This window comes from uncultured Agrococcus sp. (assembly GCF_945915485.1).
GTDB lineage: Bacteria > Actinomycetota > Actinomycetes > Actinomycetales > Microbacteriaceae > Agrococcus.
The window spans coordinates 1-53,969 of record NZ_CAMEFJ010000010.1 but is presented as its reverse complement, the minus strand read 5'-3'; the positions used below and the strand labels follow the sequence as shown (position 1 = coordinate 53,969).

Below are 53,969 nucleotides of genomic sequence, written 5' to 3'. Positions count from 1 at the left end.
TCGTCGACATCGCGGCGCGGGGCAGGAGTCTCGGCGTGCACCTGATCCTGTGCACGCAGCGACCGGCGGATGCGGTGCGCGACGCACTCATGACGAACTGCGGTCTGCGCCTCTGCCTGCGGGTCAACGACGAACCGGATTCGGTCGCGGTCGTGGGTGCTCCCGACGCTGCGCACTTCGACCTCGCGCATCGCGGACGCTGCGCCGTGCGAATCTCCGGCAGCGCGCGCGTTATCGCGCAGACGGCACTCGCGGGCGAGCAGCACATCCGGCAGACCGTCCAACGTTCGCTCGCAGGACCGAAACCGCGGCATCCGTACCTGCCGCCGCTGCCGGAACGGATCACCCCGGAGAGCGTGACGGCGGTTGCGGAGGAAGGGTCGGTCATCTTCGCCTACGCCGACCGACCGGCCCTGCAGCGGCGCGACGCGATTCGCTGGCATCCGCGCAACGGCAGCGTATTCATCGTCGGTTCTTCGGCCAGCGGCAAGTCGACCGCGGCACGGCGCTTCTGCGATGCTGCAGGAGCGATGCTCATCGATGAGCTGGAGGCACTCGGGGACGCCCTCGACTCGACGCCGGATGCGAGAGTCATCGTCATCGACGACCTCGACATGCTGCTGATGCAGGCCGGTGACGAGCACGCGCACGACCTCTCCAGGGCGCTGCAGCAAAGGATGCGGGAGGCCGGCGCGGCCGGTGCCGCGTACGTACTCACGGCCAGAAGGGTCGGCGGCACCCTCACGACCATCGCCGCACTCGCTGAGCACACCGTCGTGATGCGAATGCCGACGAAGCAGGAACACCTGCTGGCGGGAGCGACGGCTCCCCACGTCCCCGAGTTGCCGGCCGGCGGCGGCTGGCTCGGCGACGACCGCGTGCAGTTCGTACTGCCGGCGGCAGATACGCCATCGGTCGCTGCGCACTACGTACCGCTGCCCGAAGGACCCCTCGCGGTGGTCGCCGGCAGGCCGGAACAGCTCCCCGGTGAGTTGAGGAAAGGGGTCGAGCCGGGGCACCAGGGCGACCTCATCGTCGGAACGCCTGCGCAGTGGGAGGGAGCCTGGGGCGCTCTCGATGCGGCGCTGGCCGAGCGACCCGTGGCACTGCTGGATACGGCAGATCGGCAGCTGCGTTCGCTCCTGAGAGGAGCTGTGCAACTGCCGATCTGCTCTGGGTCGGGGCGCTGGCTCGTTGAGAACGGCCGAGCATCCCGCTTGCGATTATGAAGTTGTCGCCTCGATGCGCCCGAGGGCGCCGAAGACGCCGTTAGGAGTTCAGGACGGTGGCGAAGGCCTCGTCGATGACGTCCATGCCCTCTTCCAGCTGCTCGTTCGTGATGATGAGCGAGGGGAGGAAGCGGAGGATGTTGCCGTCAGCGCCCGCGGTGAGAGCCATGACGCCGTTGCGTCCGGCCTCGGCAGCGAACGGTCCAGCCGCAACGGGCTCGCCGTCGGTGTCGACCAGCTCGACGCCGATCATGGCGCCGCGGCCGCGGACCTCTGCGATAACCGAGTACTTGTCCTTCATTTCGCTCAGGCGGCGAACGAGCGCCTCTTCGATGCGCTTGGCTTCGGAGCTGAGGTCGAGGGACTTCACCTGCTCGAGGACGGCGATCGCTGCTGCGCACGAGACGGGGTTGCCGCCGAACGTGCCGCCCACACCGTTGAGGTGCATAGCGTCCATGATCTCGGCGCGGCCGGTCACGGCTGCGAGCGGCATACCGCCCGCGATGCCCTTCGCGGTCAGAACGACGTCGGGAGTCCAGCCGAGCAGCTCCGAGGCGTACGTTGCACCGGTGCGGCTCACACCGGACTGAATCTCGTCGGCGATCATGACGACGCCGTTCTTCGTGCACCACTCCTGCATTGCGGCGAGGTAGCCGTCGGCGGGAACGATGAATCCGCCCTCGCCCTGGATGGGCTCGACGACGAGGCAGGCGAGGTCTTCGACACCCACGTGCTTCTCGAGGTACCACTGCGTGCGCTTCGCCGCAGCTGCCCCGTCGAGACCGTCGCGCAGCGGGTACGAGTTCGGAGCGTGGAAGACATCCGAGACGGTAGGACCCTGGCCGTTCGCGTAGGGAGCGATCTTGAAGTTCATCGTGCCGGTGAGTGCGGTACGGCCGTGATAGCCGTGGTCGAGGACGGCGACGCCGCGCCGACCCGTGTACTTGCGCGCGAACTTGACGCCGTTCTCGACGGCTTCGGCTCCCGAGTTGACGAAGATCGTCTTCTTCTTGTGGTCGCCCGGGGTGAGCTCGTTGAGCAGCTCGGCGGCGCGAACGTAGGGCTCGTAGGGCGTCTGTCCGACCAGCGAGTGGGTCAGACGGCCGACCTGCTCGCGCACTGCGGCGACGACGGCTTCGTTCGTGTGACCGATCGTGGTCACACCGATGCCGCAGCCGAGGTCGATGAACGTGTTGCCGTCAACGTCGGTGAAGGTGGCCCCATTGGCCGACTCGATGAAGACGGGCAGGTTCGAAGGAATAGCGGTCGACACTGCCTCGGCCTTGCGCTCGAGCATCTGCTTGCTCTTCGGGCCGGGGATCTCCGTGACGACCGAACGGACGGTGGTTTGTGCGGTGTCAGTCATACGTCAGACTGTACATGCTGGAACGTTCCGGCACTAGTCGAACACACGAGATTCTTCTGCCGGGTTTTCCCGCATCCTCCTCGTCCGCTGGGCGAAAAAGTCGGTCTTTGGCAGCGGCCGGGCCCCTCTGCGGCGTCGGCGCCGATGTTGTGGCCCTCCGAGTAGGAATTGAGGAGAGGACCGAAAGGGATGGCCGAGCACGGCGGCTACGCTTGTGACGTGCTCACGCAACACGATTTCGCCGTCACTGTCGAATGGACAGGGTCCCGCGGTCTCGGCACGACCGGCTACCGCGACTTCGACAGGGAGCACATGATTCGAGTCGATGGCCTCCCCACGATCTCGGCTTCTGCCGACAGGGCGTTTCACGGAGATGCCTCCAAGCACAACCCCGAGCAATTGCTGCTTGCGGCGCTGAGCGGCTGTCACATGATGAGCTACCTCTTCCACGCGGTGCGCAACGGGTTCGTCGTCACCGGCTACGAGGACGACGCGAGCGCCGTGCTCAAGCGCGAGGGCACGGGTGGAAAACTCGTGAGCGCAACGCTACGGCCTCACGTGCGCCTCGCCACGGGAGACGAGGCAACGGCGATGCGCGTGCATGACGACGCGCATCGCGACTGCTTCATCGCGAACAGCATCGCGTTTCCCGTCTCGATCGAACCGACCGTGGTGCGAGAAGCATCATGACCCGCCGCATCCTGATCCTCGGGTTGACCGGCTCGTTAGGCACGCAGGCGCTCGACGTCGTCGAAACTGCGGCGGAGGCGGTTGCCTCGCACTCCGGGTTCGATCTCAGCCTGGCGGGAGCTGCAGCGGCAGACCACTGGGCGAGGGAGAAAGCCGCCGCGATCATCCGCGCTCGTACCTGAGTGCGTTCTGCGGCCGCGAATCGCGCACGCGTGAGCGCGCCTTCCCGGCTCTGTCGCGGGTGCTCGCTACCCTGACCGCATGGCCTCACCCACCAAACAGAACGCGAAGGGCAAATCGCGCTCCAATCAGGACACCGCCGCCACCAAGGTGCTGTTCGACGATCAGCGCCCGAACGTACTCGTGCGCGCCTGGATGGGGCTCGCGCACACGACGGGAGCCGGCGCCAGGCTGTTCGGTCGTGAACAGCTCGCAAAGGAGGAGCGCCGCGACGGGGTTCCCTTCTTCTTGACGCTGCTTGCCGTCGCGGGAGCGGTCGTCGAGTGGTTCCTGCCAACGAACAGCGTCGCGATCGCCATCAGCAACTTCACGATCGGCGGCCTGTTCGGTCAGGTCGCGATCGCGCTCCCCGTCGTGTTCTTCCTGTTGGCGCTCTGGATGTTCCGGCATCCGGCGTCCGTCAACGACAACGGCCGCGTCGGTGTCGGCCTCACGATCTTCCTCGTTTCGATAGCCGCCGTCTGCCACGCGATGCTGGGCTCACCGGATGCGGCAGAGGGGATGCCGGTGCTCGCGCAGGCGGGTGGCGTGCTCGGGTGGGTCGTCGGAGCGCCGCTCGTCGCGCTCACGACCGTCGTCGGCGCCACGATCATCGGCATACTGCTCGCCCTCGTCTCGGTGCTCATCATCACGGGAACCGCGCCGACCCGGATTCCCGAACGACTCGGCGACCTCTACCGCTACCTGTTCGGTCTTCAGCGGCTCAGCGACGAGGAGAAGGAGGAGGCCCGCGAGCAGCGGGCTCGCGAGCGAGAGGAACGACGCTCGGGAGTCGCGGGCGAAGAAGACTCGGGCGATGAGAATCTGCCGTTCTGGCGTCGCAACAAGACCGGTCGCGAAGTCGACCCCGCGTACGACAGTCCCATGCTGCGCTCGGAAGACACGTCCGTGCTCGATCGGCCGGATGCCGGCGATATCGTCGACAACACGAAAGACCCGGACGCCTCGTTCGATCCTTTCGAGCAGTTCGCGGAGGGCGATGACGATTACGCGACCGAGGTGCTCGGCGACCTCGAGGCGGCAGAACGCGCGGTAGAGCGCGTAACGGGCGAGACGCCGACGCTGCCGGACGCCGAGCCGGGCATCGCGGCCGACGCTGCGAAACCGTTGCCTGATCGCCCATACCGTCTGCCGTCGATCGGCGAGCTGTCGCAGGGGGATCCGCCCAAGGGCCGCACGCAGGTCAACGAGGACATGGTGAGCGCTATCACGCAGGTGCTCGACAACTTCAAGGTCGACGCGAAGGTCACGGGTTTCTCGCGCGGCCCGACCGTAACACGCTACGAAGTTGAGGTGGCCCCTGGCGTGAAGGTCGAGCGCGTGACCGCGCTCTCGAAGAACCTCTCCTACGCCGTCGCCTCGAACGAAGTGCGCATCCTCTCGCCCATTCCCGGCAAGAGCGCCATCGGTATCGAGATCCCGAACAGCGATCGCGAGACCGTCAAACTTGGCGATGTGCTGCGGTCGAAAGCTGCGGTGCAGTCGAAGCACCCTATGACGATCGGCATCGGCAAAGACGTCGAGGGCGGCTTCGTCGTCGCGAACCTCGCGAAGATGCCGCACCTGCTCGTCGCCGGTTCGACGGGGTCCGGTAAGTCGTCCTTCGTGAACTCGATGATCACGTCTCTGCTCATGCGGTCTTCTCCCTCCGATGTGCGGATGGTCCTCGTCGACCCGAAGCGCGTCGAGCTCACGGGGTACCAGGGTGTTCCCCATCTCATCACCCCCATCATTACGGACGCCAAGAAGGCTGCTGAGGCGCTGCAGTGGGTCGTCAAGGAGATGGACATGCGCTACGACGACCTCGCGTCGTTCGGGTTCAAGCACATCGACGACTTCAACAAGGCCGTACGAGCCGACGAGGTGAAGGTTCCGGCAGGCAGCGAGCGAACGCTCAAGCCGTATCCGTACCTGCTCGTCGTCGTCGATGAGCTCGCGGACCTCATGATGGTCGCTCCTCGCGATGTCGAAGATTCCATCGTTCGTATCACGCAGCTAGCGCGTGCAGCGGGTATCCACCTCGTGCTGGCGACGCAACGACCGAGCGTCGACGTCGTGACCGGGTTGATCAAGGCGAACGTGCCGAGCCGCTTCGCATTCGCGGTTTCGAGCGTGACCGACTCGCGCGTCATCCTCGATTCCTCCGGAGCGGAGAAACTGATCGGTCAGGGCGACGGGCTCTTCCTGCCGATGGGTGCTTCGAAGTCGATCCGTGTGCAGGGTGCGTGGGTCGACGAGGTCGAGATCCACAGGGTCGTGCAGCACGTCACGGGCCAAGCGCAGCCGGAATACCGCGAAGACGTGCAGCAGGTGACGCAGAAGCGGGAGATCGATGCCGACATCGGCGATGATCTCGAGGATCTTCTGGCCGCAGCGGAGCTCGTCGTCACAACGCAGTTCGGGTCGACCTCGATGCTGCAGCGCAAGCTTCGTGTGGGTTTCGCGAAGGCGGGCCGCCTCATGGACCTCTTGGAGTCGCGCGAGATCGTCGGCCCTTCGGAGGGCTCGAAGGCGCGGGATGTCCTCGTCATACCCGAAGATCTGCCGCGAGTGCTCGCGCAGTTGCGCGGGGACGAACCACCGGCAGCGCCGTCGGAGAGCTCGCGACCCTACGAGGATCCGCTCGATGAGACCGGGCTCGAGGTCGTCGACGGCGAGTCGGATGAAGACGCTTGGGGATTAACCGACCGGGATCGGTAGCCTGGGTGCATGAGCATGCTGAGGCCCTGGCGAGGTCGTGTATGGGCCAGGGGTGAGTCACCCGCGTCGGTCGCAAGCGTCCCGAATCTGATCTCGGTAGCGCGCATCCTGCTGACGCCGGTGTTCATCGTCATCCTGCTGGCCGATGACGGTCGGCTCGGGCTCGAACGGACCATCGCGGCCGCTCTGTTCATCGCGCTGATCGCGACCGACTTCGTCGACGGGCAGATCGCGCGCGGTCGCAATCTCGTGACGGACTTCGGGAAGCTGATCGACCCGATAGCCGACAAGTTCATAACCGGCAGCGGGTTCTTCATGCTGGCGGTGCTGGGGGAGCTGCCCTGGTTCGTCGTCGTCGTGATTCTGCTGCGCGAGTGGGGCATTACGCTGCACCGGCTCGTCGTGTCTGATCGCGTCGTGATCCCCGCATCCTTCTCCGGCAAGGCGAAGACCTTCGCGCAGGCGATCGCGCTCTCGATGGCGCTTGTTCCGCTGTGGTTGTGGCTGGGAGACTGGGTGCACTGGGCGAATATCCTCGCGATGTCGGTCGCGTTCCTGCTGACACTGTGGTCGGGTCTGGAGTACGTGTGGCACTGGATTCGGGCAAGCAGGGCTGAGAGGAACAGCGGATGACATCGACACCGAAGCTCGCGAAGAGGATCATCAGGGACGCCCGCCGTCGCGGACTGACGATCGCAATCGCCGAATCCCTCACAGGGGGTAAAGTTGCGAGCGCCCTGATCGGTGTGCCGCGCGCATCCACTGTTGTGCGGCTCGGCGTCGTCGCCTATGCGACCGAGATGAAGCGACGTGTTCTGAACGTCGATGGCGAGTTGCTCGACAAGCGGGGTTCCGTGCATCCGAAAGTCGCCAAGCAGATGGCGAGCGGGGTTCGAAAGCTCGCGGCGATCGGGCGTGATTCGGCGACGATCGGTGTCGGCACGACGGGTGTTGCCGGCCCGGATGTGCAGGACGGCCACGACGTCGGCACGGTGTTCATCTCGGTTGCGTTCAAAGGCGAGGCGACGATAACGCGCGACTATCGCTTCGAAGGCAATAGGCGCAGCATCCGGGATGCAGCAACGCACGCTGCTCTTGAGCTCATCGCGGAGGCTCTCAGCGAATACAAAGACTAAGCAGGCAATCTTCTGGAATAACCAGGGTTGAGTCGACGTTAGTCAAGTTATACGGGTCACGCGGGAGTTCGGCATCAACCGGATTCACGGCCACGAGTGGTTGCTCGCAGCCGGATGCGTGGCCTGGTCAAGCCCACGGTAGAATGGGTGAAGCAAGGGAGAACAAGGGGGAACCCGCAAGTGCTGTTGAGACAAGAAATCGGCGACGTCCTTCGGGATGTACGTCTGCAGCGTGGCTTCACGCTGCGGCAGGTAGCTCAGCGTGCATCCGTCGCGCTCGGCTACCTCAGCGAGGTGGAACGGGGCCAGAAGGAAGCCTCGAGCGAGATCCTCGCATCGGTTGCGGAAGCGCTCGATGTTCCGCTTTCGAAGATTCTGCGTGAGGTGGGGGATCGACTCGCAGTATTCGAAGGTGTGTACCACATGGGTGCTCTCGATGCGCTGCCGGCCAATGTTCCGGACGTGCTGCCGGAAGAACTGGTAGCGGAATTCGGTCAGGTCTCGCGATAACAACTATTGACAGCGGCGGTGAGGTGAGCCCTCACCGCCGCTGAACGTTTACGGAGGTAACGTGCGCAGAGCGGAGTTCATGCGTGCAGTGGAGGCGGAGTTCGGTGGTCTCGGAGCGGTGTTGCTTGAAGATCAGTCCCTTGCTGCATTGAACGGCGAGACGGCGCGCGCCGCCCTGGACGCGGGCGCACCTCCACGGAGGGTGTGGGAGGCGCTCTGCGCGGCGAACGATGTTCCGCCCGAGCGGCGCAGCGGGACACGATTGCTGCCGCCCGACGGTGCCTGAAGCACTTGCGGTGCTCATGAACGGCGCGACGGCTTGCGCGACACGCCGCACTGCAATCGAAACTTCGTTCTACTTCTCGTACGCTGGTCAAGTCGGTGTGCACAGGCCGAATCTGTCCACAACGGGCCGGTTTCGCAAAGTGTGTGTCGGCGGTCGACACTAACGTTTCGGTCAATACGGGAAGGACATCAAATGTCATCTGACAAGAACCGAGAGAAGGCTCTCGAAACAGCACTCGCCCACATCGACCGACAGTTCGGCAAGGGCACCGTTATGCGGCTCGGCTCCGAGGAGCGCGCACCGGTCGAGGTCATTCCGACCGGCTCGGTCGCGCTCGACGCGGCACTCGGTGTAGGTGGGTTGCCCCGCGGCCGCATCATCGAAATCTACGGACCGGAGTCGTCCGGTAAAACGACGCTGACGCTGCACGCGATCGCGAACGCGCAGCGGAATGGTGGCATCGCGGCGTTCATCGACGCAGAGCACGCCCTCGACCCGGTCTATGCTGCCAAGCTCGGTGTCGACATCGACGCTCTTCTGGTGTCGCAGCCCGACAACGGTGAACAGGCACTCGAAATCGCTGACATGCTGATCCGCTCGGGTTCCGTCGACCTCGTGGTCGTCGACTCGGTGGCGGCGCTTGTTCCCCGTGCTGAGATCGAAGGCGAAATGGGAGACAGCCACGTGGGTCTGCAGGCGCGACTCATGTCGCAGGCGCTGCGAAAGATCACCGGAGGGCTGCACCAGACGCAGACGACAGCGATCTTCATCAACCAGCTGCGCGAGAAGATCGGCGTGTTCTTCGGCAGCCCCGAGACCACCTCGGGTGGCAAGGCGCTGAAGTTCTACGCCTCCGTCCGCCTCGACATCCGGCGTATTGAAACGTTGAAGGACGGCGGCGATGCAGTCGGCAACCGAACTCGCGTCAAGGTCGTGAAGAACAAGATGGCACCGCCGTTCAAGCAGGCCGAATTCGACATTCTCTACGGTCAGGGGATCTCCCGCGAGGGCAGCCTGATCGACTACGGCGTTGACAAGGGCTTCGTGAAGAAGTCGGGCGCCTGGTACACCTACGACGGAGACCAGCTCGGGCAGGGTAAGGAGAACGCGCGCAGATTCCTGCAGCAGAACCCGGATATCGCCGACGAGATCGAGAAGAAGATTCTCGTGAGCCTTGGCATAGTAGAAGGCCCGGACGGAGCTGAGGCAGAGCAGCAGGTCGATTCACTCGACGACCGTCGAGCGGCCGGCGCGTAAGGCGTCAGCGGCAGGCGACGACGTGAATTTCGAAGTCACGCCGATGTTCTCGGCGCCTCCTTCGTCCGACGGGGAGAGCGAGAGCGAGGAGGCGACCGAGGCGTACGAGATCGCGCTCAGGGTGCTCGCCTCCCGCGCGATGTCCTCCGGCAAACTCCGGGAGCGGTTGATGCAGCGCGACGTCGAACGGAGCGTTGCGGATGCAGTGGTGCAGCGCGTTATCGATGCAGGATACCTGAACGATCAAGACTTCGCTGCGAGCGCGATCGAGCGCTTGCGCACCCGTAAGAAACTCGGCGACGGCGCACTGCGACAGGAACTCGTCAAGCTCGGTGTTCGGTCTGCCGACGCGGAGGAAGCGCTGCGCGAGCATGCAGCCGACGACGAAACCGATTTGGCACTCGCGGCTGCGCGCGAACGAGCGCCTCGGCTGCGGTCGCTCGACAGGCAAACCGCTGAGCGCCGGCTGCTCGGATTCCTGCAGCGTCGGGGGCACGGAGGCAGCACTGCATCACGCGCTGTCAAGACTGCGCTGGACGAAGTATCCGGCCCTCGGCATCGTGTCTCGTTCGAGTAGCACGCGCAGCCGACGTGGTCACCGCAAATCTTCAGAAAACTCCCATGATTCGGGCATAGCGTGACATCTATGAAGATTCGCAACCGTTTTCTTGCTCTTGCAGCACTGCTCGGCGCGTCCACGCTCGCGCTCTCCGGCTGCGTCATCCCCTTCGGCGGCGATGACGACCAGCCCAACGACGACCAGAACACGACTCAGAACGACGACAGTCAGAACGACGACTCGCAGTCGGACGACAGTCAGGACGATGGTCCCGACGCTTCGTCTTTCGATCTCGCTGACACGGAGTGGAGCGGCACCATCGACGGCAGTGACGTCGAACTGCTGTTCAATTCCGACGGCACGATCGACTTCATCGACTACGGTGGTCAGGGCTCGATCGATCACCCGAACGACACGTGGTCGGTCAACGGCACCGAGGTGACGATGTCACTTGCTTTCGAGGACGGGTCCGGTAACGAGACCATTATCGATCTCACCGGTGAACTCAACCCGGAGTCGCTCGAGTTGAGCGGTGGCGGCATGAGCGCCTCGCTCACCATAATGTGATTCACGCGGAACAGCACCGGCACCGCCCGCACCTTCGGGTGCGGGCGGTGCTTGCTGTCTGCGCATCCGCGGCCGTGGTCTTCGTCGCGGGCTGCGCGCAAGCGAATGACGAGGAGCCTTCCGCGTCAGAAGTTGCGGATCCATCACCCACGTACGAATCGCTCGAGGGCACCCAGTGGGAGGGCTCGTTGGACGGCAACTCGCTGCAGCTCGAGTTCGAAGATGACGGCACGGTCCTTGTGCTCGCCTACAACGGGCTCGGACCCTTCGATTCCGAGAACGATGTCTGGCAGCAGGAGGGCGAAACGCTCACTGTGACGCTTACCGGGCTCTTCGTCGACGGTGAGGACCAGGTGACGCTCGATGTCACCGTGAGCGGTGTCGTCGACAGCGCCGCACTCACGCTGGAGGGGGAGTACACGAGCGGATCCGGCGCGGTCATGGAGCTGACGCCGCTCGCGGTATCCTGAACCCCATGCCCGTAACCAGTTCGCGCACCTATGAAGTAAAGACGTTCGGCTGCCAGATGAACGTGCATGACTCTGAGCGCATGCGCGGTTCACTGGAGAACGCCGGATACGTGCAGTCTCTCGACGGTCGCCCAGACGTTATGGTGATCAACACCTGCGCTGTACGCGAGAACGCCGCCGACAAGCTGTACGGAACGCTCGGCCACCTTGCGCAGACGAAGCGCGAGCGTGATGGCTTCCAGATCGCGGTCGGGGGATGCCTTGCGCAGAAGGACCGCGACGGGATCGTCGATCGCGCCCCCTGGGTCGACGTGGTGTTCGGAACCCACAACATGGGCGCACTGCCAACGCTGCTCGAGCGGGCCCGGCACAATGACGAAGCACAGGTCGAGATCCTCGAGTCGCTCGAGATGTTCCCTTCGACGCTGCCGACGAAGCGCGAATCGACGCACTCCGGCTGGGTTTCGATCTCGGTCGGCTGCAACAACACGTGCACGTTCTGCATCGTGCCTTCGCTGCGAGGCAAGGAGAAGGACCGTCGCCCCGGCGAGATCCTCGCCGAGATCGAGGCGCTCGTCGCCGATGGCGCTGTCGAAGTGACACTGCTGGGACAGAACGTCAACACCTACGGTGTCTCCTTCGGCGATCGGCACGCATTCGGAAAGCTGCTCCGTGCAGCGGGGGCCATCGACGGTCTCGAGCGAATCCGCTTCACGAGCCCGCATCCCGCCGCGTTCACGGACGATGTCATAGCCGCGATGGCCGAGACCGAGGCGGTCATGCCGCAGCTGCACATGCCGCTGCAGTCGGGCTCGGACCGAATTCTGCGCGCAATGCGTCGTTCGTATCGCTCTGCTCGCTTCCTCGGCATCCTCGATCGTGTGCGTGAACGCATCCCGAACGCAGCCATCACGACGGACATCATCGTCGGCTTTCCTGGCGAGACGGAAGAAGATTTCGCCGAGACGCTGCGCGTCGTCGAGGCTTCTCGCTTCTCGAGCGCGTTCACGTTCCAGTATTCGATCCGCCCCGGCACTCCCGCAGCAACGATGCCGGATCAGATCCCCAAGGAAGTCGTGCAGGAGCGCTTCGAGCGCCTTGTCGAGCTGCAGGACCGCATCTCTTACGAGGAGAATCAGCGGCAGGTAGGGCGCACCGTGGAGGTGCTGGTCTCGGCAGGCGAGGGCAGGAAGAGCGCCGAAACGAACCGGCTCTCGGGCAGGGCGGAGGACGGTCGGCTCGTGCACTTCCGTGTGGAAGAAGAAGCGGAGCCGCGACCGGGCGATTTCGTCACCGTTCGCCTCACCGACGCGGCTTCGTTCCACTTGCTGGCAGATGACGGCGATGTTCGTGTTCGCCGCTCACGCGCAGGCGACGCGTGGGATCGCGCCCAGGCCGACTCCTGCGGAGTGCCGACCCCCGGCGCAGCAAGCGCCACGAGGGGGCCCGTACCGCTCGGTATTCCTGTTCGTCGGGCGGGATAGCGCAGTGTTGCTCGCCGTCGTCGGCGCAACCGGCGTCGGGAAAAGCGAGTTCGCGCTCGACGCCGTCCAAGCGCTGCGCGAGCGAGGCATCGCCGCCGAGATCGTCAACGCCGACGCCCTGCAGCTCTACAGGGGCATGGATATCGCAACGGCCAAGCTCAGCGAGGCGGAGCGGCGCGGAGTTCCGCACCACATGCTCGACGTGCTAGAGGTCACGGAGGCGTCGACGGTCGCGGGCTATCAGGCAGTGACGGAGCCGTTGATCGGGAGGCTAGAACGCGACGGAGTATGGCCGATAATCGTCGGCGGGAGCGGGCTCTACGTCAGCGCTGTGCTCTTCGGCTTCTCGTTTCCGGCGAGAGATCCCGCGCTGCGTACTCGGCTCGAGCGGGAGCTCGAGGAGCAGGGGGCGGATGCACTGCACGAGCGGTTGCGCGAGCTCGACCCGCAGGCGGCAGCCGACATCGACAGGGCGAACGGACGGCGTATCGTCCGCGCCATCGAAGCCGTCACCGTGACGGGGGAGCCGTTCCGAGCATCCCTGCCAAGCGCAGAACCGGTGCGACCGACGCGCATCGCGCATCTGCGAGCGGAGCGTGCCGAGCTCGTCGAACGACTCGATCGACGAGTCGACGGGTTCTGGCAATCGGGCCTGCTCGAAGAGGTTCGGATGCTCCTCGACAGGGGTCTGGACCGGGGAACAACTGCTAGGCAGGCCATCGGCTATGCGCAAGCGCTCCAGCAGCTTCGCGGTGAACTCACGCAGGCCGAAGCGGTGGAGGCCACCAAGCTCGCAACCAGGAAGTACGCACGCCGGCAGGTGTCGTGGTTCAAGCGCTACACCGCCGATGAGCCCGCTCCGGATGGTGCCCGCGCCTGGATCGCATCGATCCTCGGCTGAACGAGGTGCACATCCAGTTCTGGCAGTGAGTGCCTCGGCTGCCCCGTAGGCTGGTGGTATGCGTTTGCAGTTCACGAAGGGTCACGGCACGGGGAACGATTTCGTTCTCTTCACCGACGCCGACCGCGAGGTCGATCTGACCGAGGAGCGCGTCAGGGCGCTCACCGACCGGCATGTCGGTGTGGGCGGCGACGGCGTTATCCGCGCGGTCAGGGCCGACGGGATTGCAGAGGTTCGTGGGCAGGACGCCGAGTGGTTCATGGACTATCGCAACGGCGACGGTTCTATCGCCGAGATGTGCGGCAATGGAGTTCGCGTTTTCGCGCACTATCTGCTCGCCGAGGGTCTTGCGGAGCCGGACGCCGAGGGGATGCTCCCCATCGCAACGCGCGCTGGGCTCAAGCCGGTGCGCGTGCTCGGGAAGGGGCGCTACGAAGTTTCGATGGGCGAGTTCACGATCGCGGAGAACGAGACGCTCGTGACCGCAGAGGGCATCGACGTGGCCCGACCGGCGCTGAGCGTCGATGTCGGAAACCCGCACCGCGTCGTCGCTCTCGCAACCGAAGCGGAGCTGGAAGCACTCGATCTCAACCGAGCGCCCGGGCTCGATCCCGCCGCCGACCACGGCGCCAACGTCGAGTTCGTCGTTCCGGGGGCGGTGACGTCCGGCCGCGGTTCGATCGTCATGCGAGTGCACGAGCGAGGTGTCGGTGAGACGCAGTCGTGCGGCACGGGAGCTGTGGCAGCTGCGATGGCGACGCGCCACTGGATCGGTGAGGACGCTCCCGACGCGTGGCTCGTCCGGGTGCCGGGAGGGGAACTCGACGTTACGGCCTCCGGCACTACGGCAACGCTGGCGGGCCCGGCAGAGCTGGTATTCTCCTCCGACATCGACCTGCCGTAGCGGGGAATCGTGCCGGGTATCCATCATGTGGAGGTCTGGGTCTTCGATCTGCAGTGTGAGTTGTCGGAGTGGGGCTGGCTATTGCGGCGACTCGACTTTTCCACCGAGCAGGAGTGGGCCACCGGCCAATCGTGGGCGGCCGAAGGCGTGTATCTCACGTTGACGACATTACCGAACGTCACGGGGTCCGAGCACGATCGTCGTGGTGTCGGCGTCAATCACATCGCGTTCAAGGCCGGAACCGCCGCGGAAGTTGATGCGATCATGGCGGAGGCACGCGAACACGGGTGGAATCAGCTCTACCGGGATCGGTACCCGCACGCGGGAGGGCCGGCGCACTACGCGGGATGGCTGGAGAACTCGACCGGGTTCAAAGCCGAGATCGTCGCCGACGCCTTCACACCCTGACACGCACCGCAGTCGGGCACACTTCTCGGTCTATGGGTGGGATGAGAGCGCTATATGGGCGTGTCGCCATGCATAGACCGAGAAGTGTGACAGCTGTCGGTTCAGGGCTGGCCGGGTTATGCGTGTTCGTCTGTGCGCGTCACCCGCAGCACACGGAAGGTCTTCTTCGATGTGGCACGCTCCGCATCCAGGCCGGGCTGCTGGTTCAGCCACCGCAGCAGCGAATCGGCACCGAGATGCTTCTGCACGACGAGCCATGCCTCCCCGTCGGTGGTCAGCCGGCCTAGCCAGGTCGTGAGCAGCTCGTGCAGGGCGGCCTTGCCGATGCGGATGGGCGGGTTCGACCAGATGGCGTCGAACCGCACGTCCGCGGGAATTTCTTCTGGTGCTACGCAGTTGACGTTGGATAGACTGAGCGCACGGGCGTTTCTCCGCGTCGCTTCGAGCGCCAGCGGATTCACATCCACCGCCCACACCGTCGCCCCAGGAGAAGAGAGAGCAAGGTCCAGTGTAAGAGGCCCCCAACCGCACCCGATATCGAGCAGATTGCCGGTAGCGGGTGGTTCCGGAACGGCATCCAGCAGGACAGCTGTGCCGACATCCAGGCCATCATTGGAGAACACTCCTCGCGGCGCTTCGAGCGACCGCTCGCTCCCGCCAAGTCGGACTCGAATCGGCTCAGCCGCGTATTCGCCGGCAGACGAAGAAAAATAGTGGTCGGTCACATCTCGACCGTACCGAACGAATGGAGAACAGCATTACCGAAGACACCGTAAACATTGATCGCGAGATGACGCGCATCCTCGAGTGGGCTCGCCCCGCCGATGGCAAAGCGCTCGCCCTCGACGATCAGGCGCATGCCGTCGACGTCGATGGTGAGCAGTTCGATCGTGAAGAGCGATCGGCGCTGAGGCGCGTTGCGGGGCTGTCGACCGAGCTCGAAGACGTCACGGAGGTCGAGAACCGCCAGCTCCGGCTGGAGCGTGTCGTCCTGATCGGCGTCTACGCGTCCAACGCTCAGGAGGCCGAGTACTCGCTGCGCGAGCTGGCAGCGCTAGCCGAAACAGCGGGAGCCGTTGTGCTCGATGGCGTTCTGCAGCGACGCACGAACCCCGACCCCGCCACATATCTCGGCAGAGGCAAGGCCGAGGAGCTTCGCGAGGTCGTTGCGGCGACGGGAGCCGATACGGTCGTGGCCGACAGCGAGCTCGCGCCGAGCCAGCGACGCGCACTGGAGGATGTCGTGAAGGTCAAGGTCATCGACCGTACGGCCGTCATCCTCGACATTTTCAGTCAGCACGCCCAGAGCCGAGAAGGAAAAGCGCAGGTTGAACTTGCGCAACTTGAATACTTGCTGCCGCGCTTGCGCGGTTGGGGCGAATCCATGTCCAGACAGGCCGGTGGTCAGGTCGGCGGCGCGGGTATGGGTTCCCGCGGCCCCGGTGAGACGAAGATCGAGCTGGATCGTCGGCGCATCCACACGAGGATGGCCAAGTTGCGCAAGCAGATCGCCGGTTTCGCACCAGCGAGGGCGGCGAAACGAGCAAACCGCGACCGTAATAAGGTGCCGTCCGTTGCTATCGCGGGCTACACGAATGCGGGTAAGTCGTCGCTGCTGAATCGCATGACGCACGCGGGGGTTCTCGTCGAGAACTCGCTGTTCGCGACGCTGGACCCTACCGTGCGGCGCGCCGAAACGCCGGACGGCCGGCTCTTCACGCTGTCCGACACCGTCGGGTTCGTACGGCAATTGCCGCACCAGCTCGTCGAGGCGTTCCGGTCGACGCTCGAAGAGGTGTCCGAGAGCGACGTTGTTCTGCACGTTGTGGACGGCAGCCACGCTGACCCATCTGCGCAGCTGTCGACCGTGCGCGACGTTATCGGCGAGGTAGGTGCTCGTGAGCTCCCCGAGCTCGTGGCCTTCAACAAAGCTGACCTCATCGACGACGACCAGCGCCTCCTACTGCGCGGCCTGGCACCGAACTCGGTGTTCGTCTCGGCTCGCACGGGCGAGGGCATCCCCGAACTGATGCAGACACTCGCAGACATGCTCCCGATGCCGAATGTCGAGATGGACCTGCTCGTGCCGTATGACCGGGGCGAGATCGTGAGCGCGCTGCACGACGAGTTCGTCGTCGACGAGGAAGAGCACCTCGCGGGAGGAACGCGGATGCACGTGCGAGTCACGGAACCCGCGGAGGCTCGCTTCGCCGAGTTCGCGATATCCAAGCAACCCTGAGGCGCGGAGCCACTTCACTGCAAGAGAAAGCGGCACGTCCAGCTCGATACTCGGCGTGCCGCTTCCCTTTTGAGTAGTGAGTGAAGCTGTAATAGCGCAGCCTCCGTTAGACGGCGCGGAGGACCGCAACGAGTTTGCCGAGCAGCACCGCCTGGTCGGCAAGGATGGGGTCGAACTCCGAATTCCTGGGTAGCAGCCAGGTGTGGCCGTCGCGTTGCCTGAACACCTTGATCGTCGCCTCCCCATCGAGCATCGCAGCGACGATGTCGCCGTTCTCGGCGTTCTGCTGCTGGCGGATGACAACCCAGTCACCGTCGCAGATTGCGGCATCGATCATGCTGTCGCCGGAAACCTTCAGAATGAACAGATCCCCGCCGCCGACGAGGCGACGGGGGAGCGGGATGACCTCTTCGACCTGCTGTTCTGCCGTGATCGGGACGCCTGCGGCGATGCTGCCGACGAGCGGCACAACGGCCGTGCGGTCCTGAGACGGCATGTCACCGAGCGGCACATCGACGAGCACCTCGATCGCTCTTGGTTTCGAGGGGTCTCGCCGAATGGCGCCGGCGAGTTCCAGCTGCCCCAGGTGGTGGGTGACGGAGGAGAGGGATGCGAGCCCCACGGTGTCGCCGATCTCACGGTACGAGGGCGGGTATCCGCGCGTCAGCACCGACCGCTGAATGCACTGCAGCACCGCCATCTGCTTCTCGGTGAGTTCGCGTGCCATGGGGGTGCTCCTTCTGCCTTGACGTCTTCGTGTCGGAGGTCTCGTGTTCGCTTGTCTGTATGGGAAGAGTATCCGAGAACTCAACGTTGGGCAAAGAGATGTTCGAGCGTGTCGCGAATTCGCCGAAACGAAAAAACCGCGATATATCGGGGTTGACATTCGAAAGAGTAGAACGTAGTTTCGATACAGAGATACGAGGAGGCAGTCGCATGAGTGCAGAGAAGATCGATTCGGCAGCGCAGAACGCGGCCGTTCGTCTGCGCATGACGAAGCGGGGCCGTCGCGCTCTTCTGGTTGCGCTGGCCCTCCCCGTAGCGCTCTTCGGTGCGTTCGGCGTGCTGCAGGTCGGCGGCGCAGTAGCCGGCAGTGAGCAGGTAGACGTGCAGTTCGATACCGTCACCGTTCAGCGGGGCGATACGCTCTGGGGTCTCGCCGCTGACATCGCACCCGATCACGACCCGCGTGACGTCGTTGTCGAGCTGCAGAACCTCAACGGCCTCGACGCCGCTGTTGTTCCCGGGCAGGTGCTCTCGATTCCGCTGCAGTACTCGCAGCAGTAGGTTTCGTTCGATACTGCACTCTCGGTGCGAGCCGCATGCTCGGAGGGGTTCAGCGGCGGGATGCGGGAGTACGCTGGCTAGGTGACCAGTTCGAACGAATTCAGTCTCAGCGACCTGCCGCTTCGCCCGGACCTCGTGGGCCTAGAGCCGTACGGGGCACCGCAGCTCCATGTCCCCGTACAGCTGAACGTGAACGAAAGCGCGTTCGATGTGCCGGAGCGAGTCGTGGATGCGATCGTGGAGAGAGTCCGTCCCGCTGCGCAAGGCGCCAATCGATACCCCGATCGAGAATTCACCGAGCTACGCGAACGCCTTGCGCGTTTCGTCGGGCACGGGGTTGTTCCAGAACAAGTCTGGGCGGCGAACGGCAGCAACGAGGTGCTGCAGCACGTTCTGCAGGCGTTCGGCGGGCCGGGACGCAAACTGCTGTCGTTCTCGCCGACCTACTCCATGTACGGATTGCTCGCCCAGGGTGTCGGCATGGAGTACCTGCAGGTGCCGCGACGAGAAGACTTCACGGTCGATGCCGAGCTGGTCTCCGACGCGATAGAAGAGCACGAACCCGACATCGTCATCCTGTGCGGCCCGAACAATCCGACGGGAACGGGGCTCGGTCGCGATGCCGTCCTGGCGGCGTGCGCGTCCGGCGCAATGGTCGTCGTGGACGAAGCGTACGTCGAGTTCTCGCGCGAGTACGACGCGACGGCGATCCCGCTGCTCGAAAGCCACCCGCGGCTCATGATTTCGAGAACCATGAGCAAGGCGTTCGCGTTCGCCGGGGTTCGCCTCGGGTACCTCATTGCATCGCCGGCCGTGACGAACGCGTTGCGACTCGTGCGGCTCCCGTATCACCTTTCGGCACTCACGCAGGCGGCCGCGTGCGCTGCGCTCGAGCACGCGGGCCTCATGCTGGCGCAAGTGGACGCACTGAGACAACAGCGCGATCGACTCGTCGTCGAGCTGCGTAGGAGAGGGTTCTCGCCGTATCCGTCCGACGCGAACTTCGTGCTCGTCGGCGGCATCGAGAACCCCGAAGCGGTGTTCGACGCTCTGCTGGCAGAGGGCATCATCGTCCGTAACGTCGGCATCCAGAACACTCTGCGCATAACCGCTGGGACGGAGGCCGAAACGACCGCGGTGCTTGCGGCACTGCAAGCGATCGACCGGCAATAGGATTGGATGCATGGCAAGAACTGCAACGAGAGAACGCGTCACGAGTGAGAGCACGGTGTCCGTCTCGGTGAATCTGGACGGCAGCGGTCGTAGCGAGATCGACACCACGGTGCCCTTCTTCGACCACATGCTGACGGCGCTGTCGAAGCACTCGCTCATCGACCTGACCGTGAAGGCTCACGGCGATACGCACATCGACGTCCACCACACGGTGGAGGACACCGCGATCGTGCTGGGGCAGGCGCTGCTCGAGGCTCTCGGCGACAAGGCGGGCATCCGTCGTTACGGGGATGCCACCGTCCCGCTCGATGAGACGCTCGCGCGTGCCGTCGTCGACGTCTCTGGCCGCCCCTACCTCGTTCACGAGGGCGAGTCGGAGGCATTCGTCTACCACCTGATCGGCGATCACTTCACGGGGTCCATGGTGCGTCACGTCTTCGAGGCGATTGCGCTGAATTCGCGGATGACCATCCACGTCGATCTGCTGAGGGGCCGCGATCCGCACCACATCGCGGAGGCGCAGTTCAAAGCGCTCGCGCGAGCGCTGCGCGTCGCATTGGCGTCCGACGACCGCGTGGACGGCATTCCAAGCACGAAGGGCGCACTGTAGTGCCCTTTGTCGCGCTGCTCGATTACGGCATCGGCAACGTTCACTCCGCCAAGAAGGCGCTCGAACTCGCCGGTGCGGAAGTCGCTCTGACTGCCGATCGCACCACGATCCTCGAGGCGGACGGGCTCGTCGTGCCCGGCGTCGGGTCCATCGCCTCGTGCATGGCGGGGCTGGCTGCTGTTCGCGGTGGCGAGCTCATCGGAAGGAGACTGGCCGGCGGCAGGCCCGTGCTGGGGATCTGCGTGGGAATGCAGGTGCTCTTCGACACCGGTGTTGAAGGCGGGGCCCCCACTGAGGCGCTCGGCGAGTGGCCGGGTTCCGTGACGAAGCTCGACGCGGACGTGCTGCCGCACATGGGCTGGAACACGGTCGAGCCAGGAGCGGGCTCGGAACTCTTCGCCGGAATCGCAGACGAGCGCTTCTACTTCGTCCACTCGTACGCCGCGAAGTCGTGGGAGATTGAGCCGCACCCGCGCATCCAAGCGACGGCGCTCACCTGGGCGACGCACGGTGAACGCTTTCTGGCGGCCGTGGAGAACGGTCCGCTGAGCGCGACGCAGTTTCATCCCGAGAAGTCCGGCGATGCCGGCATCGCGCTTTTGGCAAACTGGCTGGGCACGCTCGGCCGCGACGACAGAAAGACACTATGACCGACTTCAATCAGGCCCCGAAGCTTACGCTGCTGCCCGCGATCGACGTTGCGGGAGGCCAGGCCGTTCGTCTGCTGAAGGGCGAAGCGGGCACGGAGACCTCGTTCGGTCATCCCGTGGATGCCGCTCACGATTTCCTCGAGCAGGGCGCGGAATGGATCCACCTCGTCGACCTCGATGCCGCCTTCGGAAGAGGCAACAACGCTGCGGTGATCCGGAAGGTGATCAAAGCCGTCGGAAGCGACATCCACATCGAGCTCTCGGGCGGGATTCGCGATGACGCATCGCTCGAAGCCGCGCTTGGGGCAGGCGTCAAGCGCATCAACCTGGGCACGGCCGCGCTCGAGAATCCGCAGTGGACGGAGTCGGTGATCTCCCAGTACGGTGAACAGATCGCGATAGGGCTCGACGTTCGCGGCGAGACGCTCGCCGCCCGCGGCTGGACGAGCGAAGGCGGGAACCTGTGGGAGGTGCTCGAGCGCCTCGACGGAGCAGGTGCGAGCCGCTACGTCGTCACCGACGTCAACAAGGACGGCACGCTGCAGGGACCGAACCTCGAGCTGCTGCGCTCGGTCGCGGAACGCACGGACAAGCCGGTTATCGCATCCGGCGGCGTTTCGAACTTGGATGATATCGCTGCCCTGCGGGAACTCGTACCGGTGGGCGTCGAGGGCGCCATCATGGGCAAAGCACTGTACGCGGGAGCCTTCACGCTCGCTGCGGCGCTGGACGTTGCTGGAGAGTAGTGACCGATCACCGCAAGGGCGACTCCGCGGGATTCCCGTGGGAGGGCCGCACGTTCGATCATCACGACACCGAGTACAAAGACGACGACGGGTCGATCCCGCCGGAGTTCCGCGATGCGATGCTGGTGCTCCGTGAACGAGGAGTGCTGGCGGCCGAAACGGATGCGCTCGCGGCAGTGGTGGATGCCCTGCGCGAGGCTCGCCTGCTCGTGCCACTTGTCGCCGAGGCAGGCGAGGTCGGCACGACGCCGGAGGGAAAGGTCGTCGACAAGACCCAGGAGCTCTCGATTCCGACAGTTGCGGGGCCCGACGGAGCGCCCATCCTGCCGGTGTTCTCGAGCGCATCGGCCATGCGGGTATGGAACCCGAAGGCGAGGCCGGTTCCCGCCTCCGCACAGCGCGTTGCCGTCGCGGCGCTGGAAGAGGACGCGCAGCGCGTCGTGATCGACGCGGGCAGCGATGCGACCGAACTCGTGCTGGCCGCCCCCGCGCTCCGTGCGATCGCGGCGGGAGCGCCCTGGCGACCTGCCTACCGTGTCAGTGAGGTCACGGATGCGATTCGAGCGGCTGCTGCCGAAGTGCGCTCAGCGGCTGCGGTCGCGATCGTCCCCGGTGATCCGCAATCGCGCCTGCACGGAGCCGAGCTCATGATCGTGTTCGTCACTGCCGATGAGGCGGCGACGCGTTCCGAGTTGCAGGGATTCACGCAGCAGCTGGCGAGTTCGGAGGCCGTCGCGTTGCTGGTGGCCGCCGTGCGCGTGAGCCTGTATCCGCTGGGAGAACAGGGCATCGACGTGGAGTTCCCTCCCGGCAGCCTTGTCGCGCGACTGCAGAACTAGTCTGAACTGTCAGCATTCTCGGCGGTACGCCCGAACCGCTTGTTTTTTCGGGAATGGGCTCGAGGTGCTTGCTTTTTCGCCCCAACAGCGAGGAAACAAGCAGTAGGGGTGCCCTCGAACGAGGATGGCGCGTTTGCGCCTAGTAGACGGGTCCGGTGAACTTCTCGCCCGGGCCCTGGCCGCGGGGGTCCTTGATGGGTGATGCTTCGCGGAACGCCAGCTGCACGGAACGGAGACCGTCGCGCAGCGGCCCTGCGTGATGATTCGAGATCTCGGGCGCCGCGGCTGTCACGAGGCCCGCGAGAACGTTGATGAGCTTTCGTGCCTCGTCGAGGTCGATTTCGGCATCCGGATCATCCGCGAGCCCCACCTTGACCGCGGCCGCGCTGAGCAGGTGGATGGCCACCGTGTTGATGAGCTCGACAGCGGGAACATCGGCGATATCGCGAATCTCTTCGCCGGCAGGCATGTCGTCGGTCATGGAACCCCTTGGATTGAAGTGAGAACTCTGCTAATCTTATGCAGGTTATTCGGGCTTTCGCCCGCAGAAGAGGAGATTCTCCCACCCGCAACCGACAACCAGGTTACCGGGTAGATAGCACTCCGCCGCACAGCGGTTGGCGCATTCACGCAGAATGCCGAGGGTGCGAACCGCTCCTTTTCTACGCACGTCCAAGCACTATGAAGGAGCACGCTATCAGCGACTACCGCATCAACGAGCGCATCCGCGTCCCAGAAGTCCGTCTTGTCGGCCCCAGTGGCGAACAGGTCGGTGTGGTCGCGGTCGATGTTGCGCTCCGTCTCGCACGAGAGGCCAGTCTGGACCTCGTGGAAGTCGCCCCCGGCTCGCGCCCGCCGGTGGCGAAGATCATGGATTTCGGCAAGTTCAAGTATGAGCAGGCGCAGAAGGCGAAAGAAGCCAGGCGCAACCAGGCAAACACCGTTCTCAAAGAGGTGCGGTTCAGGCTGAAGATCGACGACCACGACTATGAGACCAAGCGGAAGCGCGCCGAAGGATTCCTCCAGGCAGGCGACAAGGTGAAGGCCATGATCCTCTTCCGCGGTCGCGAGCAGTCGCGCCCCGAGATGGGCGTGAAGCTGCTGCAGCGCTTCGCCGAGGATGTCGCCGAGTTCGGTTCGGTAGAGACCAGGCCCACGATCGATGGCCGAAACATGACGATGATCGTCGGTCCGTTGCGTTCGAAGTCTGATGCACGTGCAGAGCAGAACCAGGCCCGACGCGCTCAGCGCGAAGAGCAGCAGGAGAAGCGCCGCGCAACGGCGGAGCATAAGGCTGCCCAGCAGGCGAAAACCGACGACGTGAAGCCTCAGGCGAAGCCGGGCGACGCGACTTTCGAGGTTCAGCCTACGAAGACCCCGGCTCGTGGCGCAGCCCAGGTGGCTACCGCTCGACCGAAGAAGAATGCCGATTCGTCGGCGTCGAAGCCCGCGGCCAAGACTGCAGACGACGCTGCAGCCAAGCCCGCTACGTCCGCGGACAAGCCGGAGCGCAGCTCCGACACCGCATCCGAGTAGGAGAAGAAGAATGCCAAAGCAGAAGACGCACTCCGGTGCGAAGAAGCGCTTCAAGGTGACTGGGAGCGGCAAGATCCGCAAGCAGCAGTCGGGTATGCGCCACAACCTCGAGGTGAAGTCGTCGACGCGCAAGGCGCGCCTGAATCGCGACAAGGTCGTGGCTCCGGCAGACGCCAAGGTCATCAAGAAGCTGCTGAGCAGCTAGAGCGCTTTCTAAGGTTTAGGAGAGAACAATGGCACGAGTTAAAAGATCGGTTAACGCCAAGAAGAAGCGCAGGGTAATCCTCGAGCGCGCAGAGGGCTACCGCGGACAGCGTTCACGCCTGTACCGCAAGGCCAAGGAGCAGGTGACGCACTCCCTGAAGTACTCCTACCGTGACCGCCGCGCGAAGAAGGGTGAGTTCCGTCGCCTCTGGATTCAGCGCATCAACGCTGCTTCCCGCCAGAACGGCCTCACGTACAACCGCTTCATCCAGGGTCTGAACCTGGCTGGTATCGAGGTCGACCGTCGCATCCTCGCCGACCTCGCCGTCAACGACGCAGCGACCTTCACATCGCTGGTCGAGAAGGCCAAGGAAGCGCTTCCCGCCGACACGTCTGCCGCGAAGAGCGAGTAGTGCTCTCGTCGCCCCGATCGCCCGTTGTGCGAGCGGTGGCCCGATTGCAACAGCGAACAGCCCGGTCCGAGACCGGGCTGTTCCTGCTTGAGGGGCCACAGGCGCTCCGGGACGCAATTGCTGCGGGTGCCGCGATCGACCAGATCTTCTATACCGAGGCGGCCGCGCAGAAGCATCCCGAGTTGATCGATGCCGTCGAAGTGCAGCACATCGAGTGCTCGGAAGAAGCGCTCGCGAGGATGGCCGACACCCGGAATCCCCAGGGCTTCGTCGCGACGGCACGGCAGTTCCCTCAGCGGCTCGAATCCGTGCTTGCGGGCGCGACGCGGATCGCGATCCTGCACGAGATCCGCGACCCCGGCAACCTGGGCACGATCATCAGGCTCGCGGACGCCGCTGGGTTCGATGCTGTCGTCGTGACGGAGGACAGCGTCGATGTCTACAACCCGAAGGTCGTGCGCGCGACGACCGGTTCGCTGTTCCACGTGCCCCACGCGGTCGGTGTTTCGACGCTCGAAGCGGTCACGGCAGCCAAGCAGCTCGGCATGCGAGTGCTTGCAGCGGATGTCGCCGGGGATGCCCTGCAACCGTCCGAGCCGGCGCTCGAGTCTGGCCACGCCTGGTTGTTCGGAAACGAGGCGAGGGGCCTTGATGCTGCGACTCTGGCGTTGGCGGATCGGGCGCTTGCGGTGCCGATCTTCGGCCGCGCGGAATCGCTGAACCTCGCAACGGCGGCAGCTGTATGCCTCTATGCGAGCGCGTTCGCGGCGCGACCCTGACGGCACGATCCCCTGCTCAATTCTCGCTCAAGACGCTTGAACGGGCCGCTCAAAGACTCTTAGGCTAGCTAAGCATTAAGAGTTCAATGTCGAGCAGGCAGGGCGCGTTCGCTGTGACGCACGCGTACGTGCCGGAGGGAGTCACAGTCCGCATGTCTCAATCACTTCGGGCCAAACCGAAGATCCGCAAACCGATAACAACGGCGATTGCTTTCCTCGGCAGTTTCGCAGTTGTCTGGTCAGCGGCGGGGGCGTCCCCGTCGCTCGCGAACGATCTCAATGACAATCAGTTCGAAGCCGAGTTCTCCGAGCCGGCGGAAGGCGCCCCCGATGGCTGGTCTTCTCTCTGGAACGAGGGCGACTGGAGCACGGTCGGGGAGGATCCGACCGCCCTCCGCCACGTCATCGAGTACGGAGATACCGAGAACCTTCGCCGTGCGCTCACCTTCGATGAGCCCGGTGATGCCGGCATCGTAGAGGGCGACGTGGAAGTGCACGCGGTCATGCGCGTGCCGGGGGAGCTGGGGCCGACAACGCGCTTCGGTCTCGGCCTGCAGCTCGACGGTGAAGCGGGAAGCGAAAACGGTCTCTACCTCGACGTCAACGGAACAACGCTGCGGCTGAATCAGTACGAAGACGGTGAGTGGAGCCAGCTCGGCTCCGCTCACGATCTGCAAGGCTTCGAAGGCGGAGTCTGGTACAACGCGGTGCTGCGTCAGCACGGCGATTCACTGCTCGGCAAATTCTGGGCCCATGGGCAGGACGAACCGCTCGAGTGGCAGGTCGAGGCGACCGGCCTTGGCGCTGAAGAGCCGAACCTGGGTCGTGTCGGCGTGTTCAATGCGCACGAGGGCGGCGAGTCCGAGACCGCGTACTTCTCGGTCGGAGTCGCGGGAGAGGAAGCTCCTCGGGCCGACGCCGATCTGATTCCCGAGCCCGACTACGATCCGTTGCTCACGGGCTTCGAGAATCGCGATGGCGAGAGCTGGACAACGCACGAGGAAGAACTCGACTTCCTCGCGGCTGTCGACGGCGCTTCTGACCGCGTGCGGGTTTCCGAGATCGCGTCGAGCGCGAACGGCCTCCCGATCAATCTCGTGAGCATCGGCAACCCCGCGCCTCCCAGCGATGAAGAGATCGCGGCGGGGCGCAGCATCCTCGTGATCGGCACGCAGCACGGCAACGAGCCTGCGGGGCAGGAGATGACGCTGCAGCTGATCCGCAACCTCGCGCTGACGGACGAGCCGGAGCTGCTTGAGCAGCTTGCCGACACGACCATCATGGTGATTCCGACGATGAACCCCGACGGGCGCATCGCCAACATCCGTCAGCTCGCGAGCGGGCTCGACATGAATCGCGATCACCTCGAACTGACGAGCGTCGAGGCGCAGACCATGGCGCAGGTGATCCGCGACATGCAGCCGGACGTCATCGTGGACGCGCATGAGAAGCCGACGACCCTGACGGGCGCCGACCTCGACGCACTCTGGCCCCGCAACCTCGCGATCGATCCGACGCTGCGTGAGCTGTCGACCGAAATGGTCGAGGACTACATCTTCGCGGACCTCGAAGCGGCCGGCATCTCGACCGCCGTCTACGGCGGGGAAGATCCGGGAGGCGCAGGCGACGAGAACGAAGGCATCGCACGCAATATGTTCGGCCTCCGTCACAGCGCGGCGGTGCTGATCGAGACTCCGGGGCTTCGCGTGGGAACGGAGCGGGTCGAGTACCAGATGGCGGCGATGGATGCCGTGCTCAGGTTCCAGCGCGAGAACGCGGATCGCATCGAGCAGGTGACCAACGATGCGCCCATCAACAGGGAGGCAGACGGTCTGAACCAGGAGCCGTTCTACTTGTTCGGCGCCGACAATGATCCGCCGCTGGAGGAGAACACCCTTGATCCGGCTCCCTGCGCCTACGTTCTGACGCCAGAGCAGGCCGCAGAGGTCGAGCACGTCCTCGATTTCTACGGTGTGCAGGTGCAGACCGGTGACGGCGAAGTCCACGTCTCCATGGCCCAGCCCATGATGACCGTCGTTCCCTTCATCCTTGACGCGGGTGCGCGCAGCAACCTGGTCGAAGGAACCGCGGTGTTCGATGCCGCCGAGTGTCCGCTCGGGACCATCGAGAACGTCACGGCCCCGGCGATCGCTGGCGATACCGAAGCCGGCCAGACACTCACTGCAGACGCCGGAACTTGGAATCCGGAGGACGTCGAGCTGAGCTACCAGTGGCTGGCGGACGGCGAGCCGGTGGAAGGCGCGACGGGGTCGACGTTCGAGCTCACCGAGTCGCACGAGGGGCAGATGATCTCGGTCACCGTGACCGGTGAGCAGGACCGCTACGAAGGTGCTTCTGCGACCTCAGATGAGGTAGGGCCGGTCACCGTCGAAGACGATGGGTCGGAGGATCCCGGCGATGAAGATCCGGGGGACGAGGACGACACGAGCGGAACGGGTGAACTGCCCGAAACCGGTAGCGCATCGATGGCGTTCCTCGCGATTGCTGCTCTTCTGCTGCTGATGGCCGGTGCAACCGTTATCGCACGGAAGCGCCTCACTGAGCAGGGCGACGTTCGATAGCGTCGACCCGAACTCGTTACGTGGCCCGCTCCTCGACACAAGAGGAGCGGGCCACTACGGATAGAATGCAGGCGATGAAGACACTCATCATCGAAGATGATCACCGAGTATCCGGGGCGCTGGCCGCGTATCTGACGAAGGCCGGCTACTCACCCGTTCGCGCACCCGACGGCGACTCGGCGCTGGAGGCGCTGGGCGCCGATACCGAAGTCGTGCTGCTGGATCTCGGCTTGCCGGACATCGATGGCGTGGATCTGTGTCGCCGCATCCGGCATCAAACGGACGTGCCGATCATCATCGTGACGGCCCGCAGTCGCGTGCAGGAGCGGATCAAGGGCCTCCGTGCGGGTGCTGACGACTTCATCGTGAAACCATACGACGTTCGCGAACTGGTTGCCCGCATCGAGGCGATCACGAGAAGGTCGCAATCGATCCGACCTTGGCTCTCGGAGGCGTGGAACAGCGACGAACTGGGGGTGCAGATCGATTTCGTCGGCCGGGAGGTCACGGTCGACGAACAGCGGGTGGAGCTCACGCGAAAAGAGTTCGACATCGTGGCGCTGTTGGCGCGGTATCCGGGCGTAGCGGTGCCGCGCGAGCGCATCATCCGCGAGGTGTGGAACACGGACTGGCACGGCTTCAGCCGCTCGCTCGAAGTGCACATCGCATCCGCTCGACGAAAAATCGACAAGGAGCCGTTCATCGAAACGGTGCGGGGAGTCGGTTACCGGCTGTCAGGGCTGTGACGGGTGCGTAGCAGACTCATCGTCGTCTTCCTCGTCCCCATGATCGTTGTTCTGCTCATGCTGGGTGCGGCCTACGCATCGAGCGTCGCGAGGGGCGTGCAGCAGCAGTTCTACTCACAGCAGCTCGGGGATGCCGGCTATTTCGTCAGCAGCGCCCGCGTCGCGCTCGCCTCGGGCAACCCGGCTGGTGTGGAGGCCGAGATGGAGCGCCACAGCGAGCTCTACGACACGGGGATTCTCGTCGTCGGGAGGTCGGGGGAGCCGTGGGCTTCGACCGGCTTCGACCCCGCAGGTATCGATGACGCAACCGTCGCGCAGATTCAGCTTGCACTGTCGGGGCACAGAGGAGATGTTCCGTCATCCGCGCTCCCGTGGTCGTTCGACGACGCCGTTGTCGTCGAGCCGATCTTCGACGACAACGACGTCATCGGCGCACTCGTGATGGTGGCCGGCACGGATGAACCACGTGCGGAGATCCTGCGGCAGTGGACGATCCTCGGAGTTGTCTCGCTCGTGGCCATCGCTGCCGGTGTCGTCGTGGTGTTCCGGCTGGCGACCTGGGTGCTGCAGCCGTTGCGACGGGTGAACAGAGCGATGGCCGAGATCCAGAGCGGTCACATGGAGGCTCGTATCGCGGACGATACCGGCCCTCCTGAGCTGCGCCGCATGATCGAGGTCTTCAACCAGATGGCGGGTGAAGTCGAACGCACGGTGCACAGGCAGCAGGAGTTCGCGCTGAATGCCTCGCACGAGTTGCGCAACCCGATCAACGCGCTGTTGGTGCGAGTCGAGTACCTCGCAACGGGCCTCGACAGCGAATGGGATGCGGATGTTGAGGAGACACGCGAAGAGGGGCGCAGAGTCACCAAGACGCTGGACACCATGCTGAGCCTCGCGAAGCGCGGCAGCAGTGACGTCGACCTGATCGGAGTGAACATCGCGTCGACGGTGCGAGAGCGTGTGCGGGCGTGGGAGGATGCCGCCGGCAGGAGGTCGATCACTTTCGATTTGCGTGGTGTCAGATCCACGTACGCGGTGACCGACAAGACGACGGTGGAGAGCGCGCTCGATGCGGTCATCGACAACGCGGTGAAGTTCTCACCGCAGAGGTCGAAGATCAAGGTCGTTACCGAGCCCTCAGGAGAAGGCGGTCGCGTAACGGTCACGGACCAGGGCCCCGGCCTGACCGAGGAAGAGATGGAATCGGCGCTCGAACGGTTCTGGCGCAGCCCCAAGAGCCAGAACGTGCCCGGCTCGGGCCTCGGTCTCGCAATCGCGCACGATCTTCTGGAGTCGGTTGGAGGTCGGCTGCGCCTGACCGCTGGCGCGGCCGGCGGACTCACGGTCATACTCGAGCTGTCGGAAGGAGCGCCGCGATGAAGCCGCTGTTGTCACGCATCGCCTCGATCACGGTTGTGGCCGTCGCGCTCGGCGCGTTGGGCGGCTGCTCGCTCTTCGAGCCGGACCGTCACGAGGGCACCTACGAGATTGCGGGAGGCAGCGCGACGGGTGTCTACTTCGCGTACGGCGAGCAGATGGCGACCGTGCTCACCGCCGAGTCCGGAACAGACTTCACGATTGCGGAGACGAACGGCTCCGTCGAGAACCTGCTGCGAGTCGGTACGGGGGATGCGCTGCTCGGATTCGCGCAGAGCGACGCTGCAGCCGATGCCGTCGCCGGCGTGGGTGAGTTCGAAGAACCACTGCCGATTCGGGCGCTCGCCCGTCTGTACGACGAGTACGTTCACGTCGTGGTCAGGGAAGGCTCCGAGATCGGCGACATTACGGATCTTGCGGGGCACACGGTTTCGCTGGGCGCCGAGCACTCGGGCGTAGCGGTCGTCGCTTCGCGGATTCTTACCGCGGCGGGAGTCGACGAAGCATCGGTGGAAAACCCTCGCTTGGATCTGGGGGAGTCGATCGAGGCAATGGAGCAGGGCGAGATCGACGGCTTCTTCTGGGTCGGGGGGCTCCCGACGCCTGGCATCGAGAACCTCGTGGAGAGCGTGCCGACTCGGCTGCTGCCCGTCGATGCGGAGCTGGTCGATCGCGTGAACTCGGTGCACGATGGCGTCTATCGCGTCTCGGACTTCCCGGTCGGCGCATACGGACACGACGAACCCACGTCGACCATGACCGTTCCGAACTTCTTGATCGCGTCGGATGCCGCTCCCGACGATCTGATCACGGATGCCCTGCGAATCATCTTCGATGCACGCGCAGAGATAGCGCAGTTCGTGCCGGCCTTCGCGCTGCTCGACAGAAGGCAGGCGATCTACACCGACCCGATCACGCTCCACCCCGGTGCGATCGAGTACTACAGGGGGGTCAGGCGTTGATCGTCCGCTACTGACTCGTGCCGCGGACAGGGATCGCGTGCAGGCTCAAGAAGCCCTCAAATCCCGTGACGACGGGTTCCGGAGCGGTCTACATTGACACTGTCCCGATTCAATGGAGAATGCAATGCCCTCAAGCACCGACCGGTACGGAGTACGACGGCTGAGTGCCGTCCTGGCAGTCGGCGCGCTCGCGTCGACGACGCTATTCCTGGGCGCAGCCCCCGCGACGGCTGCGGACGAGTACTCAATCACATTCGAAGATCAGGTGGTTGGGGAGCGCCCCGCCGACTGGTCACCGCTGTGGCTCGACTCGGATTGGCAGGTCGAAGATAAACCACCGCGGCTAGTGCATACCGCGACGACACAGGGGCGCCAGGGGCTGAGTCCCGACGAGGTCGGTGAGGTCAGCGGAGATGTTGAAGTCAGCGCCCTCGTGCGCCCGCACGAGCTGACAGGCACACAGCAGGTACTGTTCCTGCACGCAAGCGGCGAAGCCGGGTCCGAGAATGCCTACTATGTCGATTTCCGGCTTGAATCCTATGGTCCGAGGTTCCGGATCAATCGCTATCTTGACGGCGAGTACACCACGCTAGAGCGATCGGAGGCGCCCGAGACTGACCCGGTCGCCGGCGAGTGGTACCAGATCGTCTTTCAGCGTTCGGGCGATGCACTGCGCTTGAAAGTGTGGCCATATGGTGCCGAAGAACCGGAGGAATGGACGGTCGAAACCACGGATGCCAATCATTCTTCCGGCCGGATCGGCTTCGGGCATACAACCGGCGGTAACACCGTGACCGAGTGGGGGCATCTAGGAGTGTCGATGGTGGGGCAGGCACCGCGAGTTCCGGACGGCGTGATTCCTGAGCCGGAGATTCCAGACGCACCAGAGCTGGAGAACCGCACGGCCGACCTGATGGCCTCCATCGGATGGAGCCCGGACGACAACGCGAGCTACTACGAGGTCGAACGCGACGGAGAGCTCGTAGCATCGCCCTGGCAAATCACCGGATACGCCGACACGGTGCTCGAAAACGGGGATACCGGCGTGTATCGAGTGCGAGGGGTCTCCGCAGTACAGGGCGCGGGGCCGTGGTCGGAGCCGATCAGCGTGGAAGCACCGGCTACTCGCTTCCCGTCATTCCCAACTCCCTTTGAGACGGACTCCGCTTCAAACACGACGCTGCCTGAAGAAGAGCAGTTCCTGACTGACCTGGAAGGGGCATCCGACCGAATCGCCGTCGACACAGTTGGAGAATCGGTGCAGGGTCGCGATCTTAGGCTCGTGCGAGTCGGCTATCCGACAGCCCCGACTGAAGCAGAGATTGCCTCCAAGCCGACGCTGATGATCAACTGCACGGTTCATGGGAATGAATGGACGCCTCGAGAGGCCTGCTTGAACTTCTTGCGGGATCTCGCCTTGACCGAGGATCCCGAGACGCTCCGGATGCTGAGCGATTATGCGGTTGTCGTGAACCCTACGGTGAACCCGGATGGCAGGCAGGCCGGTACTCGCGAGAACGCGAATGGCGTCGACCTCAACCGGGACTACTTGGCATTGGAAGAGCCCGAGACTCGTTCCGTGGTCGAGACGATCAATCACTTGAATCCTGTGATGGTGCTAGACGGCCACAACTGCTGCAACGACTCGATCGTTCCAGACTGGGGACGGCACGTTGGAGTTGATGATGAACTCAACGCTCGCGGTCAGCACATTGTCGATGAAGGATTTATCGACAATGGAGAGGCGATCGGCTTCACCGCGCGTCGCTCGGCGCTGGCAACCGGAAATCTGCCGGTCGTCGCTCGCAACTATGTGGGTTTGCGCAATAGTGTTGGTCTCCTCAACGAGGTACGCGGCGGAGCGATCGATGGTCGCCTCGAGGAGGCGACCGGCGCCCCTAACCGTGAGCAGGCGATCCGGGAAAGAGCAGTTCGTGCCTTCGAATTCGTACTGTACGAAACGCTGCAGTATTTCGACGAGTACAACGACGACATCGTGACCGAAACTGCGTTGGCGGTTGCGGACGCCTCGTCGGATGCATCGAGCTACTTCTTCGGCAACGAGGAGGAAGATGTGCTCGAAGAGGAGGTGTGCGGCTATGCGATTACGGACAGCCAGCTCAGTGAAATAGACGATGTGCTCGACCTTCATCAGATCGAAGTATCAACCGTCTTCGGCGACCCCGTATTGTCACTGGCACAGCCGAGCGGGCGCCTGATTCCGTTGCTGCTGGATCAGCGGAGTGACTACGCGTTGGCCGAGGGGGACGCGCTAGTTGGCGACGCCTGCGCCGAGCCGGCGCCTGTGATGGAGATCGATGCGTCGGCCGATACCGATGTCGCGTCTCCTGGAGACACCGTGCGGTTCAGCACGACTGTGACGAACACCGGCCCTAGCGACCATGAAGGCGAGGAGCCACTGCTCGTGCTCGATCTGAGCCGTGTGCTCGATGCTGCGCAATTCACGAGCGAGGTCAGCGCTGATAGGGAAGGCACTGTGACCGGTGATGAGGACACATACATCTGGACAGGGCGATTGGCAGCGGGTGAATCGGTCACACTGTCGTACGCGGTGGAAGTTGCCGCGGATTCGAGTGCAGCCGATGAGCTGCGCAGCCTCGCCTGCGTAGCCGACGACGATTCGGTCTGCGCCACGGCCGTGGTGTCGATCATGGAAGATTCCACGGACCCCGGCACCGGTGACGGTGATGGATCCGATGACTCGGACACCCTGCCCGACACGGGCACGCCCCTCCCGATGATTGCCCTGCTGCTTGCCGCGGCTTTGGCTCTGGTTGGTGTGGCGCTCCGTGTCCGACGAACAACCTGGAATAAGGAGTGATTCATGACGTGTGAGCACAGCATGCTGCAAGTACACCAGGACGCCTATTTGGTCAGTAACCGTTTGATCACAATCGCAAGTCGATTCACGACTGATTATGGCGCTACACATAGGCTGAAGCCATGATCCCTGTTATCGAGGTCGAGAACGTCAACAAGCACTATGGCGACTTCCACGCGCTGAAGCACATCGACATGTCGGTCAACAAAGGCGAAGTCGTTGTTGTCATCGGCCCCTCCGGTTCAGGCAAATCAACGCTCTGCCGGTCCATCAACCGTCTCGAGACGATCACCGACGGTGAGATCCGCATCGACGGCAAGGTGCTGCCGAAAGAGGGTAAAGCGCTCGCGAAGCTGCGCGCTGATGTCGGCATGGTCTTCCAGTCGTTCAACCTCTTTGCACACAAGACGATTCTCGAGAACGTCACCATCGGCCCGATGAAGGTCAAGAAGGTCTCCCGTTCGGAGGCCGAGACGGATGCGCGCCGACTGCTCGACCGCGTCGGCGTCGGCCACCAGGCCGAGAAGTATCCCGCCCAGCTCTCCGGAGGGCAGCAGCAGCGCGTCGCCATCGCTCGATCACTTGCGATGAAACCCAAGGCGATGCTCTTCGATGAGCCGACGAGTGCGCTTGACCCCGAAATGATCAACGAGGTACTCGACGTCATGGTCGAGCTGGCGAAAGAGGGCATGACCATGGTCGTGGTCACACACGAAATGGGTTTCGCCCGCAAGGCTGCGGACCGTGTCATTTTCATGTCCGACGGGGAAATTGTGGAAGAGGCCGAGCCGGACGAGTTCTTCACGAATCCGCAGACAGCACGTGCTCAGGACTTCCTCTCGAAGCTGATCACCAATTGAAATGCTTACAAACCGATCCAACAACGAAGGAGTAAATCGATGAAGAAGCGACGCATTACATCGCTCGCTGCAGTCGGTGCGGCCGCCGCGCTCGTACTGGCAGGCTGTGCGGGAGGCGAGGACGACGCACCCGTCGATGTCGCAGATGACGTGCAGCTCGAAGGCTCATCCACGTTCGATGCGATTCAGGAGCGCGGCTCGATCGTCATCGGCGTCAAGGAGGACCAGCCCGGCCTGGGTTACCTGGATGCCGCAACGGGCGAACGCAGCGGCTTCGATGTTGACATCGCACGCTGGATGGCTGCCGAACTCGGTTTCGAAGAGGACCAGATTGAGTACAGCGCGATCCCGTCGGCGAACCGCGAGCAGGAGCTCGTAAACGGCAACATCGACATGTATGTCGGCACCTATTCGATCACCGATGACCGCAAGGAACAGATCGACTTCGCCGGGCCCTACGCCATCACGGGTCAGGGCTTGCTCGTGGGCGCCGACAACGATTCGATCCAGTCGGACTCGGACCTATCCGCTGACGTCACCGTCTGCTCCGCGACGGGCTCGACGCCGATTCAGAACATCCGCGAGAACTACGACGCGGAGCCCGTGGAGTACGACACCTACTCGCAGTGCATCGCGCAGCTCGAGGACGGCAGCGTTGACGCAGTAACCACCGATGAGCTGATCCTGCTCGGTTACGCTGCGCAGTCGCCCGACACGCTGCAGATCGTCGGCGAACCCTTCAGCGAGGAGCTGTACGGCATCGGCATCCCCCAGGGTGACGACGCCTTCCGCGACTTCTTGAATGACGCTCTCGAGAACGGCGGCGACACCTGGACAGAGATCTGGGACAACAACCTTGGCGCTACCGGCATCGAGGGCGAGCAGCCCGCGGTAGACCGCTACTAGGCCGTGTGCGGGGCGGCGTCAGTCGCCCCGCACCACCACCCCTGCATCCTGCACCCTGACCAAATGGAGGCGCGCCGATGGGCGTCATCACCGACAACTTGGATATCTGGATTCCGGCTCTATTGGGCACGCTCCGGATATTCTTCTTCGGCTTAATCATCGCGCTCGTACTCGGCTTCATCGTCGGCGCGATGCGCGTCTCTCCTGTGCCAATTGCACGTGTAATGGGCAGTGCGTACGTCAACTTTGTCCGGAACACCCCGCTGACGCTGATGTTCTTCATCTTCGCGTTCGCGGTACCACCATTGATCGGTTACAACAACCGCGAGGTCTTGGGCATTCTCGCGATCGGCCTGTACACGGCAACATACGTGGCGGAGACAGTGAGAAGCGGTATCAATACGGTTCCCGTTGGCCAGGCGGAAGCCGCCCGAGCCGTGGGCATGAGCTTCGGGCAGGTCATGACGCACATCGTGCTTCCGCAGGCCGGCCGTAGCGTCATCCCGCCCATGATGAGCGTCATTATCGCGTTCCTGAAGAACACGACGGTGGCAGCCGGATTCTCCATCATCAACCTGGGGATGATGCGCAGCTACATGTCCGAGCGTGGCGAGAACATGATGGTCGTTTTGCTCTGGGTGGCCGCGATCTTCGTGGTGCTGGTATTCATTCTCGGGGCAATCCAGAACTTCCTTGAGAAGAAACTGAAGGTGGCACGATGAGCAGCGCATCCGTTCTCTACGACGTACCCGGCCCCAAGGCGATTCTTCGCAATAGGGCCCTGGGCGTAGCGGTCGTCGTCATCGTCGTGGCGCTGCTTGCGTTCATCATCTACCGACTGTTCGCCACGGGGCAGTTCACCTACGAAAAGTGGCAAGCCTTTACATACCCGTATGTCTGGTCGCAGATCGGCTTGGCCGTCCTCCGGACACTCGGAGCCTTCGCCGTAGCAGCAGTGGGATCGCTCGCATTCGGATTTCTCCTCGCGTACGCCCGCCTGAGCTCGAACAAGCTTGTGCGACTGCCGGCTGCCGCTGTCACGGAAGTGCTCCGTGCCGTACCCGTGCTGGTGATGATGATGCTGCTGTACTACGGCTTCGGCTCCATCCAAGGCATATCGATGTCCTCGTTCGCCGCCGTCGTCATCGCCCTCGTCGTCTACAACGGGTCCGTCCTCGCGGAGGTGTTCCGCGCCGGCGTCGAGTCGCTGCCGAAGGGACAGGCCGAGGCGGGTTACTCGATCGGCATGCGAGCCTCGCAGGTCATGAACTTGATCCTCATGCCGCAGGCGATCCGTTCCATGCTGCCGGTCATCATCGCTCAGCTGGTCGTCGCGCTGAAGGACACCGCACTCGGATTCATCATCACGTACAACGAGTTGCTCTACTACGTGCGGTTCCTGATGTCGCAGGAGACGCTCGGCCGCCCCATCATCCCAGCGGTGATCGTAGGTGGCACGATCTACATCATTCTCTGTGCTCTGCTGTCGTGGTTCGCCACATGGGTGCAGAAGCGCACGAGTCGGTCGCCCAAGGTCAAGGTCGCCGAGACGCACCACCCCGGCAACCCCGGCGACCAGACGACGACCCAGCTCATGGCGCAGCAGGATGCTCCCGAAGAACTGCAGCGGCACATCGATAAGAATGCCCCGCCGCGGACCGGTGGTCACGGCTTCTGATCCCGCGCTAGCCACACCCGAGCCTCGTTGGGTGCGAAAAACTTCGAAGAATGACCATCATTCTTCGAAGTTTTTCGCACCCTGTGGGGGGAGAGGTTGTGTGGATCGGTAAGATGAGTAGTCGTGTCAACATTCACTCTCGCCGAACAGGTCGAGGCTGCCGTAGACCAGGCGCTGCAAGACATCGCAGCGGCCACCACGAGCGCGCAGCTTCAGCAAGCCAAAGCAGATCACAACGGGCCGAGCTCAACGCTCGCGAAGCTCAACGCCTCGCTCAAGGATCTCGCACCCGAGTTCCGTAAAGAAGCGGGCGCGACGATCGGCGGCGGGCGAAAGCGAGTGGGGCAGGCGCTCTCGGAGCGCACCGGGAGCGTTGCCGTCGCGGAGGCCCGTGCGAAGCTCGAAGAGGAGCGCATCGACGTCACGGCATTGCCCCAGCGCAGACAGCTGGGCGCCCGACACCCGCTGACGATGCTCCAAGACGAAATGTCGGACGTCTTCGTCGGCATGGGCTGGGAGATCGCGGAGGGCCCGCAGGTCGAGCACGAGTGGTTCAACTTCGATGCGCTCAACGTCGACCCCGACCACCCTGCTCGAAGCGAATCCGATACGTTCTACGTCGAGCCCGGAGGCAGCCACCTTGTGCTGCGCACGCAGACGAGCCCCGTGCAGATCCGTTCACTGCTCACGAGAGACCTCCCCGTCTACATCGTGTCGCCGGGTCGCGTGTTCCGTACCGATGACATCGACGCGACGCACCTGCCGGTGTTCACGCAGATCGAGGGCCTCGCCATCGACCGCAACCTGACGATGGCGCACCTCCGCGGCACGCTCGAGCACTTGGCGAGGGCGATGTTCGGAGCCGACGCGCGCATCCGACTGCGGAACAACCACTTCCCGTTCACCGAGCCGAGCGCCGAGATGGATGTCTGGCACCCGGGTATGCGGGGCGGACCCCGTTGGGTCGAGTGGGGCGGCTCCGGGATGGTCAACCCGAACGTGCTGCGTGCTGCGGGCGTCGACCCGGAGGAGTATCAGGGCTTCGCGTTCGGCATGGGAATCGAACGTACGCTGCAGTTCAGGTACCTTCTGCCTGACATGCGCGACATGATCGAGGGCGACGTGCGCTTCTCTCAGCAGTTCGGGATGGTGATTTAGATGCGTATTCCTCTTGACTGGCTCGCCGACTACGTTGCGCTGCCGGAGGACGTTACGCCCGAGCATGTGCTCGAGGCGCTCGTGAGCGTCGGGTTGGAAGACGAGGCGATTCACCGCACGGAGATCAGCGGACCCTTGACGGTCGGCAGAGTGCTGTCGTTCGACGACGAACCGCAGAAGAACGGCAAGATCATCCGCTGGGTGCAGGTCGATGTCGGGGAGGAAGAGCCCCGAGGTATCGTCTGCGGTGCTTCGAACTTCGCGGTCGACGACCTCGTCGCCGTCGCGCTGCCTGGCACGGTGCTGCCGGGCGGATTCGAGATCTCGGCCCGCAAGACCTACGGTCACATCTCCGACGGCATGATGGCCTCCGCCAGCGAACTGGGCATCGGCGATGACCACGACGGCATCCTGCGGCTGCAGGAACTCGGCTACTCGGCCGAGCCCGGGGGTGATGCGCGCAGTCTGCTGGGGCTCGACGGCGTCGCCGTTGAGGTCGCGGTCACGACCGATCGCGGCTACGCGCTCAGCCTGCGCGGCATTGCGCGGGAGTACGCGAACGCAACCGGCGCGAAATTCAACGACCCGGCGCTCATCGAGACCAGAGCGGGAGAGGGATTCCCACTCGCGCTCGCCGATGACGCCCCGATTCGCGGGCACGTCGGCTGCGCCCGATTCATCGCGAGGGCGGTTCGCGGTATCGATGTACACGCGCCGACGCCACGCTGGATGGCGCAACGGCTCACGCTCGCGGGCATGCGGCCCATCTCGATCGCGGTCGACATCACGAACTACGTCATGCTCGAACTCGGCCAGCCGCTGCACGCCTACGACCTCGACCGCCTCACCGGCGGCATCACGGTGCGCCGTGCGCATCCGGGTGAGACGATCGTCACGCTCGACGACACGGAACGCAAGCTCGATAGGGAAGACCTCTTGATCACGGATGACGCCGGGCCCATCGGTATCGCCGGTGTCATGGGTGGTGCGAGCACCGAGGTTACGGATGCGACGAACGATGTGCTGATTGAAGCCGCGTGGTTCGACCCCGTCACGATCGGCCGTTCGGCCCGGAGGCACCGGCTGCACAGCGAGGCGTCGAAGCGTTTCGCGCGCGGTGTCGACACGGCGCTGCAGGAGGCGGCGGCCGAACGTGCCGTGCAACTGCTCGTCGAACTCGCGGGAGGGACAGCCGACTCGTACGGTGCCACCGTCGAGCAGGATGTGCCGGTCGTCGGCACGATCGCGTTGCGTCGCGGCAAGGCTGCACGCGTCATGGGCATCGGCTACACCGATGAAGAGCAGCGCACCGCGCTGCAGGCGATCGGCGCAGACGTGCGCGAAACGGAGGACGGCTGGTCCGTCACACCGCCGACCTGGCGGCCCGATCTCGACGATGAGATCCATCTTGTCGAGGAGATCGGTCGTATCGTCGGTTTCGACCGCATCGGCTCAGAGCTGCCGGTACCGCCGCCAGGGCGCGGGTACACCCGAGCCCAGCGCACCGTGAGGGACACCGCGAACGCACTCGCGGCAGCGGGAGCAACCGAGGTATTGGTCTCACCCTTCATGTCGGAGCGACAGATCGGCATGACCGGCGAGCGCGCAGTCGAACTCACGAACGCGCTGGATGCCGAACGCCGCTGGCTGCGCACCGCGCTCATCCCCGGGCTCGTGGAAACGCTTGCCCGCAACGTTGCACGAGGGCTGGTGGATGCCGCCGTCTTCGAGCTCGGCACCGTCTTCGTCGAGCAGGGCGAGCACGGCACAACCGAGTTGCCGAGCGCCGCATCCCGCCCGGATGACGCGACGTTGGCATCCCTCGACAACCTGCCGCTGCAGGACCGCCACGTCGCGATCGCGCTGACGGGCAATCGCCTGAGGAAGCAGCCGGGTCAGAGCGCAGAGCACTACGACCTCGCCGACGCCCTCGACTTCGCACGCGTCGCGGCTTCGGCTGCGGGGCTCGAGATCGAGGTGCGCCAGGGTTCGCGGGGCTGGACGCATCCCGGTCGCACTGCCGACATCCTCGTCGCAGGCGAAGTCATCGGTTACGCGGCAGAGCTGCTGCCCTCGGTCGCGAAGGAGCATTCGCTCGAGCGAGTCGTCGTCGCTGAATTGAACCTCGAGCGCCTCGTGCAGCTGCGTCGCACGACGCTGGAGCCCGCCGTGATAGCGGGCGTGCCGGCCGCGACGCAGGATCTCTCGTTGACCGTGCAGCAGGATGTTCCTGCAGATGAGGTGCTGCGCACGGTTGCCGAGGGCGCGGGTTCGTTGCTGGAGAACATCCGGCTCGTCGACGACTACCGTGGTGCCGGGCTCTCCGATGGGGAGAAATCGCTGACGTTCGCGCTGCGATTCCGGGCGCCCGACCGCACGCTGAAGGCGGAAGAGGCGAGCGAGGCGAAAATGGCAGGCGTCGCCAGCGCCGAAGACAAGTTCGGCGCGAAGCTTCGCGCTTAGGAGGGGTCGTGTTTACAGTTGCTGTCGCAGGGGCGAGCGGATACGCAGGGGGTGAGCTGCTGCGGCTGCTCGCAGCGCATCCCGAATTCGAAGTCGCCACGGTCACCGCGCACTCGAACGCGGGTGAACCGCTGGCGCAATTGCACCCGAACCTCCGATCGTTTTCGCACCTGACGCTGCAGGAGACGACGCCGGAGCGCCTGCTCGGTCACGACGTCGTCTTCCTTGCGCTGCCGCACGGACAATCCGCCGCGATAACGGAAGCTATCGGCGACGATGCGCTCGTGATCGACTGCGGAGCCGACCATCGACTCGAGCACCCGGAAGATTGGCGCGAGTACTACGGCACCGAGCCCGCCGAACCCTGGACATACGGGATGCCCGAGCTCGAGACCACGGACGGCAAGCAGAGAAGACTGTTGCGCAGTTCGACGCGCATCGCAGTGCCGGGCTGCAACGCGACGGCGGTCACACTCGCGATGGCCCCCGGTGTCGCGAACGGCCTGGTCGACACAGGCCGCATCGTCGCATCCCTCGCAGTCGGTCCGAGCGGGGCGGGACGCGCGGCGAAGGTCGATCTGCTCGCGTCCGAGCTGCTGGGCAACGCGCGCCCCTACGCCACGACGGGGCACCGGCACGTGCCCGAGATCAAGCAGAACTGGGCGAGAGTTGCTGCCGAGGGCGTGTCCTCGAACGACATCGGGCTCACGTTCACGCCCGTCCTCGTCCCCATGGCACGTGGCATCCTGGCGACCGTCGTCGCACCGCTCGTCGACGGTGAAACGAGCGAGGAGATCCACTCGGTGTGGAGGAGCGCCTTCGACGGCGAAGACTTCGTCGAAGTGCTGCCGAAGGGGCAGCTGCCGCAGGTCGCCGACGTCGTCGGCTCGAACACCGCGCTGATCGGTGTAACGGTCGACGAGCGGGCCGGTACGGTCATCGCCGTGTGCGCACTCGACAACCTCGGCAAGGGAACCGCGGGTGCCGCCGTGCAGTCGGCGAACATCGCGCTGGGCCTCGAAGAAGATCTGGGGCTCTCCAGAAACGGCGTCGCGCCGTGAGCGTCACGACGCCTTCCGGGTTCACAGCCCAGGGTGCCGCGGCAGGATTCAAGAGCACCGGCGCACGTGATCTCGCGCTGGTCGTGAACAACGGGCCCCTGGATGTCGCGGCTGCGGTGTTCACGGCGAACCGCGCGAAAGCGGCACCCGTGCTGTTCAGCGAACGGGTCGTCGCCGATGGTCGCGCTCGCGCGGTCGTGCTCAACTCGGGAGGCGCGAACTGCTTCACGGGTGAGCAGGGCAGCAGCGTCACGGAGCGCACCGCGCAGCTGACCGCCGAGGCGATCGGGGCCGAATCGCGAGACGTCGTGGTCTGCTCGACCGGCCTGATCGGCGAGCAACTCCCGGTTGAACGTTTCGAAGCGGCCGTTCCGGCCCTCGCCGCGGAGCTGGCCGATACGGATGCAGCGGGTATTGCCGCGGCTGAAGCGATTATGACGACCGACACGGTGCCGAAGACCGCTGTCTATCGTGGAGCCGGCTGGAGCGTCGGCGGTATGGCGAAGGGCGCAGGGATGCTCGCACCGGGCCTTGCGACGATGCTCGTGGTACTCACAACCGACGCCGTCGCGGACGCAGCCGAACTGGATGCGGCGCTACGGGCATCCACCCGGGTCACGTTCGACCGACTCGACTCCGACGGGTGCATGTCGACGAACGACACCGTCGTGCTGCTCGCGAGCGGAGCGTCGGATCAGACGCCGGGGTCGGCGGCGCTGCAGGAAGCGGTGACGGCCGTGTGCGCCGACCTCGCCCGGCAGCTGCTGCACGATGCGGAAGGCGCGAGTCACGACATCGAGATCGAAGTCGTCGGCGCCGTCTCGGAAGACGAAGCCGTCGAAGTCGGCCGTTCGTGCGCTCGCTCGAATCTGCTCATGACCGCCATCTTCGGCAACGACCCGAACTGGGGGCGCGTGCTCGCCGCGATCGGAACAACGTCCGCGAGCTTCGACCCCTACGACGTCGACGTAACGTTCAACGGCGTCCGACTCTGCACGAAGGGCGGCCCCGACCGGCCCCGCGAAGAGTGCGACCTGACGCCGCGGCGCACGCACATCCTCATCGACCTGCACGCCGGCGAGCGCGCAGCAACCATTCTGACGAACGATTTGACGCACGACTATGTCCACGAAAACTCCGCGTACTCCAGTTAGCCGCGACGTCGCACGAGCCAAGGCGATAACGCTCATCGAGTCGCTTCCGTGGCTCGAGCGATTCCGCGGCGCGATCATGGTGTTCAAATACGGCGGCAACGCAATGCTGACGCCCGAGCTGCAGCGTGCGTTCGCGGAGGATGTCGTCTACCTCAGACACGTCGGCATCAAACCCGTCGTGGTGCACGGGGGCGGACCGCAGATCACGACTGCGCTCGAGCGCTGGGGTGTCGAGAGCGAGTTCCGCGGTGGATATCGTGTTACGAGCCGCGAGGCGATGGATGTCGTGCGCATGGTGCTGACGGGGCAGGTCTCGCGCGAACTCGTGTCGCTCATCAACAGTCGCGGGCCGTACGCGGCGTCGGCCTCCGGCGAAGACGCCGGTCTCTTCACCGGTGTACGGAAACGCGTCGAGATCGACGGCGACACGGTCGATCTCGGCCACGTCGGCGACATCGTCGGAGTCGACCCGACGCCGGTGCAACGACTGCTGGATGCCGACCTGATTCCCGTCGTGTCATCCATCGCTCCCGACCGCGACCGGCCGGGCGATTCTCTCAACGTGAACGCGGATGCCGCGGCCGCAGCACTCGCGGTCGCTCTCGGCGCTGAGAAGCTCGTGATCCTGACCGACATCGAGGGGCTGTACGGCGACTGGCCGAACCGCGACTCGCTGATCTCGAGCCTGGACGCCGACGAGCTCGAGCGGATGCTGCCCAAGCTCGAGTCGGGCATGATCCCGAAGATGCGTGCCTGCCTGGACGCCGTACGCGGCGGTGTCGCGAAAGCCGCGATCATCGACGGCCGCGAAGAGCACTCCATGCTGCTCGAGATCTTCACCGACGAGGGCCAGGGGACGGAAGTCATCGCATAGCCGTTGCGCACGGTGCGCTCGCGCGAGAACCTCGTTTTTGAACGGCATCTCGCGCGCTTGCAGGCTATGTATCCATAGATGCAAAATCAGGCCTTGATTTTCTAAATAATTCGCTTAGTGTATACATTAACGATTCTCTGCACGAGCGAATCACTGAGGAGGTCCGATGCGCGCCGGCGAAAAGACCTACCGGATCCTCCGAGACGAAATCCTCGAGGGGAAGCTGCGGCCCGGCACCGTGCTCGCAGAAGTCGAGCAGTCGAACCGTCTGCAGGTGAGCCGCACGCCAATACGACAGGCGCTCTCGCGCCTTGTCGCAGACGGATTGGTGACAGCCCAGTCGCCGCGGATGCTCGTCGTCACCGACATGGACGCTGATCGGGTCCGTGCGCTGTACGAGCTGCGGCATGCGCTCGAATCGCATGCCGCGGCGCTCGCGGCCCGTCGCGGCAGTTCCGCTCCGTTCGAGCTATTGCAGCGTAACCTGCTGGCGGCACCCGAACTGCTGGCCGACAGCGAAGGCGGGCTCCGTCGCTATTTCGAGATCGTCGACGCACTGGACGCGGCGATCGACGAAGCAGCGCAGAACTCCTATCTCTCCTCTGCCCTCGCGAGTGTCCGGCTGCACTCCGCGCGCATCCGACGCCTCTCGCAGCACGACGCCGATCGTTTGCGCAGCGCGGCAGAAGAGCACCTCCTGGTCGTCGAAGCGATTCTCGAACGCGACCCGGAGCTGGCGGCCCACGCCACCCACATCCATCTCCGCCGCAGCCTCACGAGCGCGCTCGCGCGACTTGAGTCGCACACGGCGGAGTCGTCATCCCAGCGCACCTGATTGCGCAACGTCTCCGAAAGGGTCAGAATGCAACACCACAACGTTCGTGTCCACCGATCAGAAGAGAACCTTGCTCGTGAAGACCAGCTCGCCTGGAAACTCGCAGCCATCGCGACCGATCCTGTCGCCGTCACCGATGAGGTGGTCGACATGGTCATCAACCGCATCATCGACAATGCGGCGGTCGCGGCGGCCTCACTGAACAGGGCGCCGATCGTTGCGGCCCGGGGCCAAGCGCAGGCGCATCCCGTCTCCTCGGGCGGCGAGGGCGCTACCGTGTTCGGCCTGCGCGCGGATGACCGCACGAGCCCCGAATGGGCGGCCTGGGTCAACGGAGTTGCTGTTCGGGAGCTCGACTACCACGACACCTTCCTCGCGGCCGACTACTCGCATCCCGGCGACAATATCCCCGCCATTCTCGCCGTTGCCCAGCACCGCGCGACGGCCAACGGTCTGAGCGGCCAAGATGTCGTGCGTGCGATCGCCACCGCCTACGAGGTGCAGGTCGACCTCGTGAAGGCGATCTGCCTGCACGAGCACAAGATCGATCACGTCGCGCACCTCGGCCCCGCGGCCGCGGCCGGGCTCGGCACGCTGCTGGGGCTCAGCACCGAGACCGTCTTCCAGGCCATCGGCCAGGCGCTCCACACCACGACCGCGACGCGTCAGTCGCGCAAGGGAGAAATCTCGACATGGAAGGCGCACGCTCCCGCGTTCGCAGGCAAGATGGCCGTTGAATCGGTCGACCGCGCAATGCGAGGGCAGACCAGCCCGACGCCCATTTACGAGGGCGAAGACGGCGTGATCGCCTGGCTGCTCGACGGGCCGGACGCGTCCTATGAAGTGCCGCTGCCGGAAGCCGGGGAAGCCAAGCGGGCGATCCTCGACACCTACACGAAGGAGCACTCGGCCGAGTACCAGGCGCAGGCCTGGATCGACCTGGCGCGCAAGCTGCATCGCGAGCACCCGGAACTGGTCGAACGGCCGGAGCGGGTCGCATCCATCGTCATCCACACTTCGCACCACACGCACTACGTCATCGGCTCCGGTGCCGGCGACCCGCAGAAATACGACCCGAAGGCATCGAGAGAGACGCTCGACCATTCGATCCCGTTTATCTTCACGGTTGCTCTGCAGGACGGGTCGTGGCACCACGTCGACTCCTACTCGCCGGAACGCGCTGGGCGAGCGGACACAGTGGAGCTCTGGCAGAAGGTCACGACCGTCGAGGATCCGGAGTGGACGCGTCGTTATCACTCGCTCGACATCGGCGAGAAGGCATTCGGGGGTGCCGTCGTGATCACGCTTGAGGACGGCACGGAGATCCGCGATGAGATCGCCGTCGCGGATGCGCACCCGCTGGGTGCTCGCCCGTTCGCTCGCGACCAGTACATCGAGAAATTCAGGACGCTCGCCGAGGGCGTGCTCGAGCCCGCCGAGATCGACCGGTTCCTCGAAGTCGTGCAGCGCCTGCCCGAGCTCGACGCGAGCGAACTCGCAGAACTCACCATCACGGCCGCTCCCGGCTCGCTCGCGAAAAGCCAGAACAACGGCCTGTTCTAGAACACGGAAGGGGCACCACCGTGCTGTACACCACGACGACCGCCACACGGAAGCGAGAACTGCTCCGCACTCGGCTGAAAGGGGGAGAGCTGCTGCGATTCCCGGGTGCATTCAATCCGCTTTCCGCCCGTCTCATCGAGCAGAAAGGGTTCGAAGGGGTCTACATTTCCGGCGCCGTGCTCTCCGCCGATCTCGGGCTTCCCGACATCGGCCTGACGACCCAGACCGAAGTCGCAGCCCGCGGGCGGCAGATCGCGCGAGTCACCGACCTCCCGGCGATCATCGATGCCGACACCGGATTCGGCGAGCCGATGAACGTCGCGAGAACCGTGCAAGAGTTCGAGGACGCGGGTCTTGCGGGATGCCATATAGAGGATCAGATCAACCCGAAGCGCTGCGGCCACCTCGACGGCAAGCAGGTCGTTGATGAGCAGACCGCGATCAAACGCATCCGCGCGGCCGTCGACGCACGTCGAGACGAGAATTTCCTCATCGTGGCACGCACGGACGTCCGGGCCGCCGAAGGGCTTGACGCGGCACTCGAGCGGGCAAAACAGCTCGTCGACGCGGGAGCCGACGCAGTGTTCCCGGAGGCCATGCGCACGCTCGATGAATTCGAAGCGATGCGAAAAGCTGTCGAAGTCCCGCTGCTGGCCAACATGACGGAGTTCGGCAAGAGCGACCTGTTCTCTGTCGAGCAACTCCGGGACGTCGGCATGAACATGGTCATCTGGCCGGTGTCCATGCTCCGCATGGCGATGGGAGCTACGGAGCGCGCGCTGGATGCGTTGCTGGATGCAGGGCACCTGCGCGACAAGCTGGATGAAATGCAGCACCGCGCAGACCTCTACGAACTCATCGACTACGAGTCGTACAACCACTTCGACACATCGGTGTTCAACTTCCGAGTCGAACGATAATCGCCGCAGGAGGAGAGAGTCATGAAAGCAGAACAACAGGAAATCTTCAAGGGTCTCGCTGACGTTCCCGACGAGTACACCGCTGTCGTGCGCTCGCCGACGAGTTCATCGAGCGCAAGGGCATCCACCCGAACCTCGATTGCCCTGCTGGGCCCACGTACTTCCTGATGGGCTTCGACATTCCCACGTTCACACCGCTGTTCGTAGCTTCGCGGGTCACAGGGTGGGCAGCGCACATTCTCGAGCAGAACGCGGCGAACGCGCTCATCCGCCCGCCCTCGATCTACACCGGCGAAGAACGCCACGTGCGGTGGTAGGGAGCGCTCCGGTTGCGCGGAGACATCGCGTAGATTGACAGTCATGAATCGCATCGACGTGCTGCTGTTCGACGGCTTCGAACTGCTCGACGTATTCGGGCCCGTCGAACTCTTCTCGCTGGCAGATGGCTTCGAGTGCGTTTTCCACGCCGTCGTCCCCGGGCCGATACGTAGCTCACAGGGCGTCGAAGTCGTAGCCCCCAACTCCCTGAACGCGCTCGAGGAGCCCGACATCCTGCTGGTTCCCGGCGGGATGGGCACGCGCGCGCTGGTGTCCGACGCGGACTTCCTCGGCGAGCTGGTTCGCCTGGCTGGTCTCGCGCGGATGGCGACCAGCGTGTGCACGGGGAGCGCGTTGCTCGCAGCAGCTGGCATCCTCGACGGGCACAGAGCGACATCGAACAAACTGGCCTTCGACTGGGCGACGGGATTCGGCGAGCGCGTCGAATGGGATGCCAGAGCACGGTGGGTCGAGGACGATCGCGTCTGGACGTCATCGGGCATCTCCGCGGGCATCGACATGGCACACGCCCTCATTCGGCATCTGGCCGGTGACGCCGTCGCGGCGGAAGCAGCGCGCCGGGGTGAACTCATCGTGCAGACCGACGCCGATGCCGACCCGTTCGTCGCTGACGGCCGCTCCTAAGTTCTTCGTGCGATGCCGTCGTTCGAACATCGCCCCTCCCGGGCGGAGGGCCCAAAAATCGGTCTATGTCGGCGGCCAACGCCGTATATAGCCATGGCACTCAGCACAGACCGATGTTTTGGCCCCAGCGCAGCACGGTTTCGTGTGTCGGGAGCTGTGAGCATAAGCTTGTTGCATGACGCGCCACTTCCTCCGCGATGACGATCTCAGCCCCGACGAGCAGCGTCAGGTCATCGACCGCGCGATAGCGATGAAGCGCGATCGCTTCGCAGAGCGCCCGCTCGAGGGTCCGCAGACTGTCGCTGTCATCTTCGACAAGACGTCGACCCGCACCAGGCTTTCGTTCGCGACGGGCATCAGCGAACTGGGTGGCAACCCGCTTATCATCAATCCCGGCGAGAGTCAGCTCGGCGGCAAGGAGTCCGTGGCGGACACCGCGCGAGTGTTCGAGCGGATGCTCGCTGCAGTCGTTTGGCGCACGTACGCGCAGTCGGGGCTGGAGGAGATGGCCGCCGGCACGACCATCCCCGTCGTGAATGCACTGAGCGATGACTTCCACCCCTGCCAGCTTCTCGCCGACCTCGTCACCGTGAAGGAGCACAGGGGAGAACTCGCGGGCCAGAAACTCGCGTTCTTCGGCGACACCGCCAGCAACATGGCGCATTCGTACCTGCTCGCCTGCGCGACCGCCGGGATGCACGTCGTGCTGTCGGGGCCCGCGGACGAGGCGCCGCGCGGCGATATCCTTGCGGACGCACAGCGGATTGCGGCCGATACCGGCGGCAGCGCCGGGTTCACAGTGGATGCGCGCGAAGCGGCAGCCGATGCGGATGTCATCGTGACCGACACCTGGGTGTCTATGGGGCAGGAGTCCGAGAAAGAAGAGCGCCTCCGCAGATTCGAGACCTATCGAGTCGATGTCGAGCTCATGGAGCAGGCTGCTGACGACGCGATCTTCCTGCACTGCCTGCCTGCCTACCGCGGATTCGAGGTGACGGCCGAGGTCATCGACGGCCCGCAATCGGTGATCTGGGACGAAGCGGAGAACCGTCTGCACGCGCAGAAGTCCCTGCTGGCCTGGCTGCTCGAGCAGTAGCGCGCCGCGCTGAAAATGACATTGGAGCGTGAGACGAAGTGGATATTCCACTTTGCCCACCGCTCCGCCGCAGTTTTCAGCGTGGCGAACGAATCAAGTATGACTTCGTCGCAGCTAGGCTGGCGGAAGCCGCACGACAACGACGATGAGGAGACCAGCGAATGACGCAGCAGGGCACGAACGAAGGCTCGCTCTGGGGCGGACGGTTCGCATCCGGCCCGAGCCCGGAAATGGCCGCGTTGTCAAAGTCGACGCACTTCGACTGGCGCCTTGCGCAGTATGACATCGCCGGTTCGAAAGCGCACGCGACGGCGTTGCACGCGGCCGGGTACCTGAACGATGACGAACTGGTGCGCATGCACGCGGCGCTCGACGAACTCGCGGCGCGAGTGACCGACGAGCGGTTCGTCGCAGCGGACAGCGACGAAGATGTCCACGGTGCGCTCGAGCGCGGGCTGATAGAAGTCGCGGGCGCCGAACTCGGCGGTCGACTCCGCGCCGGCCGCAGCCGCAACGACCAGATTGCAACGCTCATCCGGCTCTGGATGCTCGACGAGTCGGAGCGACTTGGTCGCGGCGTACGCGCGGTCATCGCGGCCCTTGTTGAGCAGGCGATTGCGTATCCGGATGCCCCCATGCCCGGTCGCACGCACCTGCAGCACGCGCAGCCCGTGCTGCTTTCGCACAGCTTGTTGGCGCACGCGTGGCCGCTGCTGCGCAACCTCGAGCGGATGCGCGACTGGCGTACACGCGCATCCGAGTCTCCGTACGGGGGAGGGGCGCTCGCGGGCTCATCGCTTGGCCTCGACCCGGCGCTCGTAGCTGGCGAGCTGGGGCTCGCCTCACCCAGTCGTAACTCGATCGACGCGACGAGCGCGAGAGACGTGACGGCGGAGTTCGCGTATGTCTTGACTCAGATCTCCGTCGACCTGTCGCGCCTCGCCGAAGAAGTGATTTTCTGGGTGACGAGCGAGGTCGGCTATGCGAAGCTGCACGATGGCTTCTCGACGGGGTCGTCGATCATGCCTCAGAAGAAGAACCCCGACATAGCAGAGTTGGCGCGCGGGAAGGCCGGCCGGCTCATCGGCAACCTGACGGGGCTGCTCGCAACGCTCAAGGCGCTCCCGCTCGCGTACAACCGTGACCTGCAGGAGGACAAGGAGCCGGTGTTTGACTCCGTCGACCAGCTCGCGCTCGTGCTGCCGGCGATGGCGGGCATGGTCGCGACGCTCTCGTTCGACACCGAGCGGATGCGCGAACTGGCCCCCCAGGGTTTCTCGCTCGCGACCGACGTCGCGGAGTGGCTCGTGCGCGAGGGCGTGCCGTTCCGGGATGCGCACGAGATCTCCGGGGAACTCGTGCGGTTCTGCGAAGAGCGAGGGCTTGAGCTGCACGAACCGAGCGATCAGGACTATGCAGCGATCAGCAAGCACCTGCTACCCGGCGTGCGCGAGGTACTGACCGTAGACGGTGCGATTTCGAGCCGGAACGGTGTCGGAGGAACAGCGGCATCCGCTGTCGCGGATCAGCTCGAAGCGCTTGAGGCGCGACTCTCGGCTGTTGCGGGCGCATAGCAGAGCAGTGGGTCAAATGCGCCAGAGGTAGGCGGCGGCACCCCAGAGCGCGGCTGTGCCGAGGGATGCGAGCGTGCCGATGATGAAGCGCTCACGCGACTCCGGCTTGTCGAGTTCGCCGAATCGACCGACCGCCTTGACCGCCACGATGACGGCGAGCGCGACGAACAGCCCTGCTCCGATGGCTGCTGTCGTGGCAGCCCGTTCGAGCAAGCCGATGATCCATCCTCCTCGCATTGTGCCCGCCGGGGGAGCGAGCGGCTGGCGACCGCTTTCCAGCGGACTCGTGGGAGGGTCGGCGACTTCGAACGTGAGCTTCACGACGAACCAGCCGTGCGCCCATGACGCCATGACAGCCGTCGTGACGATTCCGACGGCCATCCACTGCGGGACGGGCGGCAGCATCGCGGCGACGACGCACGCGGCGATTGCGATCACGGCGCCGATACCGGCGATCGTGATGAGCCCCGGGAAGGATTTCGCGAAGTTCATGCTTCCACCGTCCCACGGACCTCCGACCCATTCGCGAAGGCGAGCAGCCGTGCCGCGAGCGGGAGGCCCAGCGCTTCGTGACGCAACAGCGCGATGCGCGCTCGCTTCGACGCTGCGCTGACGCTGATGCCCAGCTCTTCTGCTGCTGCCGTGACGCTGCCGAGCTCTGCGACCAGCTCAGCGATGTCACTGCCCGAATCGGTTCGTTTCGAACGGATTCCCTGCAGCAGCGCGAGCCCTGCCTCCGCATCCGCTCCGAGTTCGTCGTCGTCGGCTCGCACGGCGATGCCCCAGGGGAGCGGCTTGGCCGATGTCACCGCCTCGCGCGCGTATTCGAACGCCGCGCCGTGGGAATCCGCGGCGGTTTCGCCGAGGGTCCCTCCGCCGATGCCGATGCCGACGTACCAGGCATCATTGTTCATCTCCAGACTGATCGCTGTTACTGCGGTCGCGCTTTCGCTCACGAACTGCAGCTCGTCGCCTGCGTAGTGCGCGATCGGCAACAGCAGATCGTCGTCGTATTTTTCGCTGAGTTCTCGCATGCGTGATGCTGCGCGACTTCCTGTTCGGCGCGAGCCGCGCTGGTCCGCTGTTATGACGAACACGATGCCTCCCGAGGTGATCACCGACCGCTTGGCGCGGACGGACTGGGTGTCGTCCAGAGACGACACCGTCTTTCACTGAACCCTATACGGTTCACCATCAATCAATCAACCCCTCAGGGTTGTTAACCGGATGCGTGCCGATATGCGTTTCCGACCGCAGGAGCACTACTGTTGTCATCATGCAGATTCCGGCTCCGATTCAGCTCGACCCTGCGTTCGAGAACGTATGGGATGAACTCGTCTGGCGAGGCAGCGTCCACGTGTCAACCGACGAGGACGCTCTGCGCGAGGCGCTGGCCGGAGACCCCATCACCTACTACTGCGGATTCGACCCGACAGCGCCGAGCCTGCACCTTGGCAACCTGGCGCAACTGATCGTGATGCGACGCCTGCAGCTCGCAGGGCATCGACCCCTCGCGCTCGTGGGCGGTTCGACGGGCCTCATCGGTGACCCGAAACCTACGAGTGAACGACAGCTCAATGAGCGCGAAACCGTTGCGGAATGGGTCACGTACCTCGGAAAGCAGATGCTCAGGTTCCTCTCCGACGAGGGCGAGAACGCAGTGCAGCTGGTGAACAATCTCGACTGGACGGCACCCATGTCGACCGTCGACTACCTTCGCGAAATCGGTAAGCACTTCAGGGTCGGCACGATGCTGAAGAAGGATGCCGTCGCCGCCAGGATGGATTCCGACGACGGGATCTCTTACGCGGAGTTCAGCTACCAAGTGCTGCAGGGCCTCGATTTCAGAGAGCTCTTCCTGCGCTACGGATGCACGATGCAGCTCGGCGGCAGCGATCAGTGGGGCAACCTGACCGCCGGCACCGAGCTCATCCGCAAGGCGGAAGGCGTGCACGCGCATGCACTGGGTACGCCGCTGATCACCGACGCTGACGGCAAGAAGTTCGGCAAGAGCGAGGGCAACGCGATCTGGCTCGATGCCAAACTCGCGTCTCCGTACGCCATGTACCAGTTCTGGCTGAACCAGGATGACAAGATCGTCGTCAAGCTGCTCAAAGCGTTCACATTCCTGTCAAGCGCAGAGATCGATGAACTCGCTCGCGCAGTCGAGGAAGAACCGTTCCGACGTGTCGCCCAGAAGCGACTCGCGTTCGAAGTGACGAGCTTCGTGCACGGTACCGAGACGACGCACGAGGCCATCGATGCCTCATCAGCGCTCTTCGGCAGCGGAGATCTTGCAGCACTCAGCGAGGATGCCCTGCGCCAGGCGGTCGAGTCACTCGAAGTCGTCGACGCCTCGCCGGCGACATCGATAGCGGAACTGCTTCGCGACACGCAGCTGGTCACGAGCCTCTCGGAAGCACGAAGGGCATTCCAGCAAGGTGCTGTCTCGGTCAACAACGTGCGCGTTCAGGATGCCGAGGCGACCATCGCCGACCACCTGCTGCACGGTCGCTACGCAGTGCTTCGCCGCGGCAAGAAAACACTCGCGGCCGCGCGAGTCTCCGACTGACGCATCCAGCACGCGGAGCAGTTCCGACTTCGGAGCAGTGAGTGCCTTGCGACATGCCGGGCCCACGGTCGACTCAGCCAACGTTCACGCACGAGACGCGGCGAACACGAAACGCGGCGGACGGCAGAAACCACGGTGCGACAAGTACGAAGTCGGCCCCGCGGCTCCCGAGCACGACGCTCCTGCGCTACCCCGCCTGTGCCGCGGTCTGGGGCTGAGTGGAAGATCATGCGTCTCATTCATTCTTGGGCGGTCGGACACGAGAAGAGTGACCACCGTCAACTCGGTCGAAGCGCCGAGGTTGTCGCAACGAAGCACCTCCGCCCTGTTCGCAGGATGCCTACTGAGCCGGCTTTACGAAACGCCACAATGCCGTTGTTCGGGTATTGCCAGCCGGTGAGTTTGCCGGGAAGAGGATTCGTGAATAGCGGAGTTTGGAGGAACCAATCGGCCGCTCACCCGCACCGCCCGTGGTCGGCGCCTCGGCGTGCACGGCGCGAACGCTGCGCGTCAGCCGCTGCTGCCCAGCACGCAGGGCGTTTCGCTGGCAAGTCTCGGCGGGGTGGGCGAGACGACATCTGGCCGGCGGGACGGCGGCAA

54 protein-coding genes and 2 pseudogenes are annotated in these 53,969 nt (G+C 64.5%); 50 read left to right on the top strand and 6 right to left on the bottom strand.

Going from position 1 to position 53,969, the window contains the following annotated elements; genetic code table 11:
• Positions 1 to 1,229, top strand: a pseudogene (locus Q0O95_RS03615) (hypothetical protein); the annotation flags it as partial.
• 40 nt (positions 1,230 to 1,269) lie between these two features.
• Here Q0O95_RS03615 and Q0O95_RS03610 read toward each other — a convergent pair.
• Complete coding sequence (locus tag Q0O95_RS03610; RefSeq protein WP_293695359.1) at positions 1,270 to 2,595, bottom strand: aminotransferase class III-fold pyridoxal phosphate-dependent enzyme; 1,326 nt, start codon at positions 2,593 to 2,595, stop codon at positions 1,270 to 1,272.
• Between the two features lie 219 nt (positions 2,596 to 2,814).
• Here Q0O95_RS03610 and Q0O95_RS03605 point away from each other — a divergent pair, with 219 nt between their 5' ends.
• From Q0O95_RS03605 to Q0O95_RS03535, 15 genes are all read left to right on the top strand, one after another.
• The gene (locus Q0O95_RS03605) at positions 2,815 to 3,285 is read left to right on the top strand and encodes an OsmC family protein (protein WP_293695356.1); all 471 of its coding nucleotides are present in this window, start codon (positions 2,815 to 2,817) and stop codon (positions 3,283 to 3,285) included.
• Entirely contained in the window at positions 3,282 to 3,467 is a 186-nt protein-coding gene (locus Q0O95_RS03600) for a hypothetical protein (RefSeq protein WP_293695355.1), read from the top strand. Before Q0O95_RS03605 ends, Q0O95_RS03600 begins: the two co-directional genes overlap by 4 nt.
• 79 nt (positions 3,468 to 3,546) lie before the next feature.
• Positions 3,547 to 6,225: a DNA translocase FtsK gene (locus tag Q0O95_RS03595; RefSeq protein ID WP_293695353.1), complete on the top strand. Its 2,679-nt coding sequence runs from the start codon at positions 3,547 to 3,549 to the stop codon at positions 6,223 to 6,225.
• 9 nt (positions 6,226 to 6,234) lie between these two features.
• The gene (gene pgsA / locus Q0O95_RS03590) at positions 6,235 to 6,858 is read left to right on the top strand and encodes a CDP-diacylglycerol--glycerol-3-phosphate 3-phosphatidyltransferase (RefSeq protein WP_366516435.1); all 624 of its coding nucleotides are present in this window, start codon (positions 6,235 to 6,237) and stop codon (positions 6,856 to 6,858) included.
• Positions 6,855 to 7,361, top strand: coding sequence for a CinA family protein (locus Q0O95_RS03585; RefSeq protein ID WP_293695351.1), 507 nt, complete (start codon positions 6,855 to 6,857; stop codon positions 7,359 to 7,361). Before pgsA ends, Q0O95_RS03585 begins: the two co-directional genes overlap by 4 nt.
• Positions 7,362 to 7,541: 180 nt before the next feature.
• A complete protein-coding gene (locus Q0O95_RS03580; protein WP_293695349.1) occupies positions 7,542 to 7,871 on the top strand; it encodes a helix-turn-helix transcriptional regulator in 330 nt (109 codons plus the stop codon).
• Between the two features lie 61 nt (positions 7,872 to 7,932).
• The gene (locus Q0O95_RS03575; protein ID WP_293695346.1) at positions 7,933 to 8,157 is read left to right on the top strand and encodes a DUF3046 domain-containing protein; all 225 of its coding nucleotides are present in this window, start codon (positions 7,933 to 7,935) and stop codon (positions 8,155 to 8,157) included.
• Between the two features lie 192 nt (positions 8,158 to 8,349).
• Positions 8,350 to 9,414 carry a recombinase RecA gene (gene recA / locus Q0O95_RS03570; RefSeq protein ID WP_293695343.1) on the top strand — a complete coding sequence of 355 codons (1,065 nt, stop codon included), beginning with the start codon at positions 8,350 to 8,352 and terminating at the stop codon, positions 9,412 to 9,414.
• Positions 9,415 to 9,436: 22 nt separating this feature from the next.
• Entirely contained in the window at positions 9,437 to 9,991 is a 555-nt protein-coding gene (locus Q0O95_RS03565; protein ID WP_293695341.1) for a regulatory protein RecX, read from the top strand.
• 69 nt (positions 9,992 to 10,060) lie between these two features.
• Entirely contained in the window at positions 10,061 to 10,540 is a 480-nt protein-coding gene (locus Q0O95_RS03560; RefSeq protein ID WP_293695339.1) for a hypothetical protein, read from the top strand.
• Positions 10,541 to 10,587: 47 nt separating this feature from the next.
• Positions 10,588 to 11,010 carry a hypothetical protein gene (locus Q0O95_RS03555; protein WP_293695336.1) on the top strand — a complete coding sequence of 141 codons (423 nt, stop codon included), beginning with the start codon at positions 10,588 to 10,590 and terminating at the stop codon, positions 11,008 to 11,010.
• Positions 11,011 to 11,015: 5 nt separating this feature from the next.
• Positions 11,016 to 12,494, top strand: coding sequence for a tRNA (N6-isopentenyl adenosine(37)-C2)-methylthiotransferase MiaB (miaB, locus tag Q0O95_RS03550; protein ID WP_293695333.1), 1,479 nt, complete (start codon positions 11,016 to 11,018; stop codon positions 12,492 to 12,494).
• A gap of 4 nt (positions 12,495 to 12,498) precedes the next feature.
• Positions 12,499 to 13,395, top strand: a complete 897-nt coding sequence (gene miaA / locus Q0O95_RS03545; protein ID WP_293695331.1) for a tRNA (adenosine(37)-N6)-dimethylallyltransferase MiaA — start codon at positions 12,499 to 12,501, stop codon at positions 13,393 to 13,395.
• Between the two features lie 58 nt (positions 13,396 to 13,453).
• Positions 13,454 to 14,299, top strand: a complete 846-nt coding sequence (gene dapF, locus Q0O95_RS03540; RefSeq protein ID WP_293695329.1) for a diaminopimelate epimerase — start codon at positions 13,454 to 13,456, stop codon at positions 14,297 to 14,299.
• Positions 14,300 to 14,308: 9 nt separating this feature from the next.
• Positions 14,309 to 14,707: a VOC family protein gene (locus Q0O95_RS03535; RefSeq protein WP_293695328.1), complete on the top strand. Its 399-nt coding sequence runs from the start codon at positions 14,309 to 14,311 to the stop codon at positions 14,705 to 14,707.
• 116 nt (positions 14,708 to 14,823) lie between these two features.
• On the opposite strand, the gene Q0O95_RS03530 is transcribed toward Q0O95_RS03535, so the two are convergent.
• Positions 14,824 to 15,432 (bottom strand): methyltransferase, encoded by a 609-nt coding sequence (locus Q0O95_RS03530; RefSeq protein WP_293695326.1) that lies wholly within the window; start codon positions 15,430 to 15,432, stop codon positions 14,824 to 14,826.
• A gap of 65 nt (positions 15,433 to 15,497) precedes the next feature.
• On the opposite strand from Q0O95_RS03530, the gene hflX reads away from it, so the two are divergent.
• Positions 15,498 to 16,946 carry a GTPase HflX gene (gene hflX / locus Q0O95_RS03525; protein ID WP_293695362.1) on the top strand — a complete coding sequence of 483 codons (1,449 nt, stop codon included), beginning with the start codon at positions 15,498 to 15,500 and terminating at the stop codon, positions 16,944 to 16,946.
• Between the two features lie 106 nt (positions 16,947 to 17,052).
• Here hflX and lexA read toward each other — a convergent pair whose 3' ends face one another.
• The gene (gene lexA, locus Q0O95_RS03520) at positions 17,053 to 17,673 is read right to left on the bottom strand and encodes a transcriptional repressor LexA (RefSeq protein WP_293695324.1); all 621 of its coding nucleotides are present in this window, start codon (positions 17,671 to 17,673) and stop codon (positions 17,053 to 17,055) included.
• Between the two features lie 209 nt (positions 17,674 to 17,882).
• Between lexA and Q0O95_RS03515 the strand changes: the two genes are divergently transcribed.
• The 6 genes from Q0O95_RS03515 (at position 17,883) to Q0O95_RS03490 (ending at position 22,251) form a co-directional block, all read left to right on the top strand.
• The gene (locus tag Q0O95_RS03515; protein ID WP_293695322.1) at positions 17,883 to 18,233 is read left to right on the top strand and encodes a LysM peptidoglycan-binding domain-containing protein; all 351 of its coding nucleotides are present in this window, start codon (positions 17,883 to 17,885) and stop codon (positions 18,231 to 18,233) included.
• Between the two features lie 81 nt (positions 18,234 to 18,314).
• Positions 18,315 to 19,406: a histidinol-phosphate transaminase gene (locus tag Q0O95_RS03510; protein ID WP_293695321.1), complete on the top strand. Its 1,092-nt coding sequence runs from the start codon at positions 18,315 to 18,317 to the stop codon at positions 19,404 to 19,406.
• 10 nt (positions 19,407 to 19,416) lie between these two features.
• Positions 19,417 to 20,016, top strand: a complete 600-nt coding sequence (gene hisB / locus Q0O95_RS03505; protein WP_293695319.1) for an imidazoleglycerol-phosphate dehydratase HisB — start codon at positions 19,417 to 19,419, stop codon at positions 20,014 to 20,016.
• Positions 20,016 to 20,666, top strand: a complete 651-nt coding sequence (hisH, locus tag Q0O95_RS03500) for an imidazole glycerol phosphate synthase subunit HisH (protein ID WP_293695318.1) — start codon at positions 20,016 to 20,018, stop codon at positions 20,664 to 20,666. The genes hisB and hisH overlap by 1 nt, the downstream gene beginning before the upstream one ends.
• Positions 20,663 to 21,412 carry a bifunctional 1-(5-phosphoribosyl)-5-((5-phosphoribosylamino)methylideneamino)imidazole-4-carboxamide isomerase/phosphoribosylanthranilate isomerase PriA gene (priA, locus tag Q0O95_RS03495; RefSeq protein ID WP_293695316.1) on the top strand — a complete coding sequence of 250 codons (750 nt, stop codon included), beginning with the start codon at positions 20,663 to 20,665 and terminating at the stop codon, positions 21,410 to 21,412. The genes hisH and priA overlap by 4 nt, the downstream gene beginning before the upstream one ends.
• Positions 21,412 to 22,251, top strand: coding sequence for an SseB family protein (locus Q0O95_RS03490; protein WP_293695314.1), 840 nt, complete (start codon positions 21,412 to 21,414; stop codon positions 22,249 to 22,251). Before priA ends, Q0O95_RS03490 begins: the two co-directional genes overlap by 1 nt.
• 139 nt (positions 22,252 to 22,390) lie before the next feature.
• On the opposite strand, the gene Q0O95_RS03485 is transcribed toward Q0O95_RS03490, so the two are convergent.
• Positions 22,391 to 22,732, bottom strand: a complete 342-nt coding sequence (locus Q0O95_RS03485) for a DUF1844 domain-containing protein (RefSeq protein ID WP_293695313.1) — start codon at positions 22,730 to 22,732, stop codon at positions 22,391 to 22,393.
• Positions 22,733 to 22,932: 200 nt separating this feature from the next.
• Between Q0O95_RS03485 and infC the strand changes: the two genes are divergently transcribed.
• The 26 genes and pseudogenes from infC (at position 22,933) to argH (ending at position 50,797) form a co-directional block, all read left to right on the top strand.
• The gene (gene infC / locus Q0O95_RS03480; protein WP_293695311.1) at positions 22,933 to 23,787 is read left to right on the top strand and encodes a translation initiation factor IF-3; all 855 of its coding nucleotides are present in this window, start codon (positions 22,933 to 22,935) and stop codon (positions 23,785 to 23,787) included.
• Positions 23,788 to 23,797: 10 nt separating this feature from the next.
• Positions 23,798 to 23,992: a 50S ribosomal protein L35 gene (gene rpmI, locus Q0O95_RS03475; RefSeq protein ID WP_293695309.1), complete on the top strand. Its 195-nt coding sequence runs from the start codon at positions 23,798 to 23,800 to the stop codon at positions 23,990 to 23,992.
• Positions 23,993 to 24,020: 28 nt separating this feature from the next.
• Positions 24,021 to 24,404 carry a 50S ribosomal protein L20 gene (gene rplT / locus Q0O95_RS03470; protein ID WP_293695307.1) on the top strand — a complete coding sequence of 128 codons (384 nt, stop codon included), beginning with the start codon at positions 24,021 to 24,023 and terminating at the stop codon, positions 24,402 to 24,404.
• Positions 24,404 to 25,183: an RNA methyltransferase gene (locus tag Q0O95_RS03465; protein ID WP_293695305.1), complete on the top strand. Its 780-nt coding sequence runs from the start codon at positions 24,404 to 24,406 to the stop codon at positions 25,181 to 25,183. The genes rplT and Q0O95_RS03465 overlap by 1 nt, the downstream gene beginning before the upstream one ends.
• Before the next feature lie 152 nt (positions 25,184 to 25,335).
• Positions 25,336 to 27,765 (top strand): M14 family zinc carboxypeptidase, encoded by a 2,430-nt coding sequence (locus tag Q0O95_RS03460; RefSeq protein WP_293695303.1) that lies wholly within the window; start codon positions 25,336 to 25,338, stop codon positions 27,763 to 27,765.
• A 74-nt stretch (positions 27,766 to 27,839) separates the two neighbouring features.
• Complete coding sequence (locus Q0O95_RS03455) at positions 27,840 to 28,511, top strand: response regulator transcription factor (RefSeq protein ID WP_293695301.1); 672 nt, start codon at positions 27,840 to 27,842, stop codon at positions 28,509 to 28,511.
• 3 nt (positions 28,512 to 28,514) lie between these two features.
• Entirely contained in the window at positions 28,515 to 29,891 is a 1,377-nt protein-coding gene (locus Q0O95_RS03450; RefSeq protein ID WP_293695300.1) for a HAMP domain-containing sensor histidine kinase, read from the top strand.
• Entirely contained in the window at positions 29,888 to 30,850 is a 963-nt protein-coding gene (locus Q0O95_RS03445; RefSeq protein WP_293695298.1) for a TAXI family TRAP transporter solute-binding subunit, read from the top strand. The genes Q0O95_RS03450 and Q0O95_RS03445 overlap by 4 nt, the downstream gene beginning before the upstream one ends.
• Positions 30,851 to 30,974: 124 nt before the next feature.
• Complete coding sequence (locus Q0O95_RS03440) at positions 30,975 to 33,692, top strand: M14 family zinc carboxypeptidase (protein WP_293695296.1); 2,718 nt, start codon at positions 30,975 to 30,977, stop codon at positions 33,690 to 33,692.
• A 122-nt stretch (positions 33,693 to 33,814) separates the two neighbouring features.
• Entirely contained in the window at positions 33,815 to 34,552 is a 738-nt protein-coding gene (locus Q0O95_RS03435) for an amino acid ABC transporter ATP-binding protein (RefSeq protein ID WP_293695294.1), read from the top strand.
• Between the two features lie 39 nt (positions 34,553 to 34,591).
• Complete coding sequence (locus Q0O95_RS03430) at positions 34,592 to 35,458, top strand: glutamate ABC transporter substrate-binding protein (RefSeq protein WP_293695292.1); 867 nt, start codon at positions 34,592 to 34,594, stop codon at positions 35,456 to 35,458.
• A 77-nt stretch (positions 35,459 to 35,535) separates the two neighbouring features.
• Entirely contained in the window at positions 35,536 to 36,180 is a 645-nt protein-coding gene (locus Q0O95_RS03425; RefSeq protein ID WP_293695290.1) for an amino acid ABC transporter permease, read from the top strand.
• Positions 36,177 to 37,136 carry an amino acid ABC transporter permease gene (locus Q0O95_RS03420; protein WP_293695288.1) on the top strand — a complete coding sequence of 320 codons (960 nt, stop codon included), beginning with the start codon at positions 36,177 to 36,179 and terminating at the stop codon, positions 37,134 to 37,136. The genes Q0O95_RS03425 and Q0O95_RS03420 overlap by 4 nt, the downstream gene beginning before the upstream one ends.
• Positions 37,137 to 37,259: 123 nt before the next feature.
• Complete coding sequence (pheS, locus tag Q0O95_RS03415; protein ID WP_293695287.1) at positions 37,260 to 38,294, top strand: phenylalanine--tRNA ligase subunit alpha; 1,035 nt, start codon at positions 37,260 to 37,262, stop codon at positions 38,292 to 38,294.
• A complete protein-coding gene (gene pheT, locus Q0O95_RS03410) occupies positions 38,295 to 40,757 on the top strand; it encodes a phenylalanine--tRNA ligase subunit beta (RefSeq protein WP_293695285.1) in 2,463 nt (820 codons plus the stop codon).
• 8 nt (positions 40,758 to 40,765) lie between these two features.
• Positions 40,766 to 41,818: an N-acetyl-gamma-glutamyl-phosphate reductase gene (gene argC, locus Q0O95_RS03405; RefSeq protein ID WP_293695283.1), complete on the top strand. Its 1,053-nt coding sequence runs from the start codon at positions 40,766 to 40,768 to the stop codon at positions 41,816 to 41,818.
• Positions 41,815 to 42,972, top strand: a complete 1,158-nt coding sequence (argJ, locus tag Q0O95_RS03400) for a bifunctional glutamate N-acetyltransferase/amino-acid acetyltransferase ArgJ (protein WP_293695281.1) — start codon at positions 41,815 to 41,817, stop codon at positions 42,970 to 42,972. Before argC ends, argJ begins: the two co-directional genes overlap by 4 nt.
• Positions 42,941 to 43,846 carry an acetylglutamate kinase gene (gene argB / locus Q0O95_RS03395; protein ID WP_293695279.1) on the top strand — a complete coding sequence of 302 codons (906 nt, stop codon included), beginning with the start codon at positions 42,941 to 42,943 and terminating at the stop codon, positions 43,844 to 43,846. The genes argJ and argB overlap by 32 nt, the downstream gene beginning before the upstream one ends.
• 166 nt (positions 43,847 to 44,012) lie before the next feature.
• Complete coding sequence (locus Q0O95_RS03390) at positions 44,013 to 44,681, top strand: GntR family transcriptional regulator (RefSeq protein ID WP_293695277.1); 669 nt, start codon at positions 44,013 to 44,015, stop codon at positions 44,679 to 44,681.
• Between the two features lie 27 nt (positions 44,682 to 44,708).
• Entirely contained in the window at positions 44,709 to 46,244 is a 1,536-nt protein-coding gene (locus Q0O95_RS03385) for an MmgE/PrpD family protein (protein ID WP_293695275.1), read from the top strand.
• A 20-nt stretch (positions 46,245 to 46,264) separates the two neighbouring features.
• The gene (gene prpB, locus Q0O95_RS03380) at positions 46,265 to 47,164 is read left to right on the top strand and encodes a methylisocitrate lyase (RefSeq protein WP_293695273.1); all 900 of its coding nucleotides are present in this window, start codon (positions 46,265 to 46,267) and stop codon (positions 47,162 to 47,164) included.
• A 21-nt stretch (positions 47,165 to 47,185) separates the two neighbouring features.
• Positions 47,186 to 47,332 (top strand): hypothetical protein, encoded by a 147-nt coding sequence (locus Q0O95_RS03375; protein ID WP_293695271.1) that lies wholly within the window; start codon positions 47,186 to 47,188, stop codon positions 47,330 to 47,332.
• Positions 47,266 to 47,481 (top strand): annotated as a pseudogene (locus Q0O95_RS03370) (citrate/2-methylcitrate synthase); the annotation flags it as partial. The gene Q0O95_RS03375 and the pseudogene Q0O95_RS03370, both read left to right, overlap by 67 nt.
• Before the next feature lie 43 nt (positions 47,482 to 47,524).
• The gene (locus Q0O95_RS03365) at positions 47,525 to 48,127 is read left to right on the top strand and encodes a DJ-1/PfpI family protein (protein WP_293695269.1); all 603 of its coding nucleotides are present in this window, start codon (positions 47,525 to 47,527) and stop codon (positions 48,125 to 48,127) included.
• Positions 48,128 to 48,302: 175 nt separating this feature from the next.
• A complete protein-coding gene (gene argF / locus Q0O95_RS03360) occupies positions 48,303 to 49,223 on the top strand; it encodes an ornithine carbamoyltransferase (RefSeq protein WP_293695267.1) in 921 nt (306 codons plus the stop codon).
• A 161-nt stretch (positions 49,224 to 49,384) separates the two neighbouring features.
• Entirely contained in the window at positions 49,385 to 50,797 is a 1,413-nt protein-coding gene (gene argH, locus Q0O95_RS03355; RefSeq protein WP_293695265.1) for an argininosuccinate lyase, read from the top strand.
• A gap of 12 nt (positions 50,798 to 50,809) precedes the next feature.
• On the opposite strand, the gene Q0O95_RS03350 is transcribed toward argH, so the two are convergent.
• The gene (locus Q0O95_RS03350) at positions 50,810 to 51,289 is read right to left on the bottom strand and encodes a hypothetical protein (RefSeq protein ID WP_293695263.1); all 480 of its coding nucleotides are present in this window, start codon (positions 51,287 to 51,289) and stop codon (positions 50,810 to 50,812) included.
• Entirely contained in the window at positions 51,286 to 51,960 is a 675-nt protein-coding gene (locus tag Q0O95_RS03345; protein ID WP_293695261.1) for a LysR family transcriptional regulator, read from the bottom strand. Before Q0O95_RS03345 ends, Q0O95_RS03350 begins: the two co-directional genes overlap by 4 nt.
• Before the next feature lie 113 nt (positions 51,961 to 52,073).
• Between Q0O95_RS03345 and tyrS the strand changes: the two genes are divergently transcribed.
• Positions 52,074 to 53,369, top strand: coding sequence for a tyrosine--tRNA ligase (gene tyrS, locus Q0O95_RS03340; protein ID WP_293695259.1), 1,296 nt, complete (start codon positions 52,074 to 52,076; stop codon positions 53,367 to 53,369).
• Positions 53,370 to 53,969 lie beyond the last annotated feature (600 nt).

Coding starts and splice junctions, on each gene's coding strand:
- Q0O95_RS03460 (WP_293695303.1), top strand. CDS start 25,336: ATGTCTCAATCACTTCGGGCCAAACCGAAGATCCGCAAACCGATAACA.
- Q0O95_RS03365 (WP_293695269.1), top strand. CDS start 47,525: ATGAATCGCATCGACGTGCTGCTGTTCGACGGCTTCGAACTGCTCGAC.
- Q0O95_RS03440 (WP_293695296.1), top strand. CDS start 30,975: ATGCCCTCAAGCACCGACCGGTACGGAGTACGACGGCTGAGTGCCGTC.
- Q0O95_RS03515 (WP_293695322.1), top strand. CDS start 17,883: ATGAGTGCAGAGAAGATCGATTCGGCAGCGCAGAACGCGGCCGTTCGT.
- pheT (WP_293695285.1), top strand. CDS start 38,295: ATGCGTATTCCTCTTGACTGGCTCGCCGACTACGTTGCGCTGCCGGAG.
- Q0O95_RS03455 (WP_293695301.1), top strand. CDS start 27,840: ATGAAGACACTCATCATCGAAGATGATCACCGAGTATCCGGGGCGCTG.
- Q0O95_RS03375 (WP_293695271.1), top strand. CDS start 47,186: ATGAAAGCAGAACAACAGGAAATCTTCAAGGGTCTCGCTGACGTTCCC.
- infC (WP_293695311.1), top strand. CDS start 22,933: ATGAAGGAGCACGCTATCAGCGACTACCGCATCAACGAGCGCATCCGC.
- argB (WP_293695279.1), top strand. CDS start 42,941: ATGTCCACGAAAACTCCGCGTACTCCAGTTAGCCGCGACGTCGCACGA.
- rpmI (WP_293695309.1), top strand. CDS start 23,798: ATGCCAAAGCAGAAGACGCACTCCGGTGCGAAGAAGCGCTTCAAGGTG.
- Q0O95_RS03445 (WP_293695298.1), top strand. CDS start 29,888: ATGAAGCCGCTGTTGTCACGCATCGCCTCGATCACGGTTGTGGCCGTC.
- recA (WP_293695343.1), top strand. CDS start 8,350: ATGTCATCTGACAAGAACCGAGAGAAGGCTCTCGAAACAGCACTCGCC.
- Q0O95_RS03390 (WP_293695277.1), top strand. CDS start 44,013: ATGCGCGCCGGCGAAAAGACCTACCGGATCCTCCGAGACGAAATCCTC.
- Q0O95_RS03485 (WP_293695313.1), bottom strand. CDS start 22,732: ATGACCGACGACATGCCTGCCGGCGAAGAGATTCGCGATATCGCCGAT.
- hisB (WP_293695319.1), top strand. CDS start 19,417: ATGGCAAGAACTGCAACGAGAGAACGCGTCACGAGTGAGAGCACGGTG.
- hflX (WP_293695362.1), top strand. CDS start 15,498: ATGACGCGCATCCTCGAGTGGGCTCGCCCCGCCGATGGCAAAGCGCTC.
- priA (WP_293695316.1), top strand. CDS start 20,663: ATGACCGACTTCAATCAGGCCCCGAAGCTTACGCTGCTGCCCGCGATC.
- Q0O95_RS03430 (WP_293695292.1), top strand. CDS start 34,592: ATGAAGAAGCGACGCATTACATCGCTCGCTGCAGTCGGTGCGGCCGCC.
- Q0O95_RS03435 (WP_293695294.1), top strand. CDS start 33,815: ATGATCCCTGTTATCGAGGTCGAGAACGTCAACAAGCACTATGGCGAC.
- lexA (WP_293695324.1), bottom strand. CDS start 17,673: ATGGCACGCGAACTCACCGAGAAGCAGATGGCGGTGCTGCAGTGCATT.
- rplT (WP_293695307.1), top strand. CDS start 24,021: ATGGCACGAGTTAAAAGATCGGTTAACGCCAAGAAGAAGCGCAGGGTA.
- dapF (WP_293695329.1), top strand. CDS start 13,454: ATGCGTTTGCAGTTCACGAAGGGTCACGGCACGGGGAACGATTTCGTT.
- Q0O95_RS03425 (WP_293695290.1), top strand. CDS start 35,536: ATGGGCGTCATCACCGACAACTTGGATATCTGGATTCCGGCTCTATTG.
- Q0O95_RS03585 (WP_293695351.1), top strand. CDS start 6,855: ATGACATCGACACCGAAGCTCGCGAAGAGGATCATCAGGGACGCCCGC.
- Q0O95_RS03595 (WP_293695353.1), top strand. CDS start 3,547: ATGGCCTCACCCACCAAACAGAACGCGAAGGGCAAATCGCGCTCCAAT.
- Q0O95_RS03385 (WP_293695275.1), top strand. CDS start 44,709: ATGCAACACCACAACGTTCGTGTCCACCGATCAGAAGAGAACCTTGCT.
- Q0O95_RS03420 (WP_293695288.1), top strand. CDS start 36,177: ATGAGCAGCGCATCCGTTCTCTACGACGTACCCGGCCCCAAGGCGATT.
- argF (WP_293695267.1), top strand. CDS start 48,303: ATGACGCGCCACTTCCTCCGCGATGACGATCTCAGCCCCGACGAGCAG.
- Q0O95_RS03560 (WP_293695339.1), top strand. CDS start 10,061: ATGAAGATTCGCAACCGTTTTCTTGCTCTTGCAGCACTGCTCGGCGCG.
- Q0O95_RS03610 (WP_293695359.1), bottom strand. CDS start 2,595: ATGACTGACACCGCACAAACCACCGTCCGTTCGGTCGTCACGGAGATC.
- Q0O95_RS03600 (WP_293695355.1), top strand. CDS start 3,282: ATGACCCGCCGCATCCTGATCCTCGGGTTGACCGGCTCGTTAGGCACG.
- pgsA (WP_366516435.1), top strand. CDS start 6,235: ATGAGCATGCTGAGGCCCTGGCGAGGTCGTGTATGGGCCAGGGGTGAG.
- argH (WP_293695265.1), top strand. CDS start 49,385: ATGACGCAGCAGGGCACGAACGAAGGCTCGCTCTGGGGCGGACGGTTC.
- tyrS (WP_293695259.1), top strand. CDS start 52,074: ATGCAGATTCCGGCTCCGATTCAGCTCGACCCTGCGTTCGAGAACGTA.
- Q0O95_RS03350 (WP_293695263.1), bottom strand. CDS start 51,289: ATGAACTTCGCGAAATCCTTCCCGGGGCTCATCACGATCGCCGGTATC.
- miaB (WP_293695333.1), top strand. CDS start 11,016: ATGCCCGTAACCAGTTCGCGCACCTATGAAGTAAAGACGTTCGGCTGC.